This window comes from bacterium (assembly GCA_035308905.1).
In the GTDB taxonomy this organism is placed as follows: Bacteria; Sysuimicrobiota; Sysuimicrobiia; order Sysuimicrobiales; family Segetimicrobiaceae; genus DASSJF01.
In genome coordinates, this window is record DATGFS010000011.1 from 56,138 (window position 1) to 112,150 (window position 56,013).

68 protein-coding genes and 1 riboswitch (2 of these 69 only partly in view) are annotated in these 56,013 nt (G+C 64.9%); of the genes, 17 read left to right on the top strand and 51 right to left on the bottom strand.

Translation table 11 applies throughout. The features are described from left to right. From VKT83_03840 to VKT83_03855, 4 genes are all read right to left on the bottom strand, one after another. Positions 1–69 carry the 5' portion of a CAP domain-containing protein gene (locus VKT83_03840; protein ID HLY21579.1) on the bottom strand. Its footprint begins 465 nt before the window's first position, so only the first 69 of its 534 coding nucleotides appear in the window; the start codon lies at positions 67–69; its stop codon lies beyond the left edge, outside the window. Positions 70–83: 14 nt separating this feature from the next. Then, positions 84–176, bottom strand: a riboswitch (cyclic di-GMP riboswitch). 73 nt (positions 177–249) lie between these two features. Next, positions 250–1,143 carry an ATP-binding protein gene (locus VKT83_03845; protein ID HLY21580.1) on the bottom strand — a complete coding sequence of 298 codons (894 nt, stop codon included), beginning with the start codon at positions 1,141–1,143 and terminating at the stop codon, positions 250–252. A 15-nt stretch (positions 1,144–1,158) separates the two neighbouring features. Further along, a complete protein-coding gene (locus VKT83_03850) occupies positions 1,159–1,569 on the bottom strand; it encodes an STAS domain-containing protein (GenBank protein HLY21581.1) in 411 nt (136 codons plus the stop codon). 116 nt (positions 1,570–1,685) lie between these two features. Further along, complete coding sequence (locus VKT83_03855) at positions 1,686–2,594, bottom strand: response regulator transcription factor (GenBank protein HLY21582.1); 909 nt, start codon at positions 2,592–2,594, stop codon at positions 1,686–1,688. Between the two features lie 317 nt (positions 2,595–2,911). Here VKT83_03855 and VKT83_03860 point away from each other — a divergent pair, with 317 nt between their 5' ends. Beyond that, entirely contained in the window at positions 2,912–3,298 is a 387-nt protein-coding gene (locus VKT83_03860; protein ID HLY21583.1) for a helix-turn-helix transcriptional regulator, read from the top strand. A gap of 7 nt (positions 3,299–3,305) precedes the next feature. On the opposite strand, the gene VKT83_03865 is transcribed toward VKT83_03860, so the two are convergent. From VKT83_03865 to VKT83_03935, 15 genes are all read right to left on the bottom strand, one after another. Beyond that, positions 3,306–4,289 carry a sensor domain-containing diguanylate cyclase gene (locus VKT83_03865; GenBank protein ID HLY21584.1) on the bottom strand — a complete coding sequence of 328 codons (984 nt, stop codon included), beginning with the start codon at positions 4,287–4,289 and terminating at the stop codon, positions 3,306–3,308. Positions 4,290–4,355: 66 nt separating this feature from the next. Further along, complete coding sequence (locus tag VKT83_03870) at positions 4,356–4,646, bottom strand: hypothetical protein (GenBank protein HLY21585.1); 291 nt, start codon at positions 4,644–4,646, stop codon at positions 4,356–4,358. A 39-nt stretch (positions 4,647–4,685) separates the two neighbouring features. Then, positions 4,686–5,099 carry a DUF192 domain-containing protein gene (locus tag VKT83_03875; GenBank protein HLY21586.1) on the bottom strand — a complete coding sequence of 138 codons (414 nt, stop codon included), beginning with the start codon at positions 5,097–5,099 and terminating at the stop codon, positions 4,686–4,688. A gap of 13 nt (positions 5,100–5,112) precedes the next feature. Then, the gene (locus VKT83_03880; GenBank protein HLY21587.1) at positions 5,113–6,498 is read right to left on the bottom strand and encodes a pilus assembly protein N-terminal domain-containing protein; all 1,386 of its coding nucleotides are present in this window, start codon (positions 6,496–6,498) and stop codon (positions 5,113–5,115) included. 77 nt (positions 6,499–6,575) lie between these two features. Next, complete coding sequence (locus VKT83_03885; protein HLY21588.1) at positions 6,576–7,520, bottom strand: type II secretion system F family protein; 945 nt, start codon at positions 7,518–7,520, stop codon at positions 6,576–6,578. Positions 7,521–7,522: 2 nt separating this feature from the next. Next, positions 7,523–8,467: a type II secretion system F family protein gene (locus VKT83_03890; GenBank protein ID HLY21589.1), complete on the bottom strand. Its 945-nt coding sequence runs from the start codon at positions 8,465–8,467 to the stop codon at positions 7,523–7,525. Between the two features lie 10 nt (positions 8,468–8,477). Next, positions 8,478–9,767: a CpaF family protein gene (locus VKT83_03895; GenBank protein HLY21590.1), complete on the bottom strand. Its 1,290-nt coding sequence runs from the start codon at positions 9,765–9,767 to the stop codon at positions 8,478–8,480. Beyond that, entirely contained in the window at positions 9,754–10,848 is a 1,095-nt protein-coding gene (locus VKT83_03900; GenBank protein HLY21591.1) for a P-loop NTPase, read from the bottom strand. The genes VKT83_03895 and VKT83_03900 overlap by 14 nt, the downstream gene beginning before the upstream one ends. Before the next feature lie 77 nt (positions 10,849–10,925). Next, positions 10,926–11,774, bottom strand: coding sequence for a Flp pilus assembly protein CpaB (gene cpaB / locus VKT83_03905; protein HLY21592.1), 849 nt, complete (start codon positions 11,772–11,774; stop codon positions 10,926–10,928). Positions 11,775–11,803: 29 nt separating this feature from the next. Then, the gene (locus tag VKT83_03910) at positions 11,804–12,316 is read right to left on the bottom strand and encodes a TadE family protein (GenBank protein HLY21593.1); all 513 of its coding nucleotides are present in this window, start codon (positions 12,314–12,316) and stop codon (positions 11,804–11,806) included. Between the two features lie 86 nt (positions 12,317–12,402). After that, positions 12,403–12,597 carry a hypothetical protein gene (locus VKT83_03915; protein HLY21594.1) on the bottom strand — a complete coding sequence of 65 codons (195 nt, stop codon included), beginning with the start codon at positions 12,595–12,597 and terminating at the stop codon, positions 12,403–12,405. A 35-nt stretch (positions 12,598–12,632) separates the two neighbouring features. Beyond that, positions 12,633–12,833 (bottom strand): hypothetical protein, encoded by a 201-nt coding sequence (locus VKT83_03920; GenBank protein ID HLY21595.1) that lies wholly within the window; start codon positions 12,831–12,833, stop codon positions 12,633–12,635. Between the two features lie 33 nt (positions 12,834–12,866). Next, positions 12,867–13,067 (bottom strand): hypothetical protein, encoded by a 201-nt coding sequence (locus VKT83_03925; protein ID HLY21596.1) that lies wholly within the window; start codon positions 13,065–13,067, stop codon positions 12,867–12,869. Between the two features lie 52 nt (positions 13,068–13,119). Continuing rightward, complete coding sequence (locus VKT83_03930; protein HLY21597.1) at positions 13,120–13,320, bottom strand: hypothetical protein; 201 nt, start codon at positions 13,318–13,320, stop codon at positions 13,120–13,122. Between the two features lie 204 nt (positions 13,321–13,524). Further along, on the bottom strand, positions 13,525–13,992 hold the full coding sequence (locus VKT83_03935; GenBank protein ID HLY21598.1) for a DUF5658 family protein: 468 nt from the start codon (positions 13,990–13,992) through the stop codon (positions 13,525–13,527). A gap of 33 nt (positions 13,993–14,025) precedes the next feature. On the opposite strand from VKT83_03935, the gene VKT83_03940 reads away from it, so the two are divergent. From VKT83_03940 to VKT83_03955, 4 genes are all read left to right on the top strand, one after another. Next, positions 14,026–15,273 (top strand): glycosyltransferase family 39 protein, encoded by a 1,248-nt coding sequence (locus tag VKT83_03940; GenBank protein HLY21599.1) that lies wholly within the window; start codon positions 14,026–14,028, stop codon positions 15,271–15,273. A gap of 1,127 nt (positions 15,274–16,400) precedes the next feature. Next, positions 16,401–17,612 carry an IS21 family transposase gene (gene istA, locus VKT83_03945; protein HLY21600.1) on the top strand — a complete coding sequence of 404 codons (1,212 nt, stop codon included), beginning with the start codon at positions 16,401–16,403 and terminating at the stop codon, positions 17,610–17,612. Between the two features lie 5 nt (positions 17,613–17,617). Next, complete coding sequence (istB, locus tag VKT83_03950; GenBank protein HLY21601.1) at positions 17,618–18,412, top strand: IS21-like element helper ATPase IstB; 795 nt, start codon at positions 17,618–17,620, stop codon at positions 18,410–18,412. Positions 18,413–18,545: 133 nt separating this feature from the next. After that, complete coding sequence (locus VKT83_03955) at positions 18,546–20,738, top strand: hypothetical protein (protein ID HLY21602.1); 2,193 nt, start codon at positions 18,546–18,548, stop codon at positions 20,736–20,738. Positions 20,739–21,006: 268 nt separating this feature from the next. Here the strand turns inward: VKT83_03955 and VKT83_03960 are convergent, their stop codons facing one another. Then, complete coding sequence (locus VKT83_03960) at positions 21,007–21,273, bottom strand: hypothetical protein (protein ID HLY21603.1); 267 nt, start codon at positions 21,271–21,273, stop codon at positions 21,007–21,009. 96 nt (positions 21,274–21,369) lie between these two features. Here VKT83_03960 and VKT83_03965 point away from each other — a divergent pair, with 96 nt between their 5' ends. Next, positions 21,370–22,404 (top strand): hypothetical protein, encoded by a 1,035-nt coding sequence (locus VKT83_03965; protein HLY21604.1) that lies wholly within the window; start codon positions 21,370–21,372, stop codon positions 22,402–22,404. A 1,326-nt stretch (positions 22,405–23,730) separates the two neighbouring features. Here VKT83_03965 and VKT83_03970 read toward each other — a convergent pair. The 4 genes from VKT83_03970 to VKT83_03985 form a co-directional block, all read right to left on the bottom strand. Then, on the bottom strand, positions 23,731–24,843 hold the full coding sequence (locus VKT83_03970; protein ID HLY21605.1) for a hypothetical protein: 1,113 nt from the start codon (positions 24,841–24,843) through the stop codon (positions 23,731–23,733). A gap of 318 nt (positions 24,844–25,161) precedes the next feature. Continuing rightward, positions 25,162–26,907, bottom strand: a complete 1,746-nt coding sequence (locus VKT83_03975) for a hypothetical protein (GenBank protein ID HLY21606.1) — start codon at positions 26,905–26,907, stop codon at positions 25,162–25,164. A gap of 32 nt (positions 26,908–26,939) precedes the next feature. Further along, positions 26,940–29,027 carry a hypothetical protein gene (locus tag VKT83_03980; GenBank protein HLY21607.1) on the bottom strand — a complete coding sequence of 696 codons (2,088 nt, stop codon included), beginning with the start codon at positions 29,025–29,027 and terminating at the stop codon, positions 26,940–26,942. After that, positions 29,024–30,547 carry a glycosyltransferase family 39 protein gene (locus tag VKT83_03985; GenBank protein HLY21608.1) on the bottom strand — a complete coding sequence of 508 codons (1,524 nt, stop codon included), beginning with the start codon at positions 30,545–30,547 and terminating at the stop codon, positions 29,024–29,026. Before VKT83_03985 ends, VKT83_03980 begins: the two co-directional genes overlap by 4 nt. Positions 30,548–30,647: 100 nt before the next feature. Between VKT83_03985 and VKT83_03990 the strand changes: the two genes are divergently transcribed. From VKT83_03990 to VKT83_04040, 11 genes are all read left to right on the top strand, one after another. Beyond that, on the top strand, positions 30,648–31,703 hold the full coding sequence (locus VKT83_03990) for a glycosyltransferase family 2 protein (protein HLY21609.1): 1,056 nt from the start codon (positions 30,648–30,650) through the stop codon (positions 31,701–31,703). Then, positions 31,609–33,627, top strand: coding sequence for an asparagine synthase (glutamine-hydrolyzing) (gene asnB, locus VKT83_03995; GenBank protein HLY21610.1), 2,019 nt, complete (start codon positions 31,609–31,611; stop codon positions 33,625–33,627). The genes VKT83_03990 and asnB overlap by 95 nt, the downstream gene beginning before the upstream one ends. Positions 33,628–33,635: 8 nt before the next feature. Next, positions 33,636–34,007: a GDP-mannose 4,6-dehydratase gene (locus VKT83_04000; protein ID HLY21611.1), complete on the top strand. Its 372-nt coding sequence runs from the start codon at positions 33,636–33,638 to the stop codon at positions 34,005–34,007. After that, complete coding sequence (locus VKT83_04005) at positions 34,004–35,581, top strand: hypothetical protein (GenBank protein HLY21612.1); 1,578 nt, start codon at positions 34,004–34,006, stop codon at positions 35,579–35,581. The genes VKT83_04000 and VKT83_04005 overlap by 4 nt, the downstream gene beginning before the upstream one ends. A gap of 68 nt (positions 35,582–35,649) precedes the next feature. Then, positions 35,650–36,168, top strand: coding sequence for a methyltransferase domain-containing protein (locus tag VKT83_04010; GenBank protein HLY21613.1), 519 nt, complete (start codon positions 35,650–35,652; stop codon positions 36,166–36,168). Continuing rightward, positions 36,102–37,061 carry a DUF1385 domain-containing protein gene (locus tag VKT83_04015; GenBank protein ID HLY21614.1) on the top strand — a complete coding sequence of 320 codons (960 nt, stop codon included), beginning with the start codon at positions 36,102–36,104 and terminating at the stop codon, positions 37,059–37,061. Before VKT83_04010 ends, VKT83_04015 begins: the two co-directional genes overlap by 67 nt. A gap of 222 nt (positions 37,062–37,283) precedes the next feature. After that, complete coding sequence (locus VKT83_04020) at positions 37,284–37,763, top strand: hypothetical protein (protein ID HLY21615.1); 480 nt, start codon at positions 37,284–37,286, stop codon at positions 37,761–37,763. A 184-nt stretch (positions 37,764–37,947) separates the two neighbouring features. Further along, positions 37,948–39,132, top strand: coding sequence for a Tad domain-containing protein (locus VKT83_04025; GenBank protein HLY21616.1), 1,185 nt, complete (start codon positions 37,948–37,950; stop codon positions 39,130–39,132). Between the two features lie 54 nt (positions 39,133–39,186). Further along, positions 39,187–39,552 (top strand): hypothetical protein, encoded by a 366-nt coding sequence (locus VKT83_04030; protein HLY21617.1) that lies wholly within the window; start codon positions 39,187–39,189, stop codon positions 39,550–39,552. A 15-nt stretch (positions 39,553–39,567) separates the two neighbouring features. Further along, positions 39,568–40,080: a TadE/TadG family type IV pilus assembly protein gene (locus VKT83_04035; GenBank protein HLY21618.1), complete on the top strand. Its 513-nt coding sequence runs from the start codon at positions 39,568–39,570 to the stop codon at positions 40,078–40,080. A 48-nt stretch (positions 40,081–40,128) separates the two neighbouring features. Beyond that, positions 40,129–41,346, top strand: a complete 1,218-nt coding sequence (locus tag VKT83_04040) for a S53 family peptidase (GenBank protein HLY21619.1) — start codon at positions 40,129–40,131, stop codon at positions 41,344–41,346. Between the two features lie 21 nt (positions 41,347–41,367). Here the strand turns inward: VKT83_04040 and VKT83_04045 are convergent, their stop codons facing one another. From VKT83_04045 to rpmC, 27 genes are all read right to left on the bottom strand, one after another. Then, positions 41,368–41,673, bottom strand: a complete 306-nt coding sequence (locus tag VKT83_04045; protein HLY21620.1) for a hypothetical protein — start codon at positions 41,671–41,673, stop codon at positions 41,368–41,370. A 153-nt stretch (positions 41,674–41,826) separates the two neighbouring features. Then, positions 41,827–42,597: a tRNA pseudouridine(38-40) synthase TruA gene (gene truA / locus VKT83_04050; protein ID HLY21621.1), complete on the bottom strand. Its 771-nt coding sequence runs from the start codon at positions 42,595–42,597 to the stop codon at positions 41,827–41,829. A 14-nt stretch (positions 42,598–42,611) separates the two neighbouring features. Next, positions 42,612–43,508, bottom strand: a complete 897-nt coding sequence (locus VKT83_04055) for an energy-coupling factor transporter transmembrane component T (protein HLY21622.1) — start codon at positions 43,506–43,508, stop codon at positions 42,612–42,614. A 3-nt stretch (positions 43,509–43,511) separates the two neighbouring features. Then, positions 43,512–44,477, bottom strand: coding sequence for an energy-coupling factor transporter ATPase (locus VKT83_04060; protein HLY21623.1), 966 nt, complete (start codon positions 44,475–44,477; stop codon positions 43,512–43,514). Next, on the bottom strand, positions 44,474–45,346 hold the full coding sequence (locus VKT83_04065) for an energy-coupling factor transporter ATPase (GenBank protein HLY21624.1): 873 nt from the start codon (positions 45,344–45,346) through the stop codon (positions 44,474–44,476). The genes VKT83_04060 and VKT83_04065 overlap by 4 nt, the downstream gene beginning before the upstream one ends. Positions 45,347–45,351: 5 nt before the next feature. After that, positions 45,352–45,702 carry a 50S ribosomal protein L17 gene (gene rplQ / locus VKT83_04070; protein ID HLY21625.1) on the bottom strand — a complete coding sequence of 117 codons (351 nt, stop codon included), beginning with the start codon at positions 45,700–45,702 and terminating at the stop codon, positions 45,352–45,354. Position 45,703: 1 nt separating this feature from the next. Then, a complete protein-coding gene (locus tag VKT83_04075; protein HLY21626.1) occupies positions 45,704–46,639 on the bottom strand; it encodes a DNA-directed RNA polymerase subunit alpha in 936 nt (311 codons plus the stop codon). 153 nt (positions 46,640–46,792) lie between these two features. Next, positions 46,793–47,419, bottom strand: a complete 627-nt coding sequence (gene rpsD, locus VKT83_04080; GenBank protein ID HLY21627.1) for a 30S ribosomal protein S4 — start codon at positions 47,417–47,419, stop codon at positions 46,793–46,795. A 10-nt stretch (positions 47,420–47,429) separates the two neighbouring features. Beyond that, positions 47,430–47,816 (bottom strand): 30S ribosomal protein S11, encoded by a 387-nt coding sequence (gene rpsK / locus VKT83_04085; GenBank protein HLY21628.1) that lies wholly within the window; start codon positions 47,814–47,816, stop codon positions 47,430–47,432. Positions 47,817–47,834: 18 nt separating this feature from the next. After that, positions 47,835–48,236: a 30S ribosomal protein S13 gene (gene rpsM, locus VKT83_04090; protein ID HLY21629.1), complete on the bottom strand. Its 402-nt coding sequence runs from the start codon at positions 48,234–48,236 to the stop codon at positions 47,835–47,837. A gap of 16 nt (positions 48,237–48,252) precedes the next feature. Continuing rightward, the gene (gene rpmJ / locus VKT83_04095) at positions 48,253–48,366 is read right to left on the bottom strand and encodes a 50S ribosomal protein L36 (protein ID HLY21630.1); all 114 of its coding nucleotides are present in this window, start codon (positions 48,364–48,366) and stop codon (positions 48,253–48,255) included. A 49-nt stretch (positions 48,367–48,415) separates the two neighbouring features. Continuing rightward, positions 48,416–48,634: a translation initiation factor IF-1 gene (infA, locus tag VKT83_04100; GenBank protein HLY21631.1), complete on the bottom strand. Its 219-nt coding sequence runs from the start codon at positions 48,632–48,634 to the stop codon at positions 48,416–48,418. Positions 48,635–48,663: 29 nt separating this feature from the next. Beyond that, entirely contained in the window at positions 48,664–49,437 is a 774-nt protein-coding gene (gene map, locus VKT83_04105) for a type I methionyl aminopeptidase (protein ID HLY21632.1), read from the bottom strand. Positions 49,438–49,439: 2 nt separating this feature from the next. After that, positions 49,440–50,108: an adenylate kinase gene (locus VKT83_04110; protein HLY21633.1), complete on the bottom strand. Its 669-nt coding sequence runs from the start codon at positions 50,106–50,108 to the stop codon at positions 49,440–49,442. A gap of 1 nt (position 50,109) precedes the next feature. After that, positions 50,110–51,384, bottom strand: coding sequence for a preprotein translocase subunit SecY (gene secY, locus VKT83_04115; GenBank protein ID HLY21634.1), 1,275 nt, complete (start codon positions 51,382–51,384; stop codon positions 50,110–50,112). Next, a complete protein-coding gene (rplO, locus tag VKT83_04120) occupies positions 51,381–51,857 on the bottom strand; it encodes a 50S ribosomal protein L15 (GenBank protein ID HLY21635.1) in 477 nt (158 codons plus the stop codon). The genes secY and rplO overlap by 4 nt, the downstream gene beginning before the upstream one ends. Continuing rightward, on the bottom strand, positions 51,841–52,086 hold the full coding sequence (gene rpmD, locus VKT83_04125; protein HLY21636.1) for a 50S ribosomal protein L30: 246 nt from the start codon (positions 52,084–52,086) through the stop codon (positions 51,841–51,843). Before rpmD ends, rplO begins: the two co-directional genes overlap by 17 nt. After that, positions 52,071–52,691, bottom strand: coding sequence for a 30S ribosomal protein S5 (rpsE, locus tag VKT83_04130; protein HLY21637.1), 621 nt, complete (start codon positions 52,689–52,691; stop codon positions 52,071–52,073). Before rpsE ends, rpmD begins: the two co-directional genes overlap by 16 nt. Positions 52,692–52,703: 12 nt before the next feature. Further along, complete coding sequence (gene rplR / locus VKT83_04135) at positions 52,704–53,084, bottom strand: 50S ribosomal protein L18 (GenBank protein HLY21638.1); 381 nt, start codon at positions 53,082–53,084, stop codon at positions 52,704–52,706. Between the two features lie 17 nt (positions 53,085–53,101). Further along, complete coding sequence (rplF, locus tag VKT83_04140; protein ID HLY21639.1) at positions 53,102–53,668, bottom strand: 50S ribosomal protein L6; 567 nt, start codon at positions 53,666–53,668, stop codon at positions 53,102–53,104. A 10-nt stretch (positions 53,669–53,678) separates the two neighbouring features. Continuing rightward, positions 53,679–54,077 carry a 30S ribosomal protein S8 gene (gene rpsH, locus VKT83_04145; protein ID HLY21640.1) on the bottom strand — a complete coding sequence of 133 codons (399 nt, stop codon included), beginning with the start codon at positions 54,075–54,077 and terminating at the stop codon, positions 53,679–53,681. Between the two features lie 10 nt (positions 54,078–54,087). Then, a complete protein-coding gene (locus VKT83_04150) occupies positions 54,088–54,273 on the bottom strand; it encodes a type Z 30S ribosomal protein S14 (protein ID HLY21641.1) in 186 nt (61 codons plus the stop codon). A 3-nt stretch (positions 54,274–54,276) separates the two neighbouring features. Next, positions 54,277–54,867 carry a 50S ribosomal protein L5 gene (gene rplE, locus VKT83_04155; GenBank protein HLY21642.1) on the bottom strand — a complete coding sequence of 197 codons (591 nt, stop codon included), beginning with the start codon at positions 54,865–54,867 and terminating at the stop codon, positions 54,277–54,279. Positions 54,868–54,869: 2 nt separating this feature from the next. Then, on the bottom strand, positions 54,870–55,199 hold the full coding sequence (gene rplX / locus VKT83_04160) for a 50S ribosomal protein L24 (GenBank protein HLY21643.1): 330 nt from the start codon (positions 55,197–55,199) through the stop codon (positions 54,870–54,872). Next, positions 55,199–55,567: a 50S ribosomal protein L14 gene (gene rplN / locus VKT83_04165; protein ID HLY21644.1), complete on the bottom strand. Its 369-nt coding sequence runs from the start codon at positions 55,565–55,567 to the stop codon at positions 55,199–55,201. Before rplN ends, rplX begins: the two co-directional genes overlap by 1 nt. Then, positions 55,564–55,842, bottom strand: coding sequence for a 30S ribosomal protein S17 (gene rpsQ / locus VKT83_04170; GenBank protein ID HLY21645.1), 279 nt, complete (start codon positions 55,840–55,842; stop codon positions 55,564–55,566). The genes rplN and rpsQ overlap by 4 nt, the downstream gene beginning before the upstream one ends. Beyond that, positions 55,839–56,013, bottom strand: the 3' portion of a protein-coding gene (gene rpmC / locus VKT83_04175) for a 50S ribosomal protein L29 (GenBank protein ID HLY21646.1). 59 nt of this gene lie beyond the right edge of the window; the window shows 175 of its 234 coding nt (coding positions 60–234); its start codon lies off the right edge, out of view; its stop codon occupies positions 55,839–55,841. Before rpmC ends, rpsQ begins: the two co-directional genes overlap by 4 nt.

The following is a 56,013-nucleotide window of genomic DNA, read 5'->3' on the forward strand; positions in this document are numbered from 1 at the left end:
GCCGAGCAACAGCAGCGCGGACAGGACAACACAGAGGACCGAGCCGAAGCGCGAGCGGTCGGCGAACACGTTGGAGCGCCCCTTTCGGCAGCCCGGCAACCCCCCCATGTTGAACGTCCGCGAGGGGGCCCGCAGCTTTGCGTCCCTGGGTTACCCCAGGTTTGCCTTTTCGCTGGAGCTGAACTATTCGGTATTATTCTTCCCTGGATCGGGGCATTCTAGACATACGAGTTGGAGGATACTGGAGACCTAGCCCTTGCGGATGGTGGACGTGTCCGCCGCTCGCTCCCAGTTGAGATAGGCCTTGCCCGCCTCTGTACCAACGGCGCCGACGGCGAGCAACCGACGCGCCTGCGCTCCCGCACCGACGGCGTCGCATGCGGCGAGCAGCCGGCTCAGCATGTCCCACGTTCTTCCCGACGGCCACGGGCCGCTTTGTGCGTCGCCGTCGTCCGGCTCACGGTTCAGGAGCTCCGGTCTCTGCTCGATGAAATCCGCAACCCGATTCCGGGCGGCCGGAAGACTGTTTTCCCAGTCTTGGGGGAATGCCCGCCTCTCAAGCGGCCAGCCCGAGCGGAACCCTGCGACCCACCAGGACCCATTGGGCGACCACGCGAGATGAACCATGCGGTTTGCAAGCGGGGCCGTGAGCGCCACAACGGCATTCGGCACGAGGGCGACGGGATCGAGGGCCGCCGCGCAACGGACGCCGGCCGGCAATTGAAACTGGTCCACCCGGCGTTCGAGTACGATCTGCAGCAAGGCATTCTGCACCCCGAGCGGAGCATAGGCGAGATCATCAAAAAAGACGAGGCCGTTGCCGGCGTGCTTGGCGGCTTCTTCGGCGAGCGTCACGGCCCACTCGAGGGGTGCACGCATCGTGTGGGCTGTGAGCGTGCCGCCGGAAAGAAACGAGAGGCCGGTGAAGTCGGTCGGCGCGTGGATAGCGGCCGTTGTCGTATAGAGCGGCCAATCCATTTTTTGCGCAATTGATCGCAGCAGCGATGTCTTGCCGGTTCCCGGGGCGCCCCAGAGGGCCACCGGGATATTGGCAAAGAGCGCGATCTCGATCGCGATCGCCGCATCCGCGGTGGACGTGGAAGCTCCCGGCATCACCTTCGGTTGCGGCCCCTCTGACATCATCGAGCGCCTCCCGGCCTAGACTTGGGCGTGCGCCGCGGCGAGCGCCTCGGCGAGCGTTTGCACGACGGTGATGTGCGCGGCGCTTCCGAGAGCATCGAGGACTGCCTTCAGCGGGTGCTGCCACGGTACGACCACCAGCAGCCGCCGCCGGCGCTTCTCCAGGCGTCGGTTGAACCGCAGAAGCATGTGCATTCCGCGGCTGTCGAAGTACGTGCTGCCTCCTAACGACACAACCACCGGTTGCTCGTCCATCAGCGCCGCCTGCTCCAGCGCGGCTTCGAGAGTGTGCGCGTTGCTCGCATCGACATCTCCTGCGACCTCAATCACCGGGATGCCGTTCACCTGTCCCACCCGAAACGGCCCCGTCGGCATCCCCGGCATCTCTCCCCAATTGCGCGCGTCCGCGCCCGCCAATTTGTTCACCATCTCGGTCGAGGTCACCTCCGGCAAGATCAAACGTCGAGAGACCTCCATCGCGGGATGCCGCTCGACGCGGCGCGGGAAGTACAATCCATGGTGCCGGTCTTCGGGAACGCTGTGGCCTACCCGGCCGGCCTTCCGGACGTTGGCAGCGCCGGCATGCCGCTCCCCCGGAGATAATGGAGAACCGTCTCCACCCGGCGATGCTTCGCGGCCGTGGGGTGGTTGAGTTGTAGATGGCGGTAGATTTGATTGACGATCCCGTCTACGGATTTCTGCGACAGACCGAGAGCCTCGGCGACGGCCGCGTTGCCGAAGCCCTGCGCCATCAAGGAGAGCACGTCATATTGCGGCGGGCTCAGCATCGGGATCCATGTATTGAGCAGACGGTTCATCGAGTCCGCAATTTGCGAATCGAGGACGACAAACCCCTTTGCCACGGCCTCAATCGCAGCCACGATCGCCGTGACGTCCGTTCCGGACTGCTTCAGGAGGTACGCCCAGCCGCTCGTCGTCTGCTGCTGAAACGAGACCGGCAGGTACGGTCGCTTGTATCCGGATAACCATACGATACCGATATCTGGAAACTCTTGACGAATTAAGAGTCCCGCGTGGATGCCGTTCAGCGCACCTCTCAGTTCGATATCGAGCACAACAACTTTGGGATGCAGGCGCCGCGTGGCCTCGATCGCGGCCTCAGCGTCGGGATATGCACCGAGCACCGTAACCTTCCCGGTCTCCGACAGCACGGTCGAGAGGAGGTCTCGGAACAGATCCTCGTCTTCCGCGATGACGACCGGAACGGCCTCAGGCGCCGCGGCCGCATTTTCCGGCGGTCTCCCGAGTTCCCCGACCCGCCCCTGAGCATCCCGCGAATCCGTGAACACCGGCGCAACGGGTGCGGCGGGAACGCCGGAGACGACGGGAACGCCGGAGACGATAAGGGCGTCGGCGGACGACAGGACGGGAGGAGTCGATTCGCTCATCATGTTCCCAGTTGTACCCGGGCCCCCCCGCGTGTCGCCTCGCATCACTTCTGAGCAAGCATCACAGTGTAATCGATAGCGTCATCCTACAGGGTCGCCGCATGGAATGGGAAGAGGATAGACCCCTTGCCGCTATTAAGAGTATCGCGGGTGCTAACACCTTCGCCGATGTCTTCTAGACTCGCCGGGTCGCGAGATTGACAAAGTATGGTAACATATTGGATGCACTTCTGGGCCGCTTTCTGCGCGCTGAACCCTAGCGTGTTCGACGAGACGCGGCGGGGAGTGATCGAGACCTGAGCCCGATGTCAAGACGCGCGGAACTTCGCGCCACCAGAGACCACATCGACATTCTTACCCGGATGAGCGCACGGCTCATCAACGGGCAGAGAGAACTTACGCGTGAACAGAGTCTCGAGTTCGGTCGAGCGCTGAGCGACATTGCGGAACGCCTCGAACGGGCCGCCGACGTGCTCGCGCGGCTCATGCAACTCAGCAATCCCTCGACCACGCTGCAAAATGTCCATCTCACACCGCGCGAAATGGAGATTTTTGGCTATCTGGCCGACGGGCAGACGAACGGCGAGATCGCGTCGCGCTGCTGGGTTTCCGAAAACACGATCAAATTCCATCTCAAGAACATCTTCCGCAAGCTCGGCATCCGCGACCGGGGCCAGGCGATGATGGTCGCCAAAGGCTTGCGCCATTCCATCAGCAACGCAGAAACGGGCGACGGTTTCGTCGGCTGAGCACTCCCTACTTCGCAGCCCTGGCGGCCTGAACACGATCTCCGCCCTGTCGTTGGGCCTCCTGCAGGGCGCCTCTTGCCGCGGTCAATAGCGCCTCCGCGAAGGCGCCGTCGTGCGGCGATTCGCCAACGCCGAGACTCACGGTGATCGAGGGACCACTCTCGGCCACAACGGTACTGGCGCGCTGCCGGATGCGTTCGGCGACGCTGATCCCAGCACGCTTGGGCGTGCGAGGCAGCAAAAGCAGAAGGCCGCTCGAACTCCGTGCCACCCGGTCCGTTTCGCGCAGCACGCTTCGCACCAGCTTGGCCAGGTTTCGCACCAGCGTGTCTTGGAGAACGGCGTCGTATTTCTCGCGAATCGCGGCGAAACCGTCGATGTCCAAGCACAAGAGCGCCGTCGGCTCTTCGTGCCGTTGTCCTCGACGGAGTTCCCGTTCCAAGACATCCCGAAACGCCGGCTCGCTTTCCAGATCGGTAAGCGGATCGGTTTGAGGACCGGCAAGCGGCTGTTCATGGAGGCGCGCCAACTCGATGGCGCTCGAGAAATAGCGCGCCACGACAACCATGAGGTTGACGTCGTGCTCGGTAAATTGTCCGGGATGGGGCCGGTACGCGATCAGGAGACCGACCGCCCGACCGTGTACGACGATGGGAGCGCCGACGCAGGAGCGAAAGGCCGGGCCGGTGTCCGGTCCCGGATCGGGGATCAACTCGGCCCGGCCGCTGTCCATGACCCGCGCGTAAACGTCGGCATGGAGAGGCTTTCCGAGACGGGCAGCGGCAAGTCCCGACGCGGCCCGCACGACGAGGCGCCCCGCTCCCCGTTCGTCCAGGAGCGCGACAACACAATTGTCCATACCGAGCTCTTGGCCGAGGACGCTGAGCGCGCGATTCAGGAACACGGGCAGGCTCACGGTCAGGGCCGAAAACTCGGTCGCAATCTTGGCCAGGACGGCGACAGCGCTGTCCTGGTTCCGCGACATGGTCATGAGCGTCTCCGCTGATCGACGCGCGCGTTGTGCCGTCTTGTTGCTTTCCTCCAGTTTCGAGGTATGTTAGATCTCCACCTGAATCTCGATCGTCGATCGTTTGAGACGCGACCGCCGCGTCGTGTCCTCGGCGGCAAGCACAAGGGCAACAACAAGACCCATGGCGCCCTCGAGAGTGCGGAAGGTCCTCTGGTCCGACCCCACAGGGAAGAAATCCGCCGAGACGCCGAACGCGCGAACGGTCGTCCCGTCATCGCCTTCGACATCACACGGCCGAACGGTGACAGCGCCCGCGGCGTTTGTCCGGAGGGCGCCCTCATCAATGTCCGTGGGCCGAACGGCCATCAATTTGACCAACACCTGTACGCTCCTTCCCGCGTCGTCCGCGGCGCTGCCCTACACTTGCGTCGGCGAGAGCGAATCGCGTTTCTCCTCTACCGGCGCGTCGGTGAAACCCACCGGGAGGCTGTCGGCGAATCGAAGAGTATCACCCACGCCCGTTTCGCTGCTGCGGACGGCGCCCGCCGGAATTTCGAGCGCGGAATGCGCGCCGGGCACCCATAGGATGACACGCCCGGGCGGGAGCTGGTGGTAAATCCGTACGACCCGGAGTTTGGCGTTGAGAAAGACCACGTCGATGGCGGTCCGCATCCCAATCGTCTGCACCCCCCTACAGGGCACCAGCCAGACGCCATCACCCAGCGACAGATTCCGGTGTCGGTACAATCCGATCAGCCGGGCGTGGAAGCCCCCGGCCCGCTTGATGTCGACGCCGAGAAATGTTCCCCGCGTTTGGTTCACAACATACACGCCGGCACCTCGGTCAGGGGTTCAGGTCCTCGGGATTGGGCAGCGTCGGCAGAGGCGGAGGCGTCGTCGTCGGTCGCACGATGCTCGGCGCCACGAAGATCACGAGTTCGCTTTCGCCCTTCTGAAACGTCGTGCTCCGGAAGAGCTCCCCGAGGATCGGGATATCGCCCAGGATCGGCAGTTTGTTGACCACCTTAGAGTTCGTGTTTTGTATCAGCCCGCCGATCGCGAGAAACTGTCCGGGCTCCATCGCCACCACCGTCTCGGCACGGCGCGTCGTGATGGTCGGAATCGTAAAGCCGTTCGCGACAATGGCGTTCGCGAAATCGAGGTTGCTCACCTCGGTCAGAAGATTCAAGCTGATCGGGGCGCCCGGCTGCACGCTCGGCTTGAACTCGAGCCGGACGCCGAACTCCTGGAAGGTGATCGTCGTCTGACCGTTCGTGGTCACGGTGGGGATCGGGACCTGACCGCCGACGAGGAGCTTGGCCGACTGACCCTCCATCACCACGAGCCGCGGGTTGGCCAGGGTACGTGCCGCGTTCCGCTGTTCCAGGAAGTGGATCTCTCCAATCAGCGTTTGCAGAGCGCTGGCGGCAACGTTGGGTGCTGTGAACAGGCCGAAGTCGAAGATTCCCGGGGTCCCCAAGAAGGGGGCGGCGGTGCTGCCCCCGCCATATCGGACACCGATGTCGTTCATCGCCGTGAGGTTGATTTCAGCCACCACCGTGGCGATTTGGATCTCCACGGGGTTGTGCACACGGACCATCATTGTGACGTTCTTGAAGTAGGTTTTGGCAATCGATTCGACCTTCGCCTGATCGTACGTCGTCTCCACGACGCCGTCGATCCGAACGGTATCCGGGCTGGTGACGGTAATGCTGACGTTGGGGTAGTCGTGAAGAGCCGCCGCAAGCTGTTGCTGCTGCACCTGCGTGGGAGGCAGGCTGGGCTGACGGACCGTCATCCGGTCCAGCACCCTGCCGAATGCCGAGGCGATCTGCTCGGCCTGCGCCTTCGCGGCGTCTGTGGCCACCGCTCCATCGAGCACCACGATGCCGCCCACGACGTTGGCCCGGATCTCCGGCTCCCCCAGCACGTCCCGCAGGGTCTTCGTGAGGTCCGCGCTGCTCGCGGCGACGACGACCACGCGATAGGTGCTGACCCCGGCCGCCGTCCACACGGTGAGCGTCGTCTCGCCGATGCGCTTCCCGAGGACCATTAATTGATTCCGTGTGATCAGATTGACGTCCGCGATTTCCGGCGCGGCGACCACGACGCGCTGGAGATTCGCAATGTCGAGCAGCCGGCCGTAGTTCACCGGAACGACGAGCGCCGGGAGTCCCTGCGCCTGCCCGCTTGGTGCCGCAACGACTACCGCAACGAAAAGCGCGATCACTCCTGCTATCGGCCGAGCGCGACGCAACGGTGACATTTTCTCCCCCCTAGAATCGACGCATGCCGGGCTGCCGGCCACTACCGTCCGGGCGCCGGCGCCCCAAAACCGGGTCCGCCCGAGCTCATGAATTGAGTATAGATTCTGACAAACCCCGGACCCGCCACCACGACGAAGAGGGCCGGCAGGATCAGGAAAATAAGCGGGAACAGCATTTTCACGGGCGCTTTGTAGGCGCGCTCTTCAATCCGCTGGCGCCGGCGCGTCCGCGCGTCTTCGGACTGAACGCGCAGCACCTGGGCGATGTTGACCCCGAACTCCATGGCCCGTACCAGGGTGGACGTAAACGACACGAGGTCCTCCACCCCGGTGCGGCTTCCGATGGCCTTCATCGCCGCCTGACGGTCGCTGCCGAGGCCGACTTCGTCCAAGTACACCTTGATCTCGTCGCTGATCGGCCCGCGCCGCCGGGACGACACGGTCTCGAGCGCCTGATCGAGACCAAGACCTGCCTCCACCGTCACGGTCAACAGATCGAGCGTTTCCGGCAGTTCCCGTACAATCCGGGCCTGGCGGCGCAGGATGGTGCGGCGAAGGGAGAATTCGGACCACGCGTACCCGAGCGCCCCGGCGACGATCGCAAACAGCACGGGCGTCCCGACGGGGGCGTGCCTGGTGAGCACGAGCACCACGATGCCCAGCGCGCCCGCGCGCAACCACTTCCAGGCGATCCAGACCACGGGATCGGTCGTACGGTTGCCCGCGCGCAGGAGGTTGGCCCGCACAGCGGCCAAGGATCCGGCCGGCGTCAGTCTGGCCGCCAGCCTGGCGACGGACTGTAAGATGGGGCCGAGCGCCCGCGCTGTGAAGGGCAGCGCAAGCGTCGATTCCCGGGGCATCCCTTGCGCACCGAGTTCCCTCAGCCGCTCCGCGACCAATTGCCGCTCCGGCGACCGCTGCAGCAGCGCGACGGTGGCAAGAAGCACCGTGCCAAAGACCAGCACTGCGATCGCGATCGGGATCATTCTCAGACCTCGATGGCGCCGATGCGCCGGATGAAGTAAATACCGAGCAGCTGCATCACGACCGAGATAGCCAGCATGATGTGGCCGATCCGCGTGGTCACCAGGTAGCTCGAGTACTCGCGCATGCCGACGAGCAGAACGACCATCAGGATGGGGGGAATCGCAACAACAATCACGGACGAGATACGCTGCTGGGAGGTGAGCACCCGAATAAAGTTCTTCAGCTTCACGCGCTCACGGAGCGTCGCGGTTACCTGATCCAAAAGCTCCGCCAGGTTGCCCCCGACCTGCCGGTTGGTCAAGATGCCGGCAACGGCCAGGTCGAAATCGTCGCTGCGGACCCGCGCCGCCATGTTCAACAAAACTTGCTCGGTGCCGAGCCCGAGGTTCATTTCGCGCTGCGCCCGCGCGAACTCAGCCGAGATCGGATAAGGATGATCGGACGCCACCATCGCCATCCCCTGGTTGAGCCCGAGGCCGACGCGAAGCGCCCCGGCAAGCGCCTGCAGCGCGTCCGGGAGTTGCCGGGTGAACGCGTCGCGGCGCCGGTTTCGCTTGAGGAGCAGCCACAAAAACGGCACCCCGACGCCCGCAGCCGCCGCCGGTACGACGATGAGACTGTCGCGGGCCGCGACGAGGCCGATGACGGCCGCCACCAGACCGCTCACCACGGCGATCAGGAGAAACTCGAAAGGTTTGATCGGCGCATCGGCCGCGTCGAGCAGACGTTCCAAGTGGCGTCCAAGGTTCCACCCCGCCATCGCGCGGTCGATCGACGGGATTTCGCTCCAGCGGCTGGTACCGGCGGCCGCCGCTCCGCCGTGCATCGGACGCACGAAACCACTCAGGCGCTCGGCGGCCGCAAAGCGCGGCGTCATCAAGCGCACCAATACCAGTTGCGCTATCAGCAGGACCGTCACGAATACCAGTATCGCGGTCAGCCACATCGTGCGATCCTCAGCGTAGGAATATGGACAAGGGGAGCTCGACGCCGGCCGGCTTCAACCGATCGTAGAACCGGGGCCGGATGCCGGTAAAGGTATGCTGACCGAGCACCCGGCCGTCAGGTCCGATGCCCTCCTGAACAAAGAGCGCAATGTCCTGCATCGTAATGATGTCGCCTTCCATCCCGGTGACTTCGGAGACCTTGGCCACCCGGCGGACGCCGTCGATGTAGCGCGACACATGCACGACGACGTGGATGGCCGACGAGACCTGTTCCCGAATTGCCCGCGTCGGCAGTTCGACTCCCGCCATCAGGACCATCGTTTCGATACGCGCGAGCCCATCCCGCGGCGAGTTCGCGTGCACGGTGGTCAGGCTGCCCTCGTGGCCGGTGTTCAGCGCCTGCAGCATGTCGAGCGCCTCGCCGCCCCGGACCTCGCCGACGATGATCCGGTCTGGACGCATCCGGAGGGCGTTCCGCACCAGATCCCGCGTCGTGACCTGCCCTCGTCCTTCGATATTCGGCGGCCGGGTCTCCAGACGCACCCAGTGCTCATGCTTCAGCTGGAGTTCGGCCGCGTCCTCGATCGTGATGATGCGCTCCGTCGGCGGAATGAACATGCTGAGCACGTTGAGGAGGGTCGTCTTGCCGGCGCCGGTGCCCCCACTCACGACGACGTTCATCTTCGCGGCGACGGCGGCGCGCAGCACCTGGGCCATCTCGGCCGTCATCGTCCCGAAGTTGATGAGATCCTCGGCGACGTAGGGATCACGGGCGAACTTCCGGATGGTCAGACACGGCCCGTTGAGGGCCAGCGGCGGAATGATGGCGTTCACCCGTGAGCCGTCGGGCAGCCGCGCGTCAACGTAGGGCTGCGCCTCATCGATCCGGCGGCCCACCTCGGAGACGATCTTTTCGATGATACGCATGACGTGCTGGTCGTCGCGGAACCGGATCGCGGTCGGGAAAATCTTGCCGGCCTGCTCGGCAAATACGACGTTGGGTCCGTTGACCATGATTTCGGTAATGCCGGCGTCGCGGACCAGAGGCTCGATCGGTCCGTAGCCCATCGCTTCGTCGACGATGTCGCTGATGAGCTTCGCGCGGTCCACCCGCGTAAGAAGCTCGGTCCCCGAGTCGAGGATCCGGCCCACCTCCCGCTCGACTTCCTCGCGCGTCCAGCTCGTGCCGCGGCGTCCAAGATCCTCGACGAGGCGCCGGTGGACGTCGTTCTTCAACGCCTGATAGGGTTCCGACCACCCGCGCTCGCTGACCTCGTCGAGCCGCCTACGCAGTGACACGATCCACTCTCCCGATGTATGCCATCACGGTCTTGGCAAGCGCACGAATCTGCTGGGCAAACGGCGTCTCGGGGTCGGTCATGATCAGCGGCATGCCGCTGTTGGCGGATGCGATCACCCGATCATCCCGCGGTAGCAGCGCCACGAACTTCATCCCGAGCGCCTTCTCTACGTCGCGCCGGGGCAGGGAATGCCGCTCGTCGACGGCATTCCCGACCAGCAGCAAATTCTGTATGGGGAACCGCAGCTGCGTCAGCATTTCGTGCATTTGGCTTGTGTCCTTGAGGCACACCACATCCAGCGTGGTGAGCTCGACCGCCAGATCGGCCACTTCCAGGGCTGCGAGCATCGCCTCGAACGACGACACGCTGACATCGACGACGACGACGCTGTACAGTGCCTGGAGGACGTTGAGCGTCTCGCGAAAACGCTCCGGCGGCACCTCTTCCGCCAACTCGGTCCGGAGGGGTGCCGCCAGCACCTCGACCCCGCTCTCATGCCGGTTGAGGAATCGCTCGGCGATCTCCACAGAAAGCGCCTGACTCATCTCGCGAATCGTGCGCTCGGGACGGATGTTCATCAGCGCCGCCACGTCGCCAAAGTACAGGTCGCCGTCGACCAGGGCCACCCGGCCGTCCTGCAGCCCCTTTAGAGCGATCGCGAGGTTGACCGCGACGGTGGTCTTCCCGACGCCACCCTTGCTCGACAATACGGCGAGGACCAACCCGCGGCGCGCGCCACCCACGTTGTCCAATTCGCCCGCCTCGGCGAGCACGCGCAAGACCGCGGCTTCGTCCAAGGGCGTGCTGAGGCAATCCCGCGCCCCGGCCCGCATCGCCTGGCGAAGGTCATCCGGCGAGACCGCGTGAGACGATACCAGAATGATGTAGATGCCTGGATGGCGCCGCGATATCCTCGCGGCCAGTTCGAATCCACTCGCGTCCCCGAGGTTCGTTGCCAGGAACACCAGCTGCGGCCCGCGGTGCGCAATCACATCCTCGAGCTCGTCGGCCTTGACGACCTCCGCCACCACGCGGGCGCCGGGGTGCTTCAAGACCGCGCTTTCGACCAAGCGCTGCACCGCCTGGTCGCCCGTCGCGACGACAATCCGTAGAAGTGATGCCACCCGAGTCCCCCGGACGCCCCGTCTACAACGCCTTAGAAGTGCACCGTTTCCTTCTGGCCGCCCCGCCAGATTTCGATGTTCTGACTCGGCGCAGGCGCCGGCCCGGTCACCCGGATGACAACGGGGATGGGACGAGCCGCCGGCGCGGCGACCACGGGCGCAGGGACGCCCTGCCCGTTCAGAGCGCTCAGAGTCGTCTGACCCCGGGTTTGCACAGTGCCGCTCACGCCGGCCGGCCGAAGGGCAAGACGCACCCTTCCGCTGTTGTCGATCGCCGTGAGCATCTCCACCTGTTCGGGGGTGAGCGCCACCGTCACCGAGGTCGTGACCTTGGCGGGCTGTCCGGGCTTTTGATCCGCCTGCTGCGCGCCTGCCAGCACGAGCACGTTTTGCAGGAAGATTCGAGACGTCTCAGGGTTGCCTCCCGCGACGACGGTGCCCACGATATCGACTCGGTCTCCGGGCGCGACAAATCCGGCCACGTCCGCGACCTCGTTCACTGCGATCGTGACCGCCCGCATGCCCTTCGGGACGACGTACGACAGGCTCGCCCCGACGTCCGCCGGAGCCAGCATGTCCGTGATCACCTGTTCACCTTCGAAGATCTCGGTCACGGCGACCCGGTTCACGCCTTCGACGACGGCATGAAGCGCCCGGGGGTGCCGGCCGGACGCGGGAACCTGGGTCACCTTAAGGTCGCCGCCGGCGATGATGTGACGCGTGGGAATGGGATGCGTGGCGACCACGACGTCCTCCATCGGCACGGCCGGCGCAACCGCGGTGCGGTGCTGTAGCGACTGCAGGTAGCCGACCACCACGGCCGTCGTGACAAGCGCCAGAATGATTGCGAGTGCAGGTACGACCCATCTACGATTCGTCATGTGTCTCTCTCCCCTCGTGCCCCTTCGCGTTACTGTAGAGACCTCACGTTCGAGAGCCCCGTGACCGACAACGTGGTCGGGTAACCGAGTGTTCCAACAAATGGTATCGCACCCGTCACCGGCAGGAGCGTCTGGACTTGGTAGATCGCCCACACCTGCAAGATATGATCACCCGTGGCCCCGTCGACGTACCGCACAACCGCAACGCACGATGTCTGGCCGGACGGCAGCGACGCGCTTGTCGCCGGCGCGGAGGACGAGTTGCCCGAGACCGTGCAGGGGGTGCCTGTCTGCACCGTCAAGAGCTGGGCCGTGGTTTGGACGCGCTGGGTGATCGCGTTATCGGACGTGGTGCAGGCCGTACCCGGCGCGCACCACGTCTGCATGATTCCCAATCGCGCCCCTTCACGGGCCGCGTTCGTCATGATCACCCACGAGCCGAACACGCGCCCGAACTCAAACGTCAGGAACGCCAGGATCAAGAGCAACGGCGTCAGCAGGGCGATCTCAAGAGCAAACTGACCCCGCTCGCTCTTCATCATGACGGACGGCAGAGTTAGGCACCGCGGCAGGCCACCCTGCGTGACAGATGGCCTGCGCGCGGCGCCTCGTTTTTCGCCTCGGAACATCACGGCGCGCTCTGGATACCCATCCACGAGGCGATCTTCGAGATCGATGTACTCAGCACGCCCTGCAGCGCAAACGCGGCCACAATCAGGAAGAGCACCACGCCCAGAATCAGCAGAACGTACTCCACCGTGCCCTGACCCTGCTCGTCCCGGTGCAGCTTGCTGGTCAACCGCGCGAGTGCGAACTCAAGCACGTGTATGCCCCCCCCGCCGGCCCCCGCAGCCATCTTTACGGCGGGTTCTGAGCGCCCATCCAGGAACTGATCTTCACGATCGCGCCGCTCAGCACACCCTGCAGCGCAAGCGCAGCCACAATCAGGAACAGCACGACGCCCAGAATCAGCAGGACGTACTCCACCGTGCCCTGACCCTGCTCGTCCCGGTGCAGCTTGCCGGCCAGCCACGCCTGCAGGAACTGAATCACATTCATTCGCATCCCCCTCTACGCAACTCCACGCCGGCCTTACGGCGGGTTCTGTGTGCCGATCCAGGAGCTGATCTTCGCGATCGCGCCGCTCAGCACACCCTGCAGCGCAAGGGCAGCGACGATCAGTAACAGCACCACACCCAGAATCAGCAGGACGTACTCCACCGTGCCCTGACCCTGCTCGTCCCGGTGCAGCTTGCCGGCCAACCAGGCCTGCAGGAACTGAATCACATTCATTCGCGTCCCCCCCTCTACACAACACCACACATACACAACACCACGCCGGCCTTTACGGCGGGTTCTGTGTGCCGATCCAGGAGCTGATCTTCGCGATCGCGCCGCTCAGCACATCCTGCAGCGCAAGGGCAGCGACGATCAGGAACAGCACCACACCCAGAATCAGCAGGACGTATTCCACGGTGCCCTGGCCGTATTCGTCTCGGTGCAGCTTGCCGGCCAGCCAAATCTGTACGAATGAAAACCAAGACATGTTTTGTTTTGTCCCTCCTTTCTCTGTTCCGGCGGGGTTTCCCCCTCGCCGGTGCCCCTGACGTCGGCCTGCCAACCTAGACAATACCCGTTAGATCACTCGGGCACCACTACCCAGCGCGGGTAGTTTCAGGGTAGGGTAGGGAAAGTCCCCATTTGCTCGCAAATCGGCCCGGGAGAGGGGCCCCGGGGTGCCAGAACCCGGTCAGCGAACGCGAAGGATCAAGAGGGCGTTGTTCGCGACAATCCCGATGTAGATCACGACGATCAATCGAGTGACCGCGAGAAGACGTACGGGAGCCGGCCGCCCCCAATTCGCGCTGCGCACGATGAGTGCTGCCAAGAACGCAAGCGCCAGCGCCTTGAGGACCGGGAGCGCAGGTGTAAACAGGAAATCGCGCAAGATGGGATTGGCTTCGTGGGCGCCGCGTGCCAACGCCAAGTACGTTGTCGCAAGATCCATCGCCTGAAGAACCACGAGAAGCCCGAACAGCGTCCAAAGCCGTCCGGACGACGCGAGCACGCGGAAAGACCGGACAAGGGCCCGATCTCTTGCACGGCGTTCCTTCGAAGCATCCACAACGTATTTTTCCCGCGCCGCACCCGGCATACCTGTCGTCCCCACCAGTGTTTTACCGGCGCACGAGGGTGCGTTATGCTTGTGGCCGTGCATCGCGGATGGTCGTTCCGGAACTTCCCCTGGGCGATGGTGCTCACGGCGTTCGCCCTTCGTCTGGCGGCCATGTCTTTGTTGCACAGCTATCGGTTCCCGTCGATTCATGACCACTATCTCTTCGGCACCGAAATGGGACGCATCGCCCGCTCGCTGGTTTCGGGCGGTGGCTTCGGGTCACCGCTGCACGGGCATACCGGACCGACGGCAATGGTGGGCCCGATCTACCCGTTTGTCGTGGCGGCGGCCTTTGAAGTATGGGGTACCTATACAACCGCCTCCGCGATGTCCTTGTTGACCCTGAATGCGCTCCTGTCGGCGATTACGGCGGCGGTCATCTACCTGATCGGCCGGCGGGCGTTCGACAAGAGAACCGGTACCTGGGCTGGGTGGATTTGGACGGTGTTTCCATTTGCCGTCTACTGGCCGATCGTATGGGTTTGGGATACCAGCCTGTCAACGTTGCTGTTCGCCCTCGTCCTTCTTGCGACGCTGCGCCTCGCGCAATCTATGCGCACGGCCGACGGAGCACGGTACGGCGTGCTGTGGGGCGTCGCGGTCCTGGCCAACACGACCTTCCTCCCCCTGCTGCCCGCATTCCTGGGGTGGTTGTGCTGGCGGCAGAGCCGCTGCGGCCAGTCCTGGGGCCGTCCGGCGGCCGCCGTGGCCGTTGCGTTCGCAATCGTGCTCACCCCCTGGATCGTCCGTAACCAGGTGGTATTCGGACGCGTGCTCCTGCGCTCCAACCTTGGGCTGGAGCTGGCACTCGGCAACTCACCCGGTAGAGACGACCCCGCGGCATGGCAGCGGATCCATCCTGCGGTCAACCCCGCCGAAATGGCGCGGTACCGGACGCTCGGCGAACTTCGCTACATGGCCGAAAAGCGGCGCCAGGCACTGGACTTCATCACACGACACCCCGCACTCTTCGCCCGCCGCACCGCGACGCATGTTCTGTACTTCTGGTTCGGCGCGGGCATGCCCGCCCGCGTGATTCGCTTCCCCGAAGTGTTGTTCGGACTCCCCGCATTCGTCGCGATCCCGGGACTGTGGCTCGCGATCGCGCGGCGGTCTCCGGCGGCCTTCCCGTTCACCGCTGTCGTCGCTCTGTTCCCGCTCGTTTATTACGTCACGCATCCGGACCTGCGGTTTCGCCACCTGATTGAGCCGGAACTGATGGTCCTGGCGGCGTACGGCGCAGGCACAATCCGGCGCAACCGGCGAACCGGCGCCCGAGAGGACCGCCCCGGTCCTGCGACGGGCCCGGGGGAAGCGACCTAGCGAATTGAAGGACACCGGCCCCCACGATCAAGGGAACGTTCACCGCCAGCGCCAAAGCGGCCACCCCCGCGCATGCCGGCAACCGGTGGCAACGATGCGATACCCGCCGACGTCAAGCCGTGCGTGCCCTCACGTGATGACGGGTTAGGAGATAAGGCCTCCCGAAACTGCCGAAACCGTAACACATTTCCCGCCTGATGGAACGGATTCTTTGACTTCAATCGTCGAGCTTTCCCGCATCCCGTACAATTAAGTTGCGGAATTCAGTCGATTCTAGTCGGGACATGGAAGGGTTTTAGGTGGGACGGCCGTGCACCGTTTGCACGCACGCGCAGCGCGAGGCCATCAATGAGGCCTTGGCGGAGGGGAATTGCTTCCGGGAAATCGCGGCGCAATACTGCGTTTCCAAGACGGCCCTGCACCGGCATTGGCAGGCGCATGTCGCGGACGCGCCTGCCAGCACGCCTACCGCGCCCCGTCAGGCTAGCGTGACGGCGCGACCGCCGCTCGTGACGTGGGGGGTGTGGGCGGCGGGGATTGTGGAAGTGCTGGGGCGGGCGGGAGAGACGGAGGTCGGCAAAGTGTAGAAGGTAATATTTAAGGAGCAAGCGGTCCGGACTAAATCGTTGGTCCTTACCGTACTTCTCGGGGCGTCATGGCTTTTTTCTATGGCGTCCATTATCTGTCGGACTGTCCGTACCTTTGGGGCGCAAGTGTTCATGCAAGTTCGGCGCTGGCGGGTGTTGGGGCACGTCGAAAAGGCCCACTTGCCAGTCTTCTCGTGGTGGTTGTTGATGGTCAGACGTGACCAAAAGCTGGCGGCCTTGGTCGTTCATTTCCATCGAATTTCTTGATGAGCCCTCCAGGAGTGCCGGAAATCAAGTTGGAAATTCTCGTGAACGAAGTGACGCGGCAAGTGAAGGTAAAGAACACTTCCGTGGTGCAGATGCGTGCGACTCTCGGAGCAGTCGGGTTTCGATATTGATGAGGTAACCTCGCCGGTGTCAGCGCCGGTGATAAACTGACCCAGATCGCCGGACTGAAAGTGACCCACCCCCAGCAAAGTTACCCTTCCGACCTGTTCAGGTCGGGAGGTGACGATCTCACCTATGCTGGGAGGCAGGACGGTGAAGCAGCTGCTGGAGTTGCACGGCGCAGGCGCATCGATTCGTAGCATCGCCATCACTCTGAGCATCTCCCGCAATACCGTTCGAAAGTATCTCCGGACACCAGAGCTCCCTCACGCGGCGCCTCGATCACCACGGCGATCGAAGCTGGAGCCGTACGCGGCGCACATTCAGCAGCGAGTGGCCGGCGGGATCAAGAATTGCCACGTCCTGCTGCGGGAGCTCCGCGCGCGCGGGTATGCCGGCGGGTACACGATTCTCAAAGACTTCGTCCAGCCGCTCCGCCGCCGGCCGCCCGTCCAAGGGACGATGCGATTTGAGACGGCGCCCGGCGAGCAGGCGCAGGTCGACTTCGGGAGCTGCGCCTATGCGGCGCCGACGGGCGGGACGCGTCGTGTGTGGGCGTTCACGATGGTGCTCAGCTGGTCCCGGATGTTATACGTGGAGTTTGTCCGGCGCGCGGACACCAGCACGTTCGTCCGCTGTCACTGGCATGCGTTTGAGTATTTTGGCGGGATCCCGCAGCGCTGCCTGTACGATCGCACCAAGCTGGTGGTCCTGGGCACCGACGCCGCCGGCGCGCCGCTGTGGAACGAACGATTTCTCGATTTCTCGCTGCGGCTCGGCGTGGAGGCCACGCTCTGCCATGCGTATCGGCCGCAATCGAAAGGCCGGGTCGAAAGTAGCATCAAGTACGTGAAGGGCAATTTCTGGCCAGGTATCCAGTTTACCGATCTCGAGGACCTCAACCGGCAGGGACGTGCGTGGTGCGACACGGTCGCCAATGTCCGGCTGCACGGGACGACGCAGGAGCGGCCGGTGGATCGGTGGGAGCGCGAGCGCCCGGTCCTGCATGGCCTGCCGACGCCAGATCGTGTGCAGCCGTTTTTGTGCGAGGAGCGTCGGGTGGGGCGGGATGGCTATGTTCAGTGGGACGGCGCATGGTACGGCCTGCCGTGGCCATGGCGACCCGGCCAAGGCATCTCCGTGCAGGCGACCGATGGCTTGGTCGAGCTGTGGGACGGGAGCGCGCGGCGGGCCGTCTATCCTCGTGGGACGCGCCCGAGGCAGCGGCAAACGCACCCACAGCAGTGGGCCGGCTTGGCGCCGCACGATGGTCGGCCGCGGCTGGAGCCGCGGGGCGTGCAACTCGTCGACGTCGACATCGAGCGGCGACCGCTCACCGTGTACGCCGCGCTGCTCGGGGAATGATGCCGATGCTGGCGATCGAGCAAGCCCGGCGGCACCTCGAGCACCTCGGCCTCACGCAGGCTGCGTCGATCCTGGATGGCCGCTTGGACGTCGCAGCCACAAAGCAGGTCCCGTACGCTGATTTCCTCGCGGATCTGTTGCGCTTCGAAGTCGCGGCCCGGCGGGAGCGCTACCTCCGCACGCGCACCCGGCTCGCCCATCTGCCCTTCCAGCGGACCCTGGAGCAGTTTGACTTTCGCTTCCAGCCCTCGATCGACGAGCGGCAGATCAAGGAGGTGAGCAGCCTCGCGTTTGTCGGGGATGCGGCCAACGTGATCTTGCTCGGTCCGCCCGGGGTCGGCAAGACGCATCTGAGCGTGGCGCTGGCGCTCAAGGCGATCGATGCCGGCCATGGGGTCTATTTCGTGCGGGCGCATCAGTTGCTCGAGGATCTCCGCCAGGCCCAGAGCGAGCATCGGTTGGACCGGCGGATGCGCGTGTACTTGGCGCCCAAGATCTTGATCATCGATGAGTTTGGGGTGTGGCCCTATGACCGGACGGCGGCGACCGCGCTCTTTGCCCTGATCTCGGCCCGCTACGAGCGCGGCAGCGTCATCCTCACGTCCAACAAGGGCTTCGCCGAGTGGGGCGACGTGCTCGGCGATGCCGTGATCGCGACGGCGATTCTGGATCGGCTCTTGCATCACAGCCACGTCATCAACATCCGCGGCGAGAGCTACCGGCTCCGGGAGAAGAAGCGGGCGGGCCTGCTCGGGACGCCAGCCCAGGCCGAGAAAGCCACCAAGCCGGCCAAGGCATGACGATCGAAGGGGGGTGGGTCAATTCTAAACCGGCGATCGGCCCCGGGGTGGGTCAATTCAAAAGCGGCGTAGGTGGGTCACTTTTATCCCGGCGTTGACACCGGTGCCAGTTGTCTCGCGTCAGAATGCCGATGTGAAAACTGCGATCTACGCCGAAATGGCGATGGTCGGACTCATTTTGGCAATGGTGTTCGTTGTTTACCTTCTTCCGTTGACCGCTCTGAGCCTTGATGATCACAATGTGTTGCCCGAGCGTGGGGCAATGAGCAGCAACGCCGATTGGCTTTGGCATTTGGTGCGTTTCGATCAAGCCCGGCTCACCTACGTAGGCGACTTCGCCCTGTTTCGGCCAGGGCTGTTCTTCATGTACTGGGTTGGCGATGTGCTGGCACGACACTATCGGATGTCACTTAATCTCGCGACAGTGGCCCTGTATGCCATAGCCGCGTGCATTCTGTACCTCACGCTCCGACGTTGGTGTGGACGTTTGTTGGCATTCGCGCTTTGTAGTGTTTTTTTCTACCCAAACCAGGGATACGTACTCGCCAACGCCTGGCATGTAGCAGGATATCTTGTGTCGATTGTGCTGTACATCGTGGGTTTCTCTTTGCTCGACTGGGGAGTTTTCGTCGGAACGGCTGCAACCGGTAACTCACGATCCTTATTCGTATCAACGACGTTGGCGCTGTTTCTTTCGACCCTGTTCCACGAGTTTACCGTCCTCGCGATGCTGGCAACCGTTGTCTTCCTCTTCATTGTTGGTGGTCGGGCAACATCTAGAGCGCGATTCACCTTCCATGTAACGTTGCCGATCCTTATCGCACTCGGAGGTTACCTGCTACTCTACGGCGTCAATTGGGTGAGCTATCCGCCACCGCAGCTGTGGTCGACACATCCGATCAACACTTTATGGACCACTGGCTCGTTGAGGAGCTTCGTGAACAACACCGTCGCCCTCCTTATACATGCTGGGATGTTCTTGTGGCCGACAGACCTGGCGTACAAGCCGTCCTTGAATGTTCTCATAAACGAAACCCCCCTGCCTCCGGGCGCACTGCTGCGCATCGTGTTGGCGATACTAGCCCTGGCGCCAATCTACCCCGCCCTGACCGCAGTGATTAGATCGGCTCGAGCACGCGCATTTTTGGTCACCGAGGTGGCCTGCGTGGCGGCGGCGATAGCAATCATCGTCGCGGTGTCCATCGGTCGCCTAGCGACGGCCGGTACTTTCCGTGACTATTACTATCCTTTGGTTGGTTTTTTCTTGGTGGTGTTGGCCGGACGAGGACTTGGTCTGTACCTCAACCGGACACGGAACACGTGTCCCGTTGTTGCGCGATGGATCCTTGTTTCGGTTCTCATGTTAGCCGCGACCGGCCGTGCGATTGAAATCCACAAGATCCACCAGATCAGATATAGGCAGATCGAGGCGGAATTGAAAATCGTCGCGGCCCTCGCTGGCTTTTTCGAGCATGCACCTGACCGCTGCCATGCTGGGTTAGAGATGCACTACGAGGCCGAAGGAAAAAGACCGCTCTGGTACGTTCCGCGCTGGATCATCACCGATCGCTTACCCTCGTTGGCCAACATGGAGACAGAGTTGCAGTATTTCGACTGTGGGATTCGGTCCGGCCGTCCAGTGTACACGGTAATCACGGCCGATCATGACCTAATGCGGATTGATGTAATGTTGCGGGAACTCGCTCTCGCTCATGGCCCGAGAGCGCCGGTGGCCTTCGTACGCGGCGAATTTGGCAAGGAACTGTTCGACCAAGCGCGGCCGGATAACAGGTTCGAGGCAGCGCAACGCCAAAGCGTTGACAACCATCTATGGATCATCGCCCGGACGCGGGAACCCGTCAGGTTAGATGGCCTAACGATTTCGTTTCGCTATCCGAGTCAAAGTCACATCCTCTACCATTTTGGGATTCGAGTACTTCCGCCAAGAGGAACGAAAGCTGACATTCTCACGAGGTCGGTTGCGTTTATTGACACGATCGTGCGGTCATCGACCGGATCGAGCCTGGTCGCCGATTCCAGTTCGCCCGGTCCCCTACCCGTCCGCGGTGACAGTTGGATGAGATGGATCCCGACATTACCAGCCGCGTTTAGCGTGACTTTCCGCCGCGACGGCCCCGACTGTCTTGTCTTCCTGAAGGAGTACCTGTTGGGCCAGATGCCGGACTGCCCCGGGCAGCCTGTCGATGTGGAGATCTTGCAATGGTCAAACGGGACGCCGAACGTTCAACTCGAATCGATAATCAGCGCACCGGCCGGATCCCGCTTGGATTGGTTGACGATCGGCCATAGGTGGATTCTGCATTGAAGGGATCGACTTCGCATCCACGCCCGCCCGTTTTCAATCTGTTATCAGGAATTGACCAACACCAAGCACGACTCCGTAATGGTAACCGCAATAAGCTGTGATGACTTCTCTTGAGCCGTCTGAGGGGGACACGCTATCGCGGCACGGAGGACACCAGCGGGGCTGATGCGGTCGCTAACCCTCGGCGGACTAGGGAAGAGAAGAGGTCCACATTCGCTGAGCGGCGAACGGCGGATCGACCACGGCTTCTTGTCCAGCCTGATGTCCTTCAACACCCCGTGTCGTAGCCGTCCCTAAGGAGGATCAGCGTGCTGAATCCACGCGGGCTCGGCAGGTACCCAACGACCACGAACTCCTCGCGGTGCCTTATCGGCACCTCGAGCCAGTCCGGGCTCCGGAAGCCGGGCCGTTGGACGATGATCCGCAGCAATGTGTCGCTGGCGAGATCGACGGACTGTGCCGCTTTGCCCCAGGCGCGGTCAAGAATCGCCTGCGCGGCCGCGACCCGCGCAGCGTTTTTGTCACCGTGCTGCATGATACCGATCGTGCCGGGACTGCCCGCGCAGTCCACACCGCAGGTGCGATGAATCGCGATAGACGGCATATCCTTAAGTGGTTCGATGTCGAGGTCGTGAGCCTGGCGATCCTATCACGGGCCATTCTGCCCATCGTGGCGCGGCTGACGGTCCACTCTTCCTCACCGGCTGATCTTTTCATCCAATGGGATGCGGTGTATTATGTGGGCATCACGCAGCACGGTTATACCCGCCCAATGAATTTCTTTCCCGCGTTCCCGATTTTCGTGCGGGGCTTGACGATCATCGGATTTAGCACGGTGCCTGCGGCGCTGCTGGCAGCCAACCTTCTGTTCATCGTAGGCGTTTGGACGGCGGCGCGATGGGCGGCCCAAAGTGGGGGGGAGGACGTCGGCCTCAATTTAGCCCTGCTACTGATGTTCTTTCCCACCACGATCTTCTTCTCGACCGCTTACCCGGAGTCCATGCTCTTGCTACTGAGTGCGGTTGTTTTTCTCCTCGCTCCACGGCGGACGTGGCTAGCGTCGGCGTTCGCGGCCATTGCCTCCGCCGCACGACCGCCAGGCATGTTCCTCTCACTCGTCGTGCTAATCAGCGGGCCGGCCAGACCGTGGGGGCACCGGATCGCACAGGCTGGGATCGCGCTCACCGGCCTCTTCGCATGGTGCGCCTGGAACGCCGTCGCCTGGCGCAACCCGCTGGCGTGGATGGCCGGTGAACTGGCGGGCGGCCGTCTTGGGCATGTAACCAGTCTCACCGGGTGGGTATTGTTGCCGCTGTGGCAGATCACCCAATCGTCGACCTATGTACTGACGTCCACGTCGGGCACCTTTCTGGATCCGCTCATGGCGATTGTCGCCGTGGCCTTGCTCCCGGTCCTCTATACGGAGCGCCGATGGTCGGAACTCCTGTACGCGGCGCCAAGCGTGCTAGCGCCCCTCCTAACCGGCGCCGTGGGCCATCGGTCGGCGGGGTTCGCTCGTTACGCCGTTGTGCTGCTCCCTCTGCTCTACCTTGGCGCAGAGTGGATCGGATCATCACGGTGGGCCCGTGCGCTGACCGTTCTTATCCTAGCTTCGCTGGCGCTCTGGTGCATAAACTTGTTCTTCCGCGGCCAATTTCTCGGGTGAGGCGTGCCATGGCGCGGCGGCGAGGGCGCGGCGCACATGGTGCGCGTGATGTCTCTACGGCGCACGTTACTGGTATTGAATGTAGCGGGCCCCCGCGGACGTACTGGCTTACACCGTAGGCCCGCACGGCCGGACCGCCCCCGAGAGGGCTGGGTATGCACCTCCACAGCGTCGTCATCGCGTTCAAACCCGCACCGATAAAGACGTTCGACACATCTCTCGCAAGGCACGCTCGCTCAACCCCGTCCGGCTGATCAGTCGGTCCAACGGCACCTCCTGAAGAATCGGGCAGACGGACGCGGCTCAAGAGTCATGGCGAGGATATCGATACTCGGTGACCACCTCGCCGGTATCATCTATGAGGCCAGCCTCTCTGTCGTCTAGCTTGTTTGATTCCTTGCCGATGTATCGGACAGCCTTGGCGATCACCGGGCGGCGGAGCAGAAGACCGAGACTCCGTTGTGAGCACGGATGGCCGTCCGGTCGCAGGCTTTTTGACTCAGGATGCACTCGATACTCCGCGATGACATCCGCGTAGGTTTTCACCCGTGCCACACCATCGTTGCCGTGATCGCCCCATGTCCGGATGCGAAAAGACTTACCGGATTACCGGTCAAGCCACTCGAGCTCAGACCATTGAGACGGCGCAGACGTCCATGGAGCAACCAGATGAAAGTGCTCCGGATCAATTCCAGAAGGATGGACGAACGAGCGGACAAAGGCAGTAGCAAGAAAGTTGGCGGGTTAATTTGGTCCGCATACGGCTTCCCTTGATTCACACGAGCGAAGAGTCGAAGTAGTGACGGGCTGCTGATCATGATGCGACCGATGATACGTCTTTCCAATAGGTCTTCGGTGAGGATACCATCCCAAACTTGTCGAATCCAAGCTCGGTTCGATTTCTTTGGATCGGAATTGGCCCGAGTGCGCACTCGTTCCGCCACAGCCCCATTTTCAGAAGCCTCGGTCCCGCCGTCCCACTCATTCGTGCTGGCGCAACCGGCGTGCTGGCCGGCTCCGCCGCGACATGCGCCTGCCAATGCCGGTGGAGTGTCGTCTTGGAAACTGCGTACTGCGCGGCGATGTCCCGGAACGAAGACCCTCTGCCGAGGCCTGATTAATAGTCTTGTGATGGGTGTGTGTGCAGATCGTGCAGGGTCGTCCTATTGAAAAACACTCTGGTGTCACGAATAGAATTCGAGTTTCTTAAGCTAAATTGTACAGGACACTCAGAGGCCGCGACCAGATCGCGAGATATTGCCGTTCCGCTAGGCGGGAAATCTGTTACGGTTCCGGCAGTTTCGAACCCGCTTAGCTCCTAACCCCTCATATGATGACCCACGAACCAATCGTCCAAAGAGCCATGAAGAAACCCTGCGACATCGCCAAACCGATTTCAACGTCCGGCCGGTTGACCTTCGCGAGCAGAATATAGAGCGGAAATGCCTCCAAGAGGTGCCGAAGAAATGCATAGGATCTTGGGAAATCTACGACTGGCAGGAGCACCGAGTACAAAGCCAGCACCCATAGAGGACGCGAAAGATGTCGACGATTTGGGAGCAGGAGAGCCAGCGCCATGATGAAAGCCGCGGAGCTCAAGCCGAGCCCGGTGATCAGCGAGCCGTTCACCGTCTTGCCGGCGTCATTTCCCGATGGCAAAAGCTTACTGTTCGAAGGGGCCATCCAACTCTGGTGAATATGCCAGTAGGCAAGAAAGTCTCCCGTGAGCCGATACTGATAGAAGAGAAACGCGGCCGTTCCCAACGGAATCAAGAGAAGAAAAAGCGCATCCGGGCGCCACACTCGTGTCGCTTTCACCGGCCCGTCTGGTAGGCCACGGTTCTGCAACGCATACATGTAGGCCAGTGGCGCAACCGCAAGAATGCCTTCGGCCCTTGTGAGAGCGAGCAAGAAACCGAAGGCGCCAGCCGCCCGCCAATTGCCCATGCGCGCGTAATAGAAACAAGCAACGAGCAACGCCAAGAACAGCGGTTCGCTGAGAACGGCCGAAAGAAGAAAGGCGGACGGAAAGGCGAAAAGGTACCTCACCGTGCGCGCCGCGACTTCGGCGCCGTCATTAAGAAGGACCAACCGATAGAGGGTGAAGCAGGTGATCAGAACGCAGACATTGGAAACCACGAGTCCGCCGACGTACGGGCCTCCAACGGCGTATCCGACGATCCGCATGAGGAGTGGGTAGAGCGGAAAGAAATTATAGTTCGCCTGGCCGAGCGCGTTCCGCGTCGCCGAATATCCATGGCTCGCAATGTCCACGTACCAACCGGTGTCCCACGCGCCCCAGATGTCCAGCAACCCCCGCTGAGAGGTATATTGGGGCCAAAAAAATCGGGCGCCGGGCACGCTCGCGAGCAGGGGGCCGACCGCCGCGCGGGACGAAACGCCAATAATTTCTAAGGTTAGTCGGGTGATCAGAAACACCGCAATTATCTGTATTGCGTGCGGAGGAATCGGTAGCGGTACCGCCACGCGTCGCCGTGCGCCGGAGCGCGACGCCGCCGTTCCTGTCGATTCCGACAAGCCTGCTGACGGGACTCGCCTCATGGCGTGCACCTAAGTGGCCCGAAGCCACTCGATTTCGGCGCCACTAAATGTCCTTCTGCGCCAGCCTCACCGTGAGCGGGGCTCGTACGCAAGCGACTGTTCAATCGTCTCAATATTCGTCCGTTGGCCATTCATTTCAGGAGGGCAAGACTCCTCTGCTAGTCGTTGCCCTTGACACTGAGTACGGTCCGCTCCTCATGGGGCCCGCACGGCTATGCGCCGATCGACCTGCCGCCAAACAAAGACTCCGTCAACCGAATCTGGGACCCAGCCAAGGGCCTCAACGAGGAAAGCCAACGCTTCGCGCTCGTGCGGGGACGGACCCAACAAGACCGTCCGTATCCGCTGGCGCTCCAACACAGCGATGACGTCCGCCCTCAAAGCCGGCGTCAGGGTGGGGACGCGTCCTACGTCTTCGATTTCGATAAGTGCGCGCGACAAGGAAGTCGGTGCAGGCCACGGAGCCCTGCCCTCTCCGAACGCGTAACCCTCCGGCATCTTGAATGCCATGCGTGCCTCGGCCTGCCACAACATCGCCGAGGCGTGATCGGCGGCAATGTCCGTGGAAAACGGCACGATCAGCGCAGGGGACTCGATCGCCTGCGCATCGCGCGGCCGGCGAAAGAAATCCGGCACATCGAGGCTGGTCGCCGGGTACAAAGGGATTCGCGGAAACAGAAAGGCCAGGGCCGCAAGGCTGGCCACGGCCCTGAGAACCCGCTGGTGACGCGGCACCGATCGGTCGGCGATGTAGAGCGCGAGCACAAATCCCAGCGGCAGGTAAAGGTATTCCCCGAACCGGTTTGCCGCAATGTCCCGAAAGAAAGGGACGACCTGGAACAAGCGCCACGGCAGCGGTATGCCGGTGGATCGGTTGCCCGCGATGTGCAGGGAAGGTCCCAATGAACAAATCACGATCGCGATCAGGAGGGTAAGCAGGAACCGGACCGTCGCGTCGCCGCGCTTTGTGCGGCCGATCACGGCGAGCAACACGATTAACGGGATGCCGACGTACGTGTTCCACTCTCCTCCCGTAAAGCTCGCGGACAGGAACAGCGACCCGAAAATCGCCTGCGGCGATGTGGGAAGAATAAAGCTCAACAAATTCGCGGCGTAGAAATCGGCCACGCCGTGGACGGGATGCGACGGCTGCCAGCGGCCGAGGAACGTGAGATAGAGTGGATAGGACAGCACCGGAAATGCGATCAGGAATGCGAGCGTCAGGCTGCGCAGCACGTACCGCACGCGCTGTGACGTGACGGCATGGCGGCACGCGACAAGCAGCACCAGGGTGCCGATTGCTGCAAACACGCACTCCATGAGCAGCACTTCGGCGCTGATGAAATACTGGATGAGCGCCAGCGCGGCCAGTTTGGCGCCGTTGTTCCATGCGGGCCGTCGCTGGGCAATGAGGACGTCGTGCAGCACCAGTAGGAATAAGGGAGGCGTGAACGCCGTGGTCATGTGAAGGTGACCGACGGCGTGGGCCGTCTGAAAAGGCGAGAACCCATAGACGGCACCCGCGAGGAGCGCGGGAAGGAATCCGCATCCGAAGACCCGGACGGCGGCAAAGTATGCACTCCACGCCGATACGATCAGGCTCAATATCAACGCCAGGTTGTACGACAAGATGGGGCCGGCCGACACGGTGACCGGACTCATCACGAGGCCGACGAAGGGCACGGCGGTATTCCAGGCGAGGTTGGCCCCCGAGTCGGAGAAGATCCAATTGGTCAGCAGCGGGTTGAGGTGATGTGCCAGCGCGTACGGGATCCACGCGAGAAACCACATGAATGACAGGGGATCCTGGGCAGCCGGCCCGCGTTCTCCCCCAATGTAGGCTGTTGCGGGATGAGAGAGGATCGGGAAGAACAAAATCAGGGCAAAGCAGCTGTAAAGGGCGAAGGCCAGGACGTGCTGCCCTGTCGGTCGCCCGGCCATCGGCCGCGTCAGCCACCTCGTGAGAGGCGCTTTCATTTGTCCCGCAGGTCCGCGGGAAACACCATGACCAGCCGTCCGTATCCGGTGGGGGTGGACGGGCCGGAAAGGATGTTTGGATACGGAAAGTACGTTGCCTTGGCGACTCGGCGGTATCGCTCGATGATCGGCGCGATTTCGCCGGAGGAGCCGAGGACGCCTACGGCGACATTGTCGGCGCCCCAAGGCCCAAGCCAGCCGAGGACATGAGTCCAGTTTGCCCGAGCGGGCTCCTCATATCCACCATACGTCGGGGCTAGGAGGTCCATCTGCTCAGCCCGCAGCGGGGTCAGCGCCGAGAGGCGGCCCCCTCGTGCCGTATATCGTTTCGCCGCTTGGACCAAATCACTAAACTGGTCGAGCAAGAATCGGCCGCACACAGGGGCCTCACGGGAGTCCGACAGAACGGCGGCAGGCACCCGGTAGACCGTCACGCCACCTGTCCGCGTCCCCGCACTGCCCACGAAGGACGACAGCCACCCCCACGCTTCTTGGTCGGGCCCCGCGATGATGATAGCCCGAACGTCGTGGGCAGCAAGGAATCCCCGGAGGCATATCCGGTACCTCGGCACAATTGGGCCGGAATAGAGCATGTACGTGACGAACGAGCGGGAGAATGATCGCGGCACCAAAGGTCCCAAGTAGCCGCCGCTCATGGGGAACCACATCCCGGTTTCAGCCTGCCACAGCATGCTGTCCCCCGTGTACCCGTACGGCACGACTATGGTATTTTCGTCTCTGCCCAACCGCCTGAAGTCGCCGCTTTGAAAGAACGCAGGCACATCGCGCCAAGTGTCGCGGCCCGGAGCGCCGAGATTGGGGGCAAGACAGATCAGCGCGAGCGCCGCAAGCGCCCACCGTTGCCAGCGCTTGCCATGCTCGTCGCTGAGCCACAGCGCGACCATCACCCCGGCGACAAGCGTCACGTACAGGGTGAAGCGCGCCGGCAACGCCTGCCGGATCAGCGGAAGGTACACGGTGAGCGCCCACGGCGTCGGGCCGATCTCTACGCCGGCAATATGAAGGATTGGACCGAGCGCTCCCGCCGCGGCCGCGGCCGCGGAGAAGATCAGGACCTTGGTCCGCCGCGCGGACCAGTACTTGATGGCACATAGAACGATGAGCGCGACCAGCGGCAGACCAAGATACGCGCCCGCCTCGGCGTAGTTCCCGGAGAATCGCGACGAGACCGTCGTGAAGGTGCGCCCTCCGAGCAGGGTCACAGGCGTCGGCACGACGTAGTTGAGCAGGTCCGCCGAGTATATGATTGGAGAAGAGATGAGACCGGGAAGGTCTGCGATGCCCTTGACCACATAGTAGAGATAGGGGGCGAGCATCAGCCCCGCGAGCGCGTACGCAAGCACCACGTACCCGGCCACACGCAGCATCCGGGTCCGTCCACCCGAACTATTGAATGCCAGACCGATGATGAACGCCACGGCCCCCCAGACCGTAGCGGTGGCAAAAATCTCGGTGGAGAAGCCAAACTGCAGAGTCAGGAGCAGCGCCGTGACGATCACAAACCGCGTCGCCCGCACTTCTCGCTCGTAGAACCGGAGCGAGAGTAGCGCGAGGAGCGGCACGACAAACGTTAGACCGAGGTTGAGATGACCGTGCCCCTGCAAGTGTGCCAGTTCATACGACGAGAAACCGAAGATATATCCTCCCGCCAGGGCGGGCAGGTGCGCTCGGGTCATGTGCCTGCACAGCAGAAATGCGGTCCAACCGGCGAGGGCCGGGGCCAGAAGCGACGCGATGTTGAACGCGACGACGGGACCAACGGACAGTGTGAGCGGCGCAAGAGGCAAGGCGGCCGCCGGCACGGAGGTCGTCCAGGCGAGGTTCACCCCGTCCGGCGCCCACACCAATTTGGTGAGAAATGGATTCATTCCGTGCTGGATCGCATGAGGCCACCACGCGAGAAACCAGATGAAGAGATCCGGATCCGCACCCGAGCCGACGGTGTAATGCCGCGGATCCCTGAGGGTCGGCCACCCAAAATCGGCGACGGACACGAGGAGATACACAATCAGCGCCGCGATTGAGAGACGCCGGTCCGCCCACTCCCGCGTCCCTCTCATCATCGCGGCTGTTCTTGAAACAAGTAGATGCGAATCGTCGGCAGACCCGGGAACGTGCGCTGGTCCACAACTCTCCCCGCGGCGGCCAGCGCTTGCGGCACCAAGTGGCGGGGGTCCGTCCACCACTCATGACTGTATACAAGCCAGACGCGGCGATACGCGCCGGCCATGCCGCGCAGTCGTGATGTGTCGGCCGGCGTGGCCCTGGGTTCTCGCAGGCCGCCGTCCGGGAAATCCCGCGGCACACCGTGTTCCGGGATGGTCAGGCCCCACCGATGGAAATAGTAATCAAACGGCAGCTGGACAAGATTGTCGTGAAAGAGGATCACGTCGTCCGAGGCGACACTCGTCGCGACATAAGCGGCGGCGCGGTCCCACGCTTCCCACTTCGGCATCGTTCGGTAGTAGACGATCAACCCGGCCAGGCAGCTCAGAAGAACGAGCGCGACGGCTGCGTACCGCGTCCCGCTGCGGCGCAGCGTCAACAGGCCGCGGGCGGTCAGCAGGCACGGCACAAGCGATGTCCAGATCAGAGTTCGATACCCGGCTGTCAACGTTGCCGGCGTAAGCAGCGGAAAGCCTGCCAGGCCGAGGACCACCGCGCACCCGATCGGCAACATCCAGACGATCAAAACGCACCGGATCCAACGACGGTCGGTCGACGAATCCAGGAGGCCCCTCACGATCAAGGGAACGGTCACCGCGAGCGCCAGGGCGGCTGCTCCCAAGCGCGCGCCGGTCGACGGTTCGGGGCGCGCTCCAAAAAGCGGCGAGAATGCGTCCGGCAGCAACGAGGCCGTTGCGCCCCACACGCTGAGCGACGTCGGGCCCGCGGTCCCGGCCCGGAGCTGGCCCGCAAGCATCAGCAGTATCGGACTCCACGCAAGCACGACAAGGCCCTGAGCGACGGTCCAACGCCGTATGAACGTCGATGTCACACCCGGGCGGCCGCGGAGCAGGATGACGATCACGTTTGCCGTGGCGAGCAGCAGCGCGGCGCTATGCTCGGTCCACACCGCGGCGGCCATGCCGACGACGTACAAGCCCCAGGCGCCGCGCGGCGGCCGCTCGCGCAGCACGAGGACCAGTCCCAACAGCGCGACGGTGGCCGCGAGCATCAGGAGCGGATACATTCGCGCTTCCTGACCGTACCACACGTTAAACGGCGATAGGGCCAGGAGCAGCGCCGTAAGAAGCCCAAGGCTCGCCCCGCCGAGCGCGCGGCCGAGAAGATACGCCGCGGGGATCGTGAGCATCTCTGCTATCGTCGAAAAGGCGCGTAGGGTCCCCACCCGGTCGCCAAGGGCCAGCCAGAAGTGGAGCAGCATATAGTAGAGGGGCGGGTGTGCATCGAGCCGAGCTGTCCACCGCCAGATGTCGGGCACGGAATGTCGTGCCATCCACAGGCTAAATGCTTCGTCGGTCCACAGCGGTGGCAGCCCGAGATGAACGAGCCGAACGACCGCCGCGAGGAGCATCAGCGCAAGGACGAGTCGTGCTTGCCGTGTCGCGTCTCCTCCCATACCGCTCCTCATTGTAACGCCCAGAGCCATCCTACCCGAAGACTACCCAGCGCGGTGCCCGGGCATATCTCTACAATGAAAAAGGAGTTCAGAAACGGGGATGGAAGCCTCGCCCATCAAGCGATCGGGGGAAGTGATCATGACGCCAATAGAGGCGCCAAGCGGGTCGGATTGCGACGTCTCTATTATCATCCCCGCGCATAACGAAGAAGAAAGCGTCGCCCACCTCCATCAACAAATCGTGGACGCCATGGGGCAGTCGGCCGTGGCGTGGCAGGTGGTGTACGTGGACGACGGCAGTACCGATCAAACGTTCCAGATCTTGGATGCGATCGCCCAGCGGGATCCCCGCGCCGTCGTCGTGCAGCTCCGCCGCAACTTCGGCCAGACCGCGGCCATCGCGGCCGGCATCGATCACTCGAGCGGGACGGTCATCGCGCTCCTGGACGCCGATATGCAGAACGACCCCGCCGACATTCCTCGGTTGCTAGAGAAGCTCGACGAAGGGTATGACCTTGTGAGCGGCTGGCGGAGAAATCGACAGGACGCGTTCTGGAACCGGCGCCTGCCATCCATCGTGGCAAATTCGCTCATCTCCGCGGTGACAGGCGTCCGTCTGCACGACTACGGCTGCACGCTGAAGGTGTACCGGCGGGACATCCTGGAGCATGTCCAGCTGTACGGCGAGATGCATCGGCTGATTCCGGCGTACGCGGGATCGGTGGGAGCCCGCATCGCGGAGATGCCGGTCAATCACCGCGGTCGCCGGTTCGGCAGATCGAAGTACGGCATGGCGCGCACGATGAAGGTTCTCCTCGATCTGCTCACCACGAAGTTTCTGTCGAACTATGTGACAAAACCGATCTACCTCTTCGGCGGCAGCGGTCTGGGGCTGGCGTTCATCGGGTTCCTGCTCACCGCCGTGGTCGCCGTTGAGAAGATCTTCTACGGCATCTGGGTCCACCGAAACCCACTGGCCTGGATCGCGGGGTTCAGTTTCGTGTCCGCGTTGCAGTTGATGTTGATGGGCCTGCTCGCGGAAATGACAGTCAGAATCTACCATGAGTCGCAGCGCAAGCCTACATACCTGGTTCGCCGGGTCGTCAACCGTCCTGAGGACACAGTCGTTGTGCGGCATATCCGGGTTCGTCGCTAGCGCGCTCGAAGGGGACTGCGCGGAATCGACTATTCGGGCCATGTGCCGGGCGATCCGGCACCGCGGGCCCGACGACGAGGGCTATCATTTCGAACCCCAGGTGGCCCTTGGGATGCGCCGCCTGAGCGTCATCGATCTCGCGGGCGGCCACCAGCCCATGAGCAACGAAGACGGGACCGTCTGGATCGTTTTCAACGGGGAAATTTACAATTTTCTCGCGCTGCGGGCGGCGCTGGAGGGCCGGCATCGCTTCCGCAGTCGCTCGGACACCGAGGTCATCGTGCATCTTTTCGAGGACCTCGGTGCCGGCGCGGTCGAGCGGCTCGAGGGGATGTTCGCGTTCGCTGTTTGGGACGGGAATCGCAAGCGCCTGGTCCTGGCCAGGGACCGGATGGGTAAGAAACCCCTGCACTATGCGCTGCTTGGCCGAGAGTTCATCTTCGCCTCGGAGCTGAAGGCGCTTCTTCAGCATCCGCGGGTGACCCGGACGATGTCGATTTCGGGCCTCGCCCGCTATCTGGTGCATGACTACGTCCCGGCTCCCGGAACGATCTTTCGCGGGATCAGCAAATTGCCGCCGGGCCATACCCTCGTCTACGAGGACGGGACCGTCCGGCTGCACCGGTATTGGGATCTGCCGGCGCCCGAGGGACCAACGGGCCTCACGGAGGATCAGGACGCGCGGCGGCTGCAGCAACTCCTGGAGGACGCTGTGCGGCGGCGACTGATCAGCGACGTCCCGCTGGGCGCTTTCTTGAGCGGCGGCATCGACTCGTCCGCCGTCACCGCCCTGATGGCGCGGAACGCGAGCGGTCGCGTCAAGACGTTCAGTATCGGCTTTGCGGAAAAGTCGTTCGATGAGGCGGCGCATGCTCGCCGGATGGCCGCCCGCCTGGGTACTGATCACCACGAGACGGTCATCACGCCCGCGGCGGTCTTCGATCTGATCGGCCGGATCGGCACGCTCCTCGACGAGCCGCTCGCGGACGCGTCGTTTCTTCCCACGTATCTCCTGTCTCAGTTCACCAGTCAGCACGTGACCGTGGCGCTCTCAGGCGACGGCGGCGACGAGTTGTTCGCCGGATATCCCACCTACCAAGCGCACCGCATCGCGCGACTCGCGGAGCGGGTTCCCCGTCCTCTATTGCGGGGGGCGCGGGCACTGGCCGAGCGCCTCCCCGCCTCGTACGCGAACTTCAGCCTCGACTTCAAGATCAAGAAATTCACCGCCGGGCTCGGCTATCCGCTGGAGCTTCGCCATGCCCTCTGGCTTGGATCGTTCGGCCCGGCGGACCTGCCGGCTCTCCTGACGCGGGACGCCTGGCGTGAGGTGGCGGAGGACGACGTCTTCTCCGAGGTTCGCGGGCATGCCGCGGCGGCGGGGAATCGAGATTGGTTGCACAAGGCGCTCTACCTCGACGCCAAACTGTATTTACAGGACGGCGTGTTGGTCAAAGTCGATCGCGCCAGCATGGCGTGTTCACTCGAAGTGCGCTGTCCGTTCCTCGACACGGCGGTTGTCGACTACGCGAGCCGGCTCTCCGGATCGAAGAAGCTCCGCGGCCTGACCACCAAGTACCTGCTGAAACGCAGCCTGCGAGACATTCTGCCGGCCGATCTCCTGCGACGCCGGAAGAAAGGATTCGGAATTCCGCTCGGGCCCTGGATCCGCGGAGCGCTGCGGGACGTCTTTGAGGAAACCCTCGATCCGCGGCGCATCGCCGGGCAGGGAATCCTCCGGCCGGATGCGGTCAGCCGTCTTCTGTCGGAACACCTTGCGGGCCGGCGCGACCATCGGAAGAAGCTCTGGAATCTCTTTGTGTTTCAGCGGTGGCACGCGGCGTACGCAGACCCGTATTCGGTGTCGGCGGATGGGCAGGGACGGTGTGCTTCGTCCGTCGCCGCCCGGACCGCCGCGCAGTAGAGCCGCCGGTGAGGACCCTCGTCGCCGGCTGCGCGGGATTTATCGGCGCGAAGGTGAGCGAAGTCTTGGCGCGCGACGGCCACGAGGTCGTGGGGGTGGACAACCTCAACGACGCCTACGACGTGCGCCTCAAGAATTGGCGTCTCGAACAGATTCGGAGGATGCCGGGACTGACCGTACAGCAGATGGACATCACCCACGAGGGGGCCCTCTCGGAACTCGGCGAGCGGCACCAATTTGACGCCGTAGTGAACCTGGCCGCCCGCGCCGGGGTGCGGCAGAGTCTTCTCACGCCCGACCTCTACTACGGGACGAACGTCGCGGGGACGCTTCGGCTCTTGGAATTCTGCCGATATTCGCGGAACCTCCCGCCCGCTTGAAGGGCCAGCCGAACCCTCTTGGCCGGAGTCCGCTGCCGAGCGGCGCCGATATAGTTTTCCTGGCCCTGCTCTACCTGCTGATCGGGGTCCGCGCGAACAGCCTGTTCGACGACGCCTCGACGGGCTGGCACCTCGTCAGCGGACAGTACATCATCGCCCACCTCCACCTGCCTCGCTATGACCTGATCTCCTACACGTTTCCGACCAGACCCTGGGTGCCCTTCGAATGGCTCTTTGATGCGGTCGCCGCGGCGTTGGTCCAGATTGGGGGACTTCCGCTGCTGGCCGTCGTCGCGGGCTCGGCGATCGCGCTGCTGTTCTTTCTGCTCTTCCAGGACGCGCGGCGCGCGGGCTGTCCATTCCTGACTGCTCTTGCGTTGACGCTGATCGGGGCGCTGGCGTCGTCCGTCCACTGGTTGGCGCGACCGCACCTGTTCACTTTTTTCGGCGTGTACGTCTTCGCGCGTCTCCTCGAAGCATTCCATCTGCGCCACCTCTCGGGGCCCGCCGTGACCCTCCTCCTCGGCGTCACCATGCTCGTGTGGTCAAACGCGCACCCCGGGTTTGTGATCGGGTTTGCCATGATCGTCATCTATCTCGTCAGCGAGGCGGTCTCCGCCGCGGTCGTCTCGGGACCCGGCGGGAGCGAAGCCCGGCGACGTGCGAAGGTCCTGCTCGCAGCCCTGACAATCGTCGTCGCGGCGTCCTTTGTCAATCCAAACGGTCTGGCGCTGTATCCGTCGTTCGGTTCCGCCCTGCAGCAGCTCGGCAGAAACGTCATGACGCAGGAGTTCCAGTCACCGACGTTCCACGGTGAATTGTACTCCGTGTCGCTGGAGTTGCTGTTCGCGAGTTTCATCCTGGGGCTCGCCACCTCGCGTCGCAGGCCGTGGCTGGGTCAGTCCCTGCTCGTGTTGGCGTTCGCGTTTCTCGCGTTGAACGGGGTCAGAAACGTACCGTTGTTCGTGATCGTCTCGATCCCGGTCATCGCGGACCTGTTGGCGGACAGCAATCTGCTGGCGCTCGTCGGCGCCACAGGCGGCGCGCATGCCGGTTGGGTCGAGGCATGGGTGCGCGGCTGGCAGCGTATCGAGCGGGGCTACAATCAGATGGAGTGGCGATGCACGATGCACCTCGCTCCGATCGCCGCGGTGGCGCTGCTCGCCCTCTCGTGCGTTTCGGCCGGCCGGATTCCCGGCGTGCGCCCGCTGGTCTCGTCGTCGTTCGATCCGCGCCACGTACCGACTACGACGCTGGCCTACATCAGAGACCATGACCTTGCCTGGGATCGCGGGCTCAGTCTGGACAACTGGGGCGGCTATATCCGGTACGAAACCGGCGAGCGTATCTTCATCGACGACCGAACAACGTTCTATCCCTGGGAGTTCTATCAGCGGTACGTGCAGATGATGTTCGCGCAGCCGGGATGGCGGAAACGTCTGGACGACTATAGATTTGAATGGGTGCTCGTTCCCAAGAACTCACCGCTCGCGGCCGCATTGCGGGAACGCCCCACCTGGCAGATATCCGCGGAGGATGCGGCCGCCTACCTGTTCCTCCGCAAGAGTCCATAGGCAGCGGTGCGGCGTCCCTCGTGAAACGGCTCAACATCGGATGCGGGGAATTCAGAAAGGACGGGTACGTGAACCTCGATATTCGCCCGGACGTGGGCGCGGATATCATCCACGACCTCCAGGAATTTCCTTACCCGATTCCCGACAACGAGTTCGACCTGGTAGAAGCCGACCACGTCCTGGAGCACCTGCGTGATCCATTCCCAGTGATGCGAGAACTTCACCGAATCACGAAAAATGGCGGCCTGGTCGTCATCCGCACCCCGCACTTCTCCAGGGGCTTTAGCCATCCGGAACATCAGCGGGGATTCGATGTGTCTTTTCCCCTCTACTTTCAGCCCCGATTCAAGGGGGGCTACCAGGGAGTCGAGTTCGAGTTGAAGGAAGTTCGCCTGACCTGGTTTGCCCAAACGTATCTGAAGAGGGCTGCGCTATCTCCCGCGCAGTATTACCTCGGCGTAGGGCTCGGCGGCATCTTTTCGTTTCTCGCCGGCCTCTCGCCTTACGCGTGTTCCCGGCTGTGGTGCTTCTGGGTCGGCGGCTTCGAAGAAGTTATGTTTCGCCTTGCGGTCAAGAAAGACGAGTAGGTCACAACGCCACGCGCCAGCCCAGATTGACTGATCCCGCGTCTCTCACGCTGGGAGGGCAGGCGGTCATCGAAGGCGTGATGGTGCGCTCCCCTCGGTTCGTCGCGGTCGCGATCCGTGCGCCACAGGGGCACTGCGAAGTGGCAACACGGCAGGTCTCATCGCCGCTCCTGACCTGCAAATGGCTGAGGGCGCCCTTCGTGCGGGGGGCGGTTGCGCTCATCGACGGCTTGCTGATCGGAACGTGGGCGTTGATGAGGTCGGCCGGGGCGGCGCATGCGGATCACACCGCGCCGTCCGCGGGGAAGATCCGCCTGATTCTCGTGCGCAGCCTCACGATCTCCATTGCGCTGTTTTTTCTCCTCCCGACGATTCTCGTGCGCGTCCTCGCCGGGTCGGCGGCATCGCCCCTGGGTGAGAATTTGTTGGAGGGCGCCATCCGCATTGCTCTTGTGCTCGCATTCCTCGCGCTCGTCGGACGCATTCCGGCCATTCAGCGTGTCCTCCAATATCATGGCGCCGAACATAAGGCCATCCACGCGTACGAAGCCGGTCTGCAGCTCGACGTCGATTCGGCCAGGCGAATGAGCCGGTTCCACCCGCGTTGCGGCACAAGCTTTTTGCTCGTTGTACTGTTGGTGGCAGTCGCGATGTTTGCGGCGCTCGGACACCCCTCACTCTTGGTCCGGCTCGCCGAACGCATCCTGCTGCTCCCGGTCGTTGCCGCCGCGAGTTTCGAACTCCTGCGATTGGCGCTGCGGTTCCGAACCCTCGGTGTGGTCACCGCCCTCGGATTGTGGCTGCAGCACCTGACCACGCAAGACCCCGATGATCGGCAACTCGAGGTCGCGCTGACGGCCCTGAAGACGGTGCTCGCGACCGAACAGGACTGACGGCTCGGCACGCTCCGCGCCAACAGGGGCCCCGGCGGGGACCGGCGAAGCTACCCTCCCGGTTACCATGGCCGCACGGGACCGCCATCCATCATAGGCCTTCGTTGTAAGTAAAGGGGGAGTCGTATGAAAGGTGCGGTGGGATGCATCGCTCTGGCCCTCTGCCTTGCCATGCCGGCACCGGTCGGAGCGCAGGCAGCGCCGAAAGGGACGATCACAGGTGTGACGCCCTATTCGCTCGGGATGACAACGACGGACGCGCTCGCGGCCGATGCGACGCTCGCAACCGCCACCGGGACCGCCTGCGCGCCGGCGGCGAAGGCATATGCAACGCGGGTTACCGCGCCGATCGGCGGCTATCCGTACACAGCCAATCTCGTCCTGTGTTTCCTGCAGGACCAACTGGGGGCCATCTACTTGACGTGGTCCGCAGGGACGTCCCGGGAGAACCCGATCGCATGGCAGTTGGCGACACGGTCTCTCGCGGCGCAACTCGCCGGGTCCTACGCGCCGCCGGTAGTCACTCGGCGGTACACTGTTGACGACGACATGGGCGCCGTGATGGAAATGTCCGACGCCCAGGGCAACCTGCTCACCATGATCGCGGACCCCGGCCACCATCCCGATATCGGGGTTACGTACATGTCAACGGCCTACGACCAGGCGGTCAACGGCAAGCGGATCACCGTGACGTCATATTGACCGGGGCCTAATCTACCCGAATACCTACCCGGCGGGTAGTACGCCGGCCGGCAGGTTTTTGATACCCTATTAAGGTCAATATGGTTAGGAGCGTCCGAATGCGGCGTACCGTTGGGAGGAATTTAGGATGAAGAGGGCGGCGGCAGGCTGGGGGCGGCGCTTCGCGAGAGATGAGCGCGGGTCCGTGTTCCTCATCGTCGGCACGTTTCTCGTCCTTCTGCTCTTTGTCGGGATGGCGACCGACTTCGGGATTTTGCTGCGTCACCGGAGGGCCATGCAGAACGCCTGCGACTCCTCCGTACTGGCGGGCGCGCAAGATCTGAAGAGCACCACCCGGTCGGCGACTACGACGGCGCAGACGTACGCTCAGCGCGACCTAACCGAGAACAGCATCGTGTGGAACGCGAACAATTTCTCCGCGCAGACCCAAGATAAGAACGGCAACGCCACCGGCACCAACCCCGTCCGCCTCTGGGCCTCCTACCAGTTGCCCGTGCCGCTGTTCTTCCTCGCTTATGCCGCCCCGTCAGTGACGGTGCGGGTGCAATGCGCCGCGGAGATCGTTCCTGCCGGGACCGCCAGTTTGTACCCGCTTGGGATGAACTTCAACACGTTCAACACATTTTGGACCCAGAACAACGGCTGCACCACCGCGGGGCAAGCCGGCTGTTTTGCCGGATGCCCGTTGATCGGGGCACCACTCGGTAACGCCCCCGCCGCGTGTGCCACGGATTATCAATTAAGCGTCGGCACCTCCGGAGGCGGCCAGCAGCAATGGGGATCAGGAAACAGCGGCACACTACAGATGGTCAATACTACCGCGTGCGGCACCCAGAGCACCGGAGCGGCAGTCTTCGCCTGCGTGCTCGGCAATGGGAGTGGCAACACGTCCTCAACGAGCACGCCGCCGCCGCCCTATTGTACGACGCCGGCTCCTACGGGCCTGAATTACCCCAACGGAGGATGGAATGCTTGTTCCATCGTCTCACCACAAACAGGTGTGACATTGGGTACCACCCCTCAGGGGAATAACACCTTTGGCACGGGCATCAAGGGCGGCATTGGGTACATTTGTCAAAATTATGCCAACCCGTATCCGGGACCGACGTCTGGGAAGACGTGGGTGATCGCCTTGCCGCTCATCAACCCGAACGCTTTCACGGCAGTGAACGGATCAAGTCAGTCGGTGGACATCGTCGCATTTGCCAACTTCGAACTCGACTGTCCCGCGATGAACAATGGCGCGACGCTCAGTGGAAACAGCCCGTTTATCCTGGGACGGTTCGTCCAATGGATATGCGATACGTGCGTGGCAGGCAATCCCAATGGCGTGGATACCGGAGTGGAGACCATCATCCTCGTTCAGTAGGATCGTCGACGGGAACGCCGGAGCACCGGGAAGGCAGGCGGGATCAAGGCGCACGTGCAGTGGGGCGCGCCGCTACGCGTGATGTTGACCGCGGCGCTCGTGGCTAATTCGCTCGACGCGGTCACGACCTGGGTCGCAATCACGCGGTTCCAGGGACGCGAGGTGGGCATTCTCGGCTGGTGGGTTGTGAGGACGTGGGGCCTCGGCCCGGCGATGGTCCTGTTGAAGGGCGGCGCGGCTGTTCTCATCGTCACCGTCGCCTTGGTCGGGACTGACGGGCAGCCCCGCTGGTGGCGGGCGACACCTAAGCAGCGATGGCTGGTCCTGCTGGCGCTCACGGCGGCCACGCTGTGGTTCGGCTATCTCGCAACCCGAAATGCGTTCGGGGCCTGGATGGTGTATCGGACGATGGGGCAGTAAGAGGTGAAACTCAGAATGAGGAATCAGCGAGGCCAGTCTACGGTCGAGCTCGTGCTGCTCATGCCGTTGTTGCTGGTCTTGGTCTTTCTCATCTTCGAGGTCGGCCGGCTATTCGGGTCGTGGCTGCTCATCACAAACGCGGCACGCGAGGGGGCGCGGTTCGCGGCGGTTTCATGCGTCCCCACGAATTCGGCCGGCCTGGGGACGACGTGCCCCACAGGCACCGATCCCACGTCGTTGATCGAGCAACAAGTCCAGCAGAGCGCGCAATTCCTCGCCGTACAAACGACGACGGCATGCACGTTCTCGGGCAACACCATCTCGGTGCCCTCGGGTAACACGTCGTGTGTGGCTGTCACGTATACAGCGGACAGCGGCGGGAACGGGGACGGCGTCGTCACTGTGCGCGTGGCCTACCAGGTCCAGACGCTGATGCCGATCACGGGAACCATTCCGTTTCTTGGGACCGTCAACTATCCCGGTTCGCTGCTGGTCACGGCGACGTCGTCGATGAGGTTGGAGCAGTAGGGACCGCAGTGTAGGCAGTCCTACCGCCACTGACGGAGGGGGAGAAACATGAGGCGCGTCGTACTGGCTCTGCTCGCCATTTCCTTGATGATACCGATTGGTGCGCGGGCCCAAACGCTCGAGGGACTCCGAGATCGTCCGGCACGTCCGCCCATCCACGTGCGCGGCTCCGCCACGGGCGCGCCGACCGGCTATTCGCCGTCACAAATTCGAGGCATTTACGGGTTTTCGTCGCTGCCCGCGACAACCAACGGCGCCGGCCAAGTGATCGCGATCATTGACGCGTACGATGATCCGACGATCGCAGGCGACCTCCAGACGTTCATCAGCAAGTTTGGGCTCCCGGCGATGAAAACGAGCAATTGTCAGGTGGGCACAGGGTCGAATCCTCCCTGCTTTCAGAAAGTCTATGCGCAGGGCAAACCAAGAACGAACGGCAACTGGGCGCTCGAGGTTTCACTCGATGTCGAGTGGGCGCACGCGATCGCGCCGGGAGCCGACATCCTGCTGGTGGAAGCGCAGAGCAACAGCCTCTCGAACCTCTTGAGCGCGGTCACGGCCGCCACGAGCAACGCGGCGGTCCGCGTCGTCTCGATGAGCTGGGGGGCAGGCGAGTTCTCATCGGAGACGGCCTATGATTCCTATTTCAGCGCCCAGAACATGATGTTCGTCGCATCTTCCGGCGATTCCGGATCTCCGACCTGGCCCGCCGCCTCGCCGAATGTCGCGGGGGTGGGCGGTACCATGTTCACGAATGCAGCCTGTTCCGCGTCCGAATGTGTATGGAACGACGCGTACCTAGGCTACAGCTATTCCTCGGGCGGCGGGGCGAGCCCGTATGAGGGTGAACCCGGCTATCAGTCGAGCTGGCAAACCCGAGGCTCTCGAGGCATCCCGGACGTTGCGTACTACGCCGACATCACTCCGGGGTACTCTGTGTATGATTCGACGGCATATAACGGCCAGAAGGGTTGGTTTGCCGTCGGGGGGACCAGCGCCGGATCGCCCCAGTGGGCCGCACTATTCGCCCTCGTAGACCAGTTGCGTGGCTGCGGCACGGCAAACGGCAGCTGCCTGCCGGGCGGGTCCCAATCGCCCTACCCTCTCTACCTTGTAGGATACGCCGGCAGCAATTACAACGACATTAAGACAGGTTGCAACGGCAATAACGTGTGCGCCGGATCCGCATATGATTTCGTAACCGGCATCGGGAGCCCCCAGGCCCAAAACTTGGTGCCGAACTTGAGCGCGTCGTCGGTGCCGTAAGGGACGGGCCTCTCGCCTGGGCTACCGATGTCGTTGCCGGAGACGGCTCGTCGGGCCGTGGCCCGACGGCGCGACGAGCCGCAGTGTCCCGACAACCAGGAGGGCGGCCACCGCGGCGACAACCACGACGACGAACGTAATGAGGGTGTCTTGCTCACTTTTGGACAAAACAGGAAGCGTCCTGACGGCGGTATCCCCGACGGGGCGGGCGACGGCTGCCCAGAACTCCGCGAATACCGCGGCCACGGCCTCCGCCAGCGCTTGGATCCCGCGCAGGCCCCAGTTCATCATCTGCTGGATATCGGACGGAATCTCGAACAGCGTCATCCAGGTCACCCCCGGTTCCATGATACGGACGCTGTATCGGTACTACGCATTAACACTATCACATTCCGCTGCCGGCGGCCACCACTTTGGGCGTCCAATCAACCCATCGCGATGACGCCTGCACAGAGGCCGCCGGTGCGCTGACCGGCGGGGTCAGTAGTCGACCCGGACGAGGTAGAGGCCGTGCGGCGGCGCCGTCGGGCCGGTCCGCCGGTTGTCCGGGTCGGCGAGGAATTCTCCCACCGCTTGCTCCGGAAGCCGGCCGAGCCCGACGCGGATCAGCGTTCCCGTGATCATGCGGACCATATGCCGTAAGAATCGGTCCGCCGTGATGACGATCCGCACGCGCGGAGGCGGGAACAGCGCGGCTCCGTCCGCCGGCTCGACCGCGACCGCGCGGACCAAGCAGATCGTCGTCCGGGTATCGGAGCCGGCGCCGCGGTAGGCGACAAAATCATGACGGCCGGCCAGCGCCGCGACCGCCCGCCGCATCACGGCGACGTCGAGCGGCTCGGGCACGTGATGGACCAGCCCGCGCAGCAGCGCCGGCGGTCCTGGCCGGTTGAGGATTTCGTACTGATAGGTGCGCGCGGTCGCGTCATACCGCGCGTGGAACCCGTCCGGCGCGTCTTCGGCCGCGACGACACGCACGTCCGGCGGCAGATGCGCGTTGAGGGCCGCGGGGAACCGTGATGCGGGGATGCGGCTCGACGTCACAAGACTCGCCACCTGCCCGAGGGCATGCACGCCGGCGTCGGTGCGGCCCGCGCCGATCACGGGCACCGTTTCGCCCGCGATCTCCGCGACGGCCCGCTCGAGCGTCGCCTGCACGGACGGGGCGCCCTCCGCGGCGGATCCGCGCTGCCGCTGCCAGCCGCAGAACCCGGCGCCGTCGTACTCGACGATCAGCTTGACCGTCCGCACCGCCCGAGGGGCCGCTACCGCTTGTGCGGGGCCGGGGGAACGAGCGGGCGCGCGGGCGCGTGCGGCGCCGCGGCCGGCCGGCCGTGCGTCCACGGCAGCCCAAGCGGCGGGTGCGGCACGGCGAGCAGCCCGGCCACCGCCACGAGGACCGCGAACGCGGCATAGTCGCGCGGCCGGAGCACCAGTTCGGTCATCCGGGTCCGGCCGTCCCCCCCGCGATAGCCGCGCGCCTCCATTGCCAGCGCGAGCGCTTCCGCGCGCCGAAAGGCTCCGATGAACAGCGGGACCAGCAGCGGGACCAGCGCGCGGGCCCGGCGCACGATGCTGCCCTGGTTGAACTCCGCCCCCCGCGCCATCTGCGCTTTCATGATCTTGTCCGTCTCCTCGATCAACGTCGGGATGAACCGGAGGGCAATCGTCATCATGAGCGCGAGCTCGTGGGCCGGCACCCCGATCCGGCGGAACGGCCGCAAGAGGCGCTCCAGGCCGTCGGTGAGTTCGACGGGCGAGGTGGTAAACGTCATAAGCGACGTGGCGACGATCAGCAGCGCGAGGCGCGCGCCGTAGAAGAACCCAATCGACAGGTTCTCCCGCGTGATCGTGATGGGGCCGCGGTGGAACACGGGGTGGCCGCCCGGGGGCCCGAAGACGATCTGAAGCACCACCGTAATCGCGAGCAGCCAGAACACCGGCCGCAGCCCGCGCAGCACGTAGCCCGGCGGGATGCGCGAGGCGAGCACGATCACCGCCAGCAGCGCCGCGTACGCGAGGAGATCCGCGAACGTGTGCGCCACGAACACGACGACCGCCAGCACGAGCGTCGCCAGAATCTTCGTGCGGGGATCCAGCCGGTGGATCGCCGACTCCACCGGCACGTACTGCCCGAACGCGAAGTTGCGCAGCAGATCCATCGGTCAGGTGCCCGCGGCCCCGTCTGAGGCGGGACCTCCGGCCGCTCCGAGCCCGCCCCGCCGCCGCAGCGCCTCGAGAATGGCGGCGCACGCCTCGTCGACCGTCAACACGTCGCGGCGCACGGCCCAGCCCGCCTCCCGCAGCCGGTGGACGCACCGCGATGCCTGGGGCACGTCGAGTCCAAGGGACGCGAGTTTGGGGGCGTCGGAGAACACCGTCCGCACGGGCCCGTCGTCGACGAGGCGGCCGTGGTCGAGGACCACCACCCGATCGCACAGGGCCGCCACCGCGTCCATGCTGTGCGTGATCAGCACCAGCGTAAGACCGGCCTCGCGGCGCAGCCGCGCGACGTGCCCGAGGATCTCCCGGCGGCCCGCGGGGTCGAGCCCCGCCGTCGGCTCGTCGAGGATCAGCATCCGCGGCTGCATCGCCAGCAGGCCCGCGATCGCGGTCCGGCGCATCTCGCCGTTGCTGAGCGTGAACGGTGAGCGCGGGCCGAAGCGCGCCGGGTCCAGCCCGACCTGGCGCAGCGCCTGTTCAACGCGCCGGTGGATCTCATCCTCGCCGAGGCCAAGGTTGCGGGGGCCGAACGCGACGTCGGCCGCGACGGTCTCTTCGAACAGCTGGTGCTCAGGATACTGGAACAGGAGCGCGATCTGCTGCCGCACGCGGCGGCGGTCGACCTCCCTGGCGTGAATATCGACGTCGTCGAGGTAGACCCGGCCTTGCGTCGGCCGCAGCAGCGCGTTGAAGTGCTGGACGAGCGTGGACTTGCCGGACCCGGTCGCGCCGATGATGCCGACCGCCTCGCCCGCGCGGATCTCCAGCGAGACGTCGTCGACCGCGGCGGTCTCGAACGGCGTGCCGCGCTGATAGACGTGCGAGAGCCGGTCGCAGCGGATCACGACGGAGGCCGCTGACGCGGCGCCGGGGGCGCGCGTGTCGAGAATCGTGGTCTTCGAGCTCACGGTCCGCGTCCGGCCAGCGCGGTGAGAGACGCGACGAGCTGATCCACCGTCAGCACGCCGGCGTCGAGCGGCACGCCGCCGCGCGCGAGGGCATGCCTGAGGCGCACGATCTCCGGCGGCTCGAGCCGGAGGCCGCGCAGCGCGTCCTCGTTCGCGAAGACATCCGCCGGCGGGCCTTCGAGGGCCACGCGTCCCTCCGCGAGCACGACGACCCGATCGGCGAGCGCGGCTTCCTCCATCGCATGGGTGATGAGCACGAGCGCGAGTCCGTCGCCTCGGCACAGCCGCAGCGCCACCTCCATTACCTCGCGCTGCCCTTCAGGGTCGAGCATCGACGTCGCCTCGTCGAGCACGAGGCACTTTGGCGCCATCGCCAGCACGCCGGCGATCGCCACCCGCTGCTTCTGGCCGCCGGACAAGAGATGCGGCGCGCGGCGCCGGAGCGCCTGGAGCCCGACCACGTGCAGCGCCGCATCGACGCGGGCGCGGATCTCCGCGGGCGGCAGGCCCAGGTTCTCGGGGCCGAAGGCGACGTCTTCCTCGACCACCGCGGCGACGAGCTGGTCGTCGGGGTGCTCGAAGATCATGCCGACGCGGCGGCGGATTTCCCACACCGCGTCCGGATCGGCCGTGTCGAAGCCGTCGACCAGGACGTGCCCCTCGGTGGGCAGGAGAAGGGCGTTGAGATGCTTTGCGAGGGTGCTCTTGCCGGAACCGTTCCCGCCGACGACCGCCACGCACTCGCCGGCCCACACGTCGAGGTCCACGCCGAGCAGCGCGGGTACGGCCTCGGGGGTCCCGGCGTGGTACGTGTGCGCCAAGCCGCGGACCTGGATCAGCGCTTGGGATCCCCCGGGCGCCCCCGGCACGGGAGTTACTGGATCAATTCGAGCAGCGCCATCTCCGCGGCGTCGCCGCGCCGCCGGCCGAGACGCACGATCCGGGTATAGCCTCCGCGACCCTTCTGGTACCGCGGGGCCACCGTGCCAAAGAGCCGGCGCACCACCGCGGGATCGGTCAGCAGGCGCGCCGCCTGGCGGCGGGCCTGGACGTCGTTCCGCAGCGCGAGGTCGATCATCCGGTCGGCGACCTTCTTGGCCTCTTTGGCCTTGTGGGTCGTCGTCCGGATCCGGTCGTGCTCGATCAGCGAGGACACGAGCCCGCGAAACAACGACAGCCGGGCGGCGGTGTCGCGGCCGAGACGGCGGCCGGTCTGGCCGAACACGTCAGGCTCCCCTCCGCCGCAGTTCGAAGCCGAGGCCGGCGAGCTTCTCCTTGACCTCGTCGAGCGACTTGCGGCCGAAGTTCTTGACGTTGACGATCTCGTCCTCGGTCCGCTGCAGCAGGTCGCCGACCGTGTTGATGCCGGCGCGCTTGAGGCAGTTGTACGGCCGCACCGAAAGATCCAGCTCCTCGATCGGCATCGTCGCGACTTTGTTCGTTTCGTCGGCCGGCGCGCCCGCAGCGACTTCCGGACCCGCGGCGGTGCCGGCGAACAGCCGGAAGTTCTCGATCAGCTGCCGGGCCGACTCCTGGAGCGCCTCCTCCGGACGGATGCTGCCGTCGGTCCAGACCTCCAGCACGAGCCGGTCGTAGTCGGTGGCGTGCCCGACGCGGGTATCCTCGACGGCGTAGTTGACCTTCTGGATCGGGGAGAAGATCGAGTCGACCGGGATCACGCCGATGACGTGCTCGCTCTTGCGGTGGCGCTCCGCCGGCACGTAGCCCTTGCCGCGCTCCACGACGAGCTCCATTACGAGGTGCGCGTTCTTGCCGTCGAGCGTGGCGAGGTGGAGATCGGGGTTCAAGATCTCGACCTCCGCGTCCGGCTGCAGGTCCCCGGCCGTGACTTCCTTCTTGTTCTTGACGTCGAGCCGCAGCAGCTTCGGCTTGTCGCTGTGCAGCTTGAAAGTGAGCTCCTTGAGGTTCAGGATCAATTGCGTCACGTCTTCGACCACGCCCGGCACTGTCGAGAACTCGTGCAGGACGTTCTCGATCTTGACGGACGTCACGGCCGCGCCCGGGATCGCGGCGAGGAGCACACGCCGCAGGGCGTTGCCGAGGGTCACCCCAAAACCGCGATCGAGCGGCTCTACGACAAACTTGCCGTATGTGTCAGAGAGCTCCGCGTACTCGACCTTGGGCTTGTTCATGTCCCACACGCCCGTCAACCCCCTCTTTCCGCTCGAACCGCCGAGCACGTCGGTCCCTCCGGGCAGGCCCGTCCCAAAGGACACGCCGGACATTCCGGGAATGGCGCGGATCGATGTTGCCGTCTGGTCCTCAGACATTCGTGGCTACCCCTTACTTCGATGTTATCTCGAGTAGTATTCGACGATCAGCTGCTCATGCACGGGCACGTCGATGTCGTCCCGGGCCGGCAGCGTCAGCACCCGGCCGGTCAGCCCGTCCGGCTGATATTCGAGCCAGCCCGGCGTGCCTCGGCCCGGCGCCTGGCCGGCGAGGGAGGCAAAGTGCGGCAGCGCCCGGCTCCGCTGGTCCACCCCGACGCTCTGTCCCGGCTTCACGAGGAACGCCGGCACCGTGACGCGCCTGCCGTTCACCGTGATGTGCCCGTGCGCGACGAGCTGCCGCGCCGCCTTGCGGCTCGACGCGAGGCCGAGCCGGTACACGACGTTGTCAAGCCGGGACTCCAGAATTTGCAGCAGGCGGGTGCCGGTGACGCCCGTCGCGTGCGACGCCATTTCGAAATAGTGCTTGAACTGAGTCTCGTAGACGCCGTAGAAGCGGCGCAGCCGCTGCTTCTCGCGCAGCCGGATCGCGAAATCCGAGGGCTTGCGCCGGCTCGGCGCGTGCATGCCGGGCGGGGTGGTGTCCTTGGCCACCGGACACTTGTCGGTGTAGCACTTCTCGCCCTTGAGGTAGAGCTTCATGCCCTCCCGCCGGCACAGCCGGCAGACCGGTCCATGGTACCGTCCCATACGTTCTCCTCTACACCCGCCGCCGCTTCGGCGGCCGGCATCCGTTGTGGGGAATCGGAGTCACATCCTTGATGAGGCTGACTTCCAGGCCCGCCGCCTGCAGCGAGCGGATCGCGGCCTCCCGGCCGGATCCGGGGCCTTTCACGAAGACCTCAACCGACCGGACGCCGTGCTCCATCGCCTTGCGGGCGGCGTTCTCGGCGGCCAGCCCGGCGGCGAACGGCGTGCCCTTGCGGGAACCCTTGAACCCCGAGGTGCCCGCGCTCGCCCACGCCAGCACGTTGCCCTGCAGGTCGCAGATCGACACGACCGTATTGTTGAACGTCGATTGAATGTGGGCGATGCCCGCCGGAACGTTCTTGCGTTCCTTGCGCTTGCCGCGGGTCGGTGTGGTCATCCGGTCTCGTTGCCTCCCTTAGCCGGCGGCCGGCGCCGCGGCGGTCTCGGTCTTGGCCTTGCGGGCGCCGACGGTCTTCTTCTTGCCCTTGCGGGTCCGGGCGTTCGTCCGCGTGCGCTGGCCGCGCACCGGCAGCCCCTTGCGGTGCCGCTGGCCGCGGTAGCAGCCGATCTCAACGAGGCGCCGGATATCCATCGCCACATCGCGCCGCAGGTCGCCTTCCACTTTGTAGTTGCGGTCGATCACCTCGCGCAGGCGGGTGACTTCCTCGTCCGTGAGCGCGCGCACGCGCGTGTCGGGATTCACCCCGGTGATACCGAGGATCTCCCGGGCGCGGCTGCGGCCGATCCCGTAGATGTACGTCAGGCCGACTTCGACCCGCTTCTCACGCGGCAGGTCCACGCCCGCGATCCGCGCCATCCGATGCCTCCTCTGCCTAGCCCTGCTTCTGCTTGTGCTTCGGGTTCTCGCAGATGACCATCACGCGGTTGCCGCGCTTGATCACCTTGCACTTCTCGCACATCCGTCTGACCGATGCCCGTACCTTCATGACACACTCCAGACGCCGGCGCATCCCGCCGGCTAGTCCCCGCTAGGGGTTAACGGAATCGATAGGTGATCCGTCCCCGGGTCGGGTCGTACGGCGAGAGCTCCACCTTCACGCGGTCGCCGGGCAGGATCCGGATGAAATGGATCCGCATCTTGCCGGAGATGTGGGCCAGAATCTTGTGTCCGGACGCCAGTTCCACCCGGAACATGGCGTTGGGGAGCACTTCGACGATGGTCCCTTCGACCTCAATGACGTCCTTCTTGGCCATCCCCTACCCCGTTGACGAACAATTGTTTATTATACCGACGCTTCCGCGGGAAGTCTAGTCAGCACGTCGGCGCCCGTCTCCGTCACCGCCACCGTGTGCTCGAAGTGCGCGGAGGGACGGCCGTCGGCCGTCCGCACCGTCCACCCGTCCCGCTCCATCACCACGTCCGGTCCGCCGATGTTGACCATCGGCTCGATCGCCAGCGTCATGCCGGTCCGCAGCACGAGCCCCGTCCCGCGCCGGCCGAAGTTCGGCACCTGCGGTTCCTCGTGCAGCCGCCGGCCGACCCCGTGGCCCGCGAAATCGCGGACGACCGAGAACCCGGCCCGCTCGGCGTGACGCTGGATCGCCGCGCCGACGTCGCCGAGCCGCGCCCCCGCCCGCACCGCCTTGATCCCCTCCTCGAGGGCCTCGGCCGTCACCGCGAGCAGGCGCCGCCGCGGCTCGTCGATCTCTCCGACGGGCACCGTGACCGCGGTATCGCCGTGGAACCCGTCGACCTCGGCGCCGAGGTCGAGGCTCACGATCTCGCCGTCCCGCAGGGCCCGGCGGCCGGGGATCCCGTGGACGACCTCGTCGTTCACGGAAACGCACACGCTCGCCGGATAGCCCCGGTACCCGAGAAACGACGGCACCGCGCCGAGCGCGCGGATGCGGTCTTCGGCGACGCGATCCAGCTCGCGCGTGGTCACACCCGGCCGGACCGCGGCGCACACGTCCCGCAGCGCGAGCGCCGCGATCTGCGCGGCGCGGCGCATCACGGCGATCTCGCCGGCGGACTTGACCGAAATCGAATCGGCCATCGTCACACGCCGCGGCCGGCCCGCGCCGCGACGAACTCCTGAATGCGCTCGTAGACCTCTTCCGCAGTCCCCTGGGCGTTGACGGCGAGGAAGACGCCGCGATTCCGGTAGTGGTCCACGAGCGGCGCGGTCCACCGCCGGAACACCTCGAGACGGCGCTTCACCGTCTCCGGCGCGTCGTCGCGCCGCTGAATCAGCTCCGTCCCGTCCAGATCGCACCGCACGGGCTCCCGCGGCGGTTTGTACTCGACGTGATAGTTGGCGCCGCACTTCGGGCAGATCCGCCGGCCGGTGATGCGCCGGATCACGACCTCCTCGGGGATCTCGAAAAAGATGACCCCGTGGAGCTCGCGGCCCCACTTCGCCAGGAACTCGTCGAGCCCGTCCGCCTGGGCCAGCGTGCGGGGATAGCCGTCGAGGATGAACCCCGCGTCGCAGTCGGGCCGCAGCAGGCGCTCCTCGACCAGCTGCTGTACGATCGCGTCGGGCACGAGATCGCCCTCCCGCATGTACTCCCCGGCGCGCCGCCCCATCTCGGTGTCGGCCCGCACCGCGGCCCGGAACATGTCCCCGGTGGAGATGTGCGGGATGCCGTGGCGCTTGTGGAACAGCTCCGCCTGCGTGCCCTTGCCCGCGCCCGGCGGGCCCATGAACACGAGGTTCATCGGCATGCTATTTCATGAACCCTTCGTAGTGGCGCATCAGCACGTACGCTTCGATCTGCTTCATCGTCTCGAGCGCCACGCCGACGACGATCAGCAGCGAGGTGCCGGTCAGGTACAGCGTCAGCTGCCCCGTGAACCGGGCCAGGAAGATCGGGCCGACCGCGATCAGCCCCAGGAACAGCGCCCCGACGAAGGTCAGCTTCTCGAGGATTCGGATCAGATAGTCCGTGGTCGGCCGGCCCGGCCGGATGCCCGGGATGAAGCCGCCGTACTTTTTGATGTTGTCCGACACGTCCTCGGGATCGAAGCTCACCGCGGTGTAAAAGTACGTGAACGCGATGATCAGCACGAAGTAGAGCAGGGCCCCGGTCGAGCTGTTGAGCGACAAGTAGTTGCCCAGCCGCTGCAGCCACGGGAGGCGCGAGAACTGCGCGATCGTCGAGGGAAACTGCATCACGGAGATCGCGAAGATGATCGGGATGACGCCGGCCGACGCGATGCGGACCGGCAGGTAGGTGGTCTGGCCGCCGACCATCCGGCGCCCCACGATCCGCTTCGCGTACTGGATCGGAATCTTGCGGGCCGCCTGCGTCACCAGGACCACCGCGACGATGCTGATCAGGATGACGGCGATGTCGGCGATCGCGCGGAACACCGAGGCCTCGCCGACGTTGACCAGGCCGATCGTCTGGGAGAGCTGGTTGGGCAGCCGCGCGGTGATGCCGGCGAAAATGATGAGCGACACGCCGTTGCCGATGCCGTACTCGGTCATGATCGAGCCCATCCAGGTCAGCAGCATCGTCCCGGCGACCAGCGTCATGACGATCTCGCCGAGCATGAGCGGCCGCGGATCGTTGATGGCCCCGAGGTTCCGGATCAGCAGCATCTGACCGGTGCCCTGCACGACCGCCAGCAGCACCGCGAGGTAGAGCGTCCACTGGCCGATCTTGCGCCGGCCGGCCTCGCCCTCCTCGCGGTGGATCTCCTTGAGCGTCGGGAACACCACCTCGAGCAGGCTGAAGATGATCGACGCCGTGATGTACGGAAACACGCCGAGCGCGAATAGGGCGAACCGCGAGAACGCGCCGCCGACGAACAGATCGATGAACCCGAAGACGTTGCCGGCCTGGCCCTGCTGGAACAAGGTCTGCAGGCGCAGAACGTCCACGCCCGGCACGGGGATGTGCGACCCGAGCCGGAACAGCGCCAGCATCCCCACCGTGAAGAGGAACTTCCGGCGGAGATCCGGGATACGGATGATGTTCGCGAGCCCGGGAATCACGCCCCGATCACCTCGACGCGGCCGCCGGCTGCCTCGATCCGCTCTTTGGCGCTCTTGCTGAACGCGTGCGCCTTCACGACGAGGGCGTGGGCGAGCGCGTCGCCGCCGCCGCCCAGGATCTTCACCTGGCCCCCTTGGATCAGCCGCGCCGCCCGCAGGGCGTCGGGCGTTACCTCGGTCCCGGCGGCGAACGACGCCAGCCGGCCGACGTTGACGACGTCCATGCGCTCGCGCGGCCCCCCGCCGACGTGATTGCTGCCGGCGCCGCGGACGCCGCGCTTGTAGGGAACACGCTTGATGAGCGGCAGCTGGCCGCCCTCGAATCCCGGACGGCGCTGCCCGCCGGTGCGGGCCTTCTGGCCCTTGTGCCCGCGGCCCGCGGTATTGCCGTGGCCCGACGAGTGCCCCCGGCCGACGCGACGGCGCCGGCGGCGGGCTCCGTGGGCCGGCCGGAGATCACCCAGCCCGACCATGCTCCACCTCTTCCACCGTGACCAGATGCTGAATCTTGCGGACCGCGCCGGAGAACGACGCGGTCTGCGCGTGCACGCGGCTCGCGCCGATGCGGCGCAGTCCGAGCGCATAGGCCGTCCGCCGCTGATCCCGCGGGCAGCCGATGAGACTGCGGCGCAGCGTCACGCGGACCCGGGCCGTTTCCGCGGTGCCCAGGGAGGGCGTGGCGACGGTCACACGCTCTGCCACTGTGCCGCCCTCCGTCCCAGCAGATCCTCCACCGTCTTGCGCCGCATGCGCGCGACCTCGGCGGGCAGCCGGATGTCGAGCAGCCCCTTCAGGGTGGCGCGCGCCTGGTTGATCGGGTTGTTGCTGCCGAGCGACTTCGTCAGGATGTCGCGGACGCCCGCGGCCTCCAGCACGGCGCGCACCGGCCCGCCGGCGATGACGCCGGTTCCGGGCGCGGCCGGCTTCAGCAAGACCTTCGCGGCGCCGTAAACCGACAGGATCTCGTGCGGAATCGTCGTGCCGGAGAGCGAGACGCCCATGAGGCTCTTGCGCGCCTCTTCCGTGCCCTTGCGGATCGCGTCCGGGACCTCGCCGGCTTTGCCGAGGCCGATCCCGACGTGCCCGTGCTCATCGCCCACGACCACGAGCGCGCTGAAGTTGAAGCGCTTCGCGCCCTTCGTGACCTTGGCGACCCGGTTGATCCAGATCGCCTTCTCCGTCGTCAGGTTGACGTCGTCGGCCTTGACCCGGCGATGCAAATACTCCAGATCCGCCGGCTTCTGCGCCGGCGGCGCCTCGACTTTGCGGGGCTTCTTGCCCCTACCCTTGCCCTTGAACCGCGGCATGCCGTCCCTCCCTTAGAACTCCAACCCGCCCTCGCGGGCGCCATCGGCCACGGCTTTCACGCGGCCGTGGTAGAGATACCCGCCGCGGTCGAAGACGACCCGGCTCACGCCGTGCTCCTTGGCGCGGCGCGCAACCAGCCGGCCGACAAGCTTGCCGGCCTCGGTCTTCTTCCCGCCCTTCTTCGCGCCGGCGGCTCCCTCACGGACCTCGGGATCGAGGCTCGAGGCCGCGGCGAGCGTGCGCCCGTCCCGGTCGTCGACCACCTGCGCGTAGATGTGCGCCACGCTGCGGAATACCGACAGCCGCGGCCGCTCGGACGTTCCCCGCACCACGCGCCGGATGCGGAGATGGCGGCGCTGGCGCGACTCGTTCCGGCTCTTGCGCTTGATCATCGCTCTGCCCCCACCCCTTACGCCTTGGCCCCGCCGGCCCCGGCCGCGGCCTTGCCGGCCTTCCCGGCCTTGCGCCGGACGTGCTCGCCGAGGTAGCGGACGCCCTTGCCCTTATACGGGTCGGGCTCGCGCAGCGAGCGGATCCCGGCCGCGATTTGGCCGACCAGCTCCTTGTCGATGCCGGACACGATGATCCGGTTCGGCTGCGGCGCCTCCAGGGTGATACCGGACGGCGGGTCGATCTCCACCGGGTGCGAGAAGCCGAGCTGGATCGCGAGCTTCTGGCCCTGCTTCTGCGCGCGGTAGCCGACGCCCTGAATCTCCAGCTGCACCGCGTAGCCCTGCGTGACGCCCCGGACCATGTTGGCGACGAGCGCGCGCGTCAGACCGTGGAGCGCCCGGTGGAAACGTCCGTCCGTCGGCCGGGAGACCGTGATCCGGCCGTCCGCGACCGCCACCGTGATGTCGGGATGAACCGTCCGCTCGAGCGACCCCTTGGGGCCCTTGACGCGCACGGTGCGGTCCTGGACCGCCACGTCCACGCCGCCCGGAATCGGAATCGGCAATCTGCCTACGCGTGACATGCGCCGCTCCTCACCAGATGAAGCACAGGATCTCGCCGCCGACCCCGGCCCGCCGGGCGTCGCGGTCGGTCATGACCCCGCGCGAAGTCGAAAGAATCGCCACGCCGAGCCCGCCGCGCACCCGCGGGATCTCCGTGCGGCCCCGGTAGATGCGCAGGCCCGGCCGGCTGATGCGCCGGAGCCCCGTGATGACGCCCGTCTTGCGCTCGCCGTACCGCAGCGACAGGCGCAGCTGGTGCGGGGCCTTCTTGTCGAGCTCGAAGTCCGCGATGAACCCCTCGTTCTTGAGGATCTTCGCGATCTCCAGCTTCATGCGCGACGGCGGCAGCAGCACGTGGTCGTGCCGCGCGGTCATCGCGTTGCGGATGCGCGTCAGCATATCCGCGATCGGATCGGTAATTACGCCCACTCCCGTCACCTCACCAGCTGGCTTTGACCACGCCGGGAATCTCGCCCTTGTGCGCGAGGGTGCGCAGGCAGATCCGGCACAGGCCAAACTTGCGGAAGACCGCGCGCGGACGGCCGCACAGCCGGCACCGGCTGTACCGCCGGACCTTGAACTTGGCCGGCTTCCGCCACTTCAACAGCAGCGCTTTCTTCGGCATCCCTTAGGCCCTCCCGGCGGGCGCGGCCGCGCCTGCCCCGTCGCCGGACGCCGCGGCCTCGCGGAACGGCAGCCCGAGCGCCCGCAGGAGCTCGCGCGCCTCCTCGTCGGTCCCCGCCGTCGTCACGATCGCGATGTCCATGCCGCGAATCTTGTCCACTTTGTCGTACTCGATCTCCGGAAAGATGAGCTGCTCCTTGATCCCGATGTTCATGCTGCCGCGGCCGTCGAACGACCGCGACGGAATGCCCTTGAAGTCCTTGATCCGCGGCAGGCTGATGTTGAACAGCTTGTCGAGGAACTCGTACATCCGCTCGCCGCGCAGCGTCACCTTGCACCCGATGGGGTTGCCGGTCCGCAGCTTGAAGGCCGCGATCGACGTCCGGGCCCGCGCGATCACGGGCCGCTGGCCGCTGATCGTCGTCAGCTCCTCGACGGCCTTGTCGAGGTGCCGCTGATCCTGAAGCGCGTCGGCGACGCGCATGTTGATGACGACCTTCTCGACCTTCGGGACCTGCATGACCGTCTTGTAGCCGAAGCGCTTCCGCAGCGCCGGCACGACGTCGGCCTTGTAGCGTTCACGCAACCGCGCCATGGTTACTTGTCGATGACCTCCCCGCAGTGGCGGCAGACCCGGACCTTGCCGCCGTCGTCGAGCACGCGGTGTCCGAACCGGACCGCGCGCCCGCACCGCGGACACACCAGCATCGCCTTGCCGGCGGGAAACGCCAGCTCTTTCTCGACGATGCCGCCGGACGGCATCTTCTCGTTGGGCTTGGTGTGCCGCTTCGCGACCATCACGGCTTCGACGATGATCCGGCCCGTGTCGGGGAGGACCCGCAGCACCTTCCCGCGCTTGCCGCGGTACTTGCCGGTGATCACCTCGACCGTGTCGCCGCGGCGAACGTGCACGTGCGTCGCCGCCATCACAGCACCTCCGGCGCGAGCGAGATGATCTTCATGAACTGCCGTTCGCGCAGCTCCCGCGCCACCGGCCCGAAGATGCGGGTACCGCGCGGGTTGTTCTGGTCCGTGATCAGTACCGCGGCGTTGTCGTCGAACCGTATCTGCGACCCGTCGGGCCGGCGCGTGGGCTTCACGGTCCGCACCACCACGGCCTTCACGACCTCGCCCTTCTTGACGGCGCTGTTCGGAATGGCCTGCTTGACCGTCGCCACGATGACGTCGCCGATCGCGGCGTAGCGGCGCCGCGACCCCCCGTAGACGCGGATGCACATGATCTCGCGCGCCCCGGTGTTGTCCGCGACCCGGAGCCGCGTATAGTTCTGGATCATCGCGCCTTCTCCACCACCCGGACAACGCGCCAGCGCTTGTCCTTGCTGATCGGCCGCGTCTCCGCGATCAGGACCGTGTCGCCGACGTGCGCTTCCCCGCGCTCGTCGTGGGCCTTGTACCGCGCGCTGTGCCGCACGATCTTCTTGTAGACGGGGTGCTGACCGCGCCGCGAGATCTCGACGACGACCGTCTTCTGCATCTTGTCGCTCACGACGCGGCCGGTCCGGGTCTTCCGGATGCCGCGCTTCTCGGCCGGTCCCGTCATCTCGTTCATCGGCGGCCTCCGCGCGGCCTGGCCTCGACAGGGGCCGCGGCCTCGATCAGGTCGCGCGCCCGCAATTCAGTCAGCACGCGCGCCACCGTCCGGCGCATCTCGACGATCTTCGCCGGATTCAGCAGCTTGCCGGACGTCCGCTGCAGCCGCAGCGTGAACAGCTCCTGCCGG

Coding starts and splice junctions, on each gene's coding strand:
- rplX (HLY21643.1), bottom strand. CDS start 55,199: ATGGCGGCGACGCACGTGCACGTTCGCCGCGGCGACACGGTCGAGGTG.
- VKT83_03910 (HLY21593.1), bottom strand. CDS start 12,316: ATGATGAAGAGCGAGCGGGGTCAGTTTGCTCTTGAGATCGCCCTGCTG.
- VKT83_03935 (HLY21598.1), bottom strand. CDS start 13,992: ATGCACGGCCACAAGCATAACGCACCCTCGTGCGCCGGTAAAACACTG.
- rplR (HLY21638.1), bottom strand. CDS start 53,084: ATGATCAAGCGCAAGAGCCGGAACGAGTCGCGCCAGCGCCGCCATCTC.
- VKT83_03985 (HLY21608.1), bottom strand. CDS start 30,547: ATGGGAGGAGACGCGACACGGCAAGCACGACTCGTCCTTGCGCTGATG.
- VKT83_03960 (HLY21603.1), bottom strand. CDS start 21,273: ATGCAGCACGGTGACAAAAACGCTGCGCGGGTCGCGGCCGCGCAGGCG.
- rplE (HLY21642.1), bottom strand. CDS start 54,867: ATGGCGCGGTTGCGTGAACGCTACAAGGCCGACGTCGTGCCGGCGCTG.
- rplF (HLY21639.1), bottom strand. CDS start 53,668: ATGTCACGCGTAGGCAGATTGCCGATTCCGATTCCGGGCGGCGTGGAC.
- VKT83_03920 (HLY21595.1), bottom strand. CDS start 12,833: ATGAATGTGATTCAGTTCCTGCAGGCGTGGCTGGCCGGCAAGCTGCAC.
- VKT83_03980 (HLY21607.1), bottom strand. CDS start 29,027: ATGATGAGAGGGACGCGGGAGTGGGCGGACCGGCGTCTCTCAATCGCG.
- VKT83_03975 (HLY21606.1), bottom strand. CDS start 26,907: ATGGCCGGGCGACCGACAGGGCAGCACGTCCTGGCCTTCGCCCTTTAC.
- VKT83_03940 (HLY21599.1), top strand. CDS start 14,026: ATGGTGCTCACGGCGTTCGCCCTTCGTCTGGCGGCCATGTCTTTGTTG.
- istB (HLY21601.1), top strand. CDS start 17,618: ATGCTGGCGATCGAGCAAGCCCGGCGGCACCTCGAGCACCTCGGCCTC.
- cpaB (HLY21592.1), bottom strand. CDS start 11,774: ATGACGAATCGTAGATGGGTCGTACCTGCACTCGCAATCATTCTGGCG.
- VKT83_04055 (HLY21622.1), bottom strand. CDS start 43,508: ATGGATCTGCTGCGCAACTTCGCGTTCGGGCAGTACGTGCCGGTGGAG.
- VKT83_03855 (HLY21582.1), bottom strand. CDS start 2,594: ATGCGAGGCGACACGCGGGGGGGCCCGGGTACAACTGGGAACATGATG.
- VKT83_03990 (HLY21609.1), top strand. CDS start 30,648: ATGGAAGCCTCGCCCATCAAGCGATCGGGGGAAGTGATCATGACGCCA.
- rpsM (HLY21629.1), bottom strand. CDS start 48,236: ATGGCGCGGATCGCGGGCGTGGACCTGCCGCGTGAGAAGCGGGTCGAA.
- rpsK (HLY21628.1), bottom strand. CDS start 47,816: ATGACCACACCGACCCGCGGCAAGCGCAAGGAACGCAAGAACGTTCCG.
- VKT83_03865 (HLY21584.1), bottom strand. CDS start 4,289: ATGACCATGTCGCGGAACCAGGACAGCGCTGTCGCCGTCCTGGCCAAG.
- VKT83_03860 (HLY21583.1), top strand. CDS start 2,912: ATGAGCGCACGGCTCATCAACGGGCAGAGAGAACTTACGCGTGAACAG.
- rplO (HLY21635.1), bottom strand. CDS start 51,857: ATGGTCGGGCTGGGTGATCTCCGGCCGGCCCACGGAGCCCGCCGCCGG.
- map (HLY21632.1), bottom strand. CDS start 49,437: ATGGCCGATTCGATTTCGGTCAAGTCCGCCGGCGAGATCGCCGTGATG.
- VKT83_03850 (HLY21581.1), bottom strand. CDS start 1,569: ATGGTGAACAAATTGGCGGGCGCGGACGCGCGCAATTGGGGAGAGATG.
- asnB (HLY21610.1), top strand. CDS start 31,609: ATGAGTCGCAGCGCAAGCCTACATACCTGGTTCGCCGGGTCGTCAACC.
- VKT83_04150 (HLY21641.1), bottom strand. CDS start 54,273: ATGCCGAAGAAAGCGCTGCTGTTGAAGTGGCGGAAGCCGGCCAAGTTC.
- VKT83_03930 (HLY21597.1), bottom strand. CDS start 13,320: ATGTCTTGGTTTTCATTCGTACAGATTTGGCTGGCCGGCAAGCTGCAC.
- VKT83_03845 (HLY21580.1), bottom strand. CDS start 1,143: ATGATGTCAGAGGGGCCGCAACCGAAGGTGATGCCGGGAGCTTCCACG.
- rpmJ (HLY21630.1), bottom strand. CDS start 48,366: ATGAAGGTACGGGCATCGGTCAGACGGATGTGCGAGAAGTGCAAGGTG.
- rpsD (HLY21627.1), bottom strand. CDS start 47,419: ATGGGACGGTACCATGGACCGGTCTGCCGGCTGTGCCGGCGGGAGGGC.
- VKT83_03925 (HLY21596.1), bottom strand. CDS start 13,067: ATGAATGTGATTCAGTTCCTGCAGGCCTGGTTGGCCGGCAAGCTGCAC.
- VKT83_03890 (HLY21589.1), bottom strand. CDS start 8,467: ATGTGGCTGACCGCGATACTGGTATTCGTGACGGTCCTGCTGATAGCG.
- rpsE (HLY21637.1), bottom strand. CDS start 52,691: ATGCCGCGGTTCAAGGGCAAGGGTAGGGGCAAGAAGCCCCGCAAAGTC.
- infA (HLY21631.1), bottom strand. CDS start 48,634: ATGGCCAAGAAGGACGTCATTGAGGTCGAAGGGACCATCGTCGAAGTG.
- rpsQ (HLY21645.1), bottom strand. CDS start 55,842: ATGAACGAGATGACGGGACCGGCCGAGAAGCGCGGCATCCGGAAGACC.
- VKT83_04035 (HLY21618.1), top strand. CDS start 39,568: ATGAGGAATCAGCGAGGCCAGTCTACGGTCGAGCTCGTGCTGCTCATG.
- VKT83_03885 (HLY21588.1), bottom strand. CDS start 7,520: ATGATCCCGATCGCGATCGCAGTGCTGGTCTTTGGCACGGTGCTTCTT.
- rplN (HLY21644.1), bottom strand. CDS start 55,567: ATGATCCAGAACTATACGCGGCTCCGGGTCGCGGACAACACCGGGGCG.
- VKT83_04110 (HLY21633.1), bottom strand. CDS start 50,108: ATGCCGATGAACCTCGTGTTCATGGGCCCGCCGGGCGCGGGCAAGGGC.
- VKT83_04045 (HLY21620.1), bottom strand. CDS start 41,673: ATGACGCTGTTCGAGATTCCGTCCGATATCCAGCAGATGATGAACTGG.
- VKT83_04040 (HLY21619.1), top strand. CDS start 40,129: ATGAGGCGCGTCGTACTGGCTCTGCTCGCCATTTCCTTGATGATACCG.